This is a genomic window from Butyrivibrio sp. AD3002 (assembly GCF_000420905.1).
Taxonomy (GTDB): Bacteria; Bacillota; Clostridia; order Lachnospirales; family Lachnospiraceae; genus Butyrivibrio.
In genome coordinates this window covers 57,672-115,342 of sequence record NZ_ATVV01000011.1, presented here as the reverse complement: position 1 = coordinate 115,342, position 57,671 = coordinate 57,672, and the positions used below count along the sequence as shown (strand labels likewise).

41 protein-coding genes and 2 riboswitches (1 of these 43 only partly in view) are annotated in these 57,671 nt (G+C 43.0%); of the genes, 14 read left to right on the top strand and 27 right to left on the bottom strand.

Annotated features, from left to right (window positions below):
* The 5 genes from G596_RS23735 to G596_RS0109410 form a co-directional block, all read right to left on the bottom strand.
* Positions 1-2,068, bottom strand: the 5' portion of a protein-coding gene (locus G596_RS23735; protein ID WP_022761595.1) for an Ig-like domain-containing protein. 584 nt of this gene lie to the left of the window's left edge; only the first 2,068 of its 2,652 coding nucleotides appear in the window; its start codon is at positions 2,066-2,068; its stop codon lies beyond the left edge, outside the window.
* A gap of 56 nt (positions 2,069-2,124) precedes the next feature.
* Positions 2,125-2,204, bottom strand: a riboswitch (cyclic di-GMP riboswitch).
* Positions 2,205-2,529: 325 nt separating this feature from the next.
* A complete protein-coding gene (locus tag G596_RS0109425) occupies positions 2,530-3,216 on the bottom strand; it encodes a hypothetical protein (protein WP_022761594.1) in 687 nt (228 codons plus the stop codon).
* 64 nt (positions 3,217-3,280) lie between these two features.
* Positions 3,281-4,960, bottom strand: a complete 1,680-nt coding sequence (locus tag G596_RS0109420) for a hypothetical protein (protein ID WP_155829232.1) — start codon at positions 4,958-4,960, stop codon at positions 3,281-3,283.
* A 59-nt stretch (positions 4,961-5,019) separates the two neighbouring features.
* Positions 5,020-6,897 carry a threonine--tRNA ligase gene (locus G596_RS0109415; protein ID WP_022761592.1) on the bottom strand — a complete coding sequence of 626 codons (1,878 nt, stop codon included), beginning with the start codon at positions 6,895-6,897 and terminating at the stop codon, positions 5,020-5,022.
* Between the two features lie 179 nt (positions 6,898-7,076).
* Complete coding sequence (locus G596_RS0109410) at positions 7,077-7,586, bottom strand: SEC-C metal-binding domain-containing protein (protein ID WP_022761591.1); 510 nt, start codon at positions 7,584-7,586, stop codon at positions 7,077-7,079.
* A 224-nt stretch (positions 7,587-7,810) separates the two neighbouring features.
* Here G596_RS0109410 and G596_RS0109405 point away from each other — a divergent pair, with 224 nt between their 5' ends.
* Complete coding sequence (locus tag G596_RS0109405) at positions 7,811-8,647, top strand: peptidoglycan DD-metalloendopeptidase family protein (protein ID WP_022761590.1); 837 nt, start codon at positions 7,811-7,813, stop codon at positions 8,645-8,647.
* 27 nt (positions 8,648-8,674) lie between these two features.
* Positions 8,675-9,091, top strand: a complete 417-nt coding sequence (locus G596_RS21625; RefSeq protein WP_022761589.1) for a bactofilin family protein — start codon at positions 8,675-8,677, stop codon at positions 9,089-9,091.
* Positions 9,092-9,278: 187 nt separating this feature from the next.
* Here G596_RS21625 and G596_RS0109390 read toward each other — a convergent pair whose 3' ends face one another.
* Complete coding sequence (locus G596_RS0109390) at positions 9,279-9,569, bottom strand: YerC/YecD family TrpR-related protein (RefSeq protein ID WP_022761587.1); 291 nt, start codon at positions 9,567-9,569, stop codon at positions 9,279-9,281.
* Positions 9,570-9,909: 340 nt separating this feature from the next.
* Here G596_RS0109390 and G596_RS0109385 point away from each other — a divergent pair, with 340 nt between their 5' ends.
* The 3 genes from G596_RS0109385 to G596_RS0109375 all read left to right on the top strand — a co-directional run bounded on the left by G596_RS0109385 (position 9,910) and on the right by G596_RS0109375 (position 13,859).
* Positions 9,910-10,110: a cold-shock protein gene (locus tag G596_RS0109385; RefSeq protein WP_022761586.1), complete on the top strand. Its 201-nt coding sequence runs from the start codon at positions 9,910-9,912 to the stop codon at positions 10,108-10,110.
* Between the two features lie 263 nt (positions 10,111-10,373).
* Positions 10,374-12,173: a methyl-accepting chemotaxis protein gene (locus G596_RS0109380; protein ID WP_026671271.1), complete on the top strand. Its 1,800-nt coding sequence runs from the start codon at positions 10,374-10,376 to the stop codon at positions 12,171-12,173.
* A gap of 18 nt (positions 12,174-12,191) precedes the next feature.
* Positions 12,192-13,859, top strand: a complete 1,668-nt coding sequence (locus G596_RS0109375) for a dicarboxylate/amino acid:cation symporter (protein WP_022761584.1) — start codon at positions 12,192-12,194, stop codon at positions 13,857-13,859.
* Between the two features lie 59 nt (positions 13,860-13,918).
* On the opposite strand, the gene G596_RS0109370 is transcribed toward G596_RS0109375, so the two are convergent.
* From G596_RS0109370 to G596_RS21615, 10 genes are all read right to left on the bottom strand, one after another.
* Positions 13,919-15,586, bottom strand: coding sequence for a dicarboxylate/amino acid:cation symporter (locus tag G596_RS0109370; protein ID WP_022761583.1), 1,668 nt, complete (start codon positions 15,584-15,586; stop codon positions 13,919-13,921).
* A 220-nt stretch (positions 15,587-15,806) separates the two neighbouring features.
* Complete coding sequence (locus tag G596_RS0109365) at positions 15,807-17,582, bottom strand: methyl-accepting chemotaxis protein (RefSeq protein ID WP_022761582.1); 1,776 nt, start codon at positions 17,580-17,582, stop codon at positions 15,807-15,809.
* A 375-nt stretch (positions 17,583-17,957) separates the two neighbouring features.
* Positions 17,958-18,755, bottom strand: a complete 798-nt coding sequence (hisA, locus tag G596_RS0109360; protein WP_022761581.1) for a phosphoribosylformimino-5-aminoimidazole carboxamide ribotide isomerase — start codon at positions 18,753-18,755, stop codon at positions 17,958-17,960.
* A 38-nt stretch (positions 18,756-18,793) separates the two neighbouring features.
* Positions 18,794-19,549 carry a 4-hydroxy-tetrahydrodipicolinate reductase gene (dapB, locus tag G596_RS0109355; RefSeq protein ID WP_022761580.1) on the bottom strand — a complete coding sequence of 252 codons (756 nt, stop codon included), beginning with the start codon at positions 19,547-19,549 and terminating at the stop codon, positions 18,794-18,796.
* A gap of 18 nt (positions 19,550-19,567) precedes the next feature.
* Positions 19,568-20,449, bottom strand: coding sequence for a 4-hydroxy-tetrahydrodipicolinate synthase (gene dapA, locus G596_RS0109350; protein ID WP_022761579.1), 882 nt, complete (start codon positions 20,447-20,449; stop codon positions 19,568-19,570).
* Positions 20,450-20,564: 115 nt separating this feature from the next.
* A riboswitch (Lysine riboswitch) is annotated at positions 20,565-20,737 on the bottom strand.
* A 63-nt stretch (positions 20,738-20,800) separates the two neighbouring features.
* Complete coding sequence (locus tag G596_RS24765; RefSeq protein WP_022761578.1) at positions 20,801-20,977, bottom strand: hypothetical protein; 177 nt, start codon at positions 20,975-20,977, stop codon at positions 20,801-20,803.
* Between the two features lie 119 nt (positions 20,978-21,096).
* A complete protein-coding gene (cysK, locus tag G596_RS0109335; RefSeq protein WP_022761577.1) occupies positions 21,097-22,029 on the bottom strand; it encodes a cysteine synthase A in 933 nt (310 codons plus the stop codon).
* A gap of 103 nt (positions 22,030-22,132) precedes the next feature.
* Entirely contained in the window at positions 22,133-22,654 is a 522-nt protein-coding gene (gene msrA / locus G596_RS21620; RefSeq protein ID WP_022761576.1) for a peptide-methionine (S)-S-oxide reductase MsrA, read from the bottom strand.
* A gap of 19 nt (positions 22,655-22,673) precedes the next feature.
* Complete coding sequence (locus G596_RS0109325) at positions 22,674-23,261, bottom strand: nitroreductase (RefSeq protein ID WP_022761575.1); 588 nt, start codon at positions 23,259-23,261, stop codon at positions 22,674-22,676.
* Positions 23,262-23,282: 21 nt separating this feature from the next.
* Positions 23,283-23,519: an acyl-CoA thioesterase gene (locus G596_RS21615; protein ID WP_049944858.1), complete on the bottom strand. Its 237-nt coding sequence runs from the start codon at positions 23,517-23,519 to the stop codon at positions 23,283-23,285.
* A 239-nt stretch (positions 23,520-23,758) separates the two neighbouring features.
* On the opposite strand from G596_RS21615, the gene G596_RS0109315 reads away from it, so the two are divergent.
* Both G596_RS0109315 and G596_RS0109310 read left to right on the top strand, forming a co-directional pair.
* Positions 23,759-24,019, top strand: coding sequence for a type II toxin-antitoxin system Phd/YefM family antitoxin (locus G596_RS0109315; RefSeq protein ID WP_022761574.1), 261 nt, complete (start codon positions 23,759-23,761; stop codon positions 24,017-24,019).
* Complete coding sequence (locus G596_RS0109310; RefSeq protein ID WP_022761573.1) at positions 24,016-24,363, top strand: type II toxin-antitoxin system RelE/ParE family toxin; 348 nt, start codon at positions 24,016-24,018, stop codon at positions 24,361-24,363. Before G596_RS0109315 ends, G596_RS0109310 begins: the two co-directional genes overlap by 4 nt.
* Before the next feature lie 63 nt (positions 24,364-24,426).
* Here the strand turns inward: G596_RS0109310 and G596_RS0109305 are convergent, their stop codons facing one another.
* From G596_RS0109305 to G596_RS0109295, 3 genes are all read right to left on the bottom strand, one after another.
* Positions 24,427-26,562, bottom strand: coding sequence for an ATP-dependent helicase (locus G596_RS0109305; protein ID WP_044928333.1), 2,136 nt, complete (start codon positions 26,560-26,562; stop codon positions 24,427-24,429).
* Positions 26,563-26,584: 22 nt separating this feature from the next.
* Positions 26,585-27,727, bottom strand: a complete 1,143-nt coding sequence (locus G596_RS0109300) for a threonine aldolase family protein (protein WP_022761571.1) — start codon at positions 27,725-27,727, stop codon at positions 26,585-26,587.
* A 102-nt stretch (positions 27,728-27,829) separates the two neighbouring features.
* On the bottom strand, positions 27,830-29,083 hold the full coding sequence (locus tag G596_RS0109295; RefSeq protein WP_022761570.1) for a carbohydrate-binding protein: 1,254 nt from the start codon (positions 29,081-29,083) through the stop codon (positions 27,830-27,832).
* Positions 29,084-29,246: 163 nt separating this feature from the next.
* Between G596_RS0109295 and G596_RS0109290 the strand changes: the two genes are divergently transcribed.
* On the top strand, positions 29,247-29,963 hold the full coding sequence (locus G596_RS0109290; protein ID WP_022761569.1) for a lysophospholipid acyltransferase family protein: 717 nt from the start codon (positions 29,247-29,249) through the stop codon (positions 29,961-29,963).
* A 34-nt stretch (positions 29,964-29,997) separates the two neighbouring features.
* Positions 29,998-31,221, top strand: coding sequence for a dicarboxylate/amino acid:cation symporter (locus tag G596_RS0109285; protein ID WP_022761568.1), 1,224 nt, complete (start codon positions 29,998-30,000; stop codon positions 31,219-31,221).
* A 245-nt stretch (positions 31,222-31,466) separates the two neighbouring features.
* Here G596_RS0109285 and G596_RS0109280 read toward each other — a convergent pair whose 3' ends face one another.
* Positions 31,467-31,817 (bottom strand): hypothetical protein, encoded by a 351-nt coding sequence (locus G596_RS0109280; RefSeq protein ID WP_022761567.1) that lies wholly within the window; start codon positions 31,815-31,817, stop codon positions 31,467-31,469.
* A 44-nt stretch (positions 31,818-31,861) separates the two neighbouring features.
* Positions 31,862-35,611, bottom strand: a complete 3,750-nt coding sequence (locus G596_RS21610) for a chemotaxis protein CheB (RefSeq protein ID WP_022761566.1) — start codon at positions 35,609-35,611, stop codon at positions 31,862-31,864.
* A gap of 127 nt (positions 35,612-35,738) precedes the next feature.
* On the opposite strand from G596_RS21610, the gene G596_RS0109270 reads away from it, so the two are divergent.
* On the top strand, positions 35,739-36,929 hold the full coding sequence (locus G596_RS0109270; RefSeq protein ID WP_022761565.1) for a response regulator: 1,191 nt from the start codon (positions 35,739-35,741) through the stop codon (positions 36,927-36,929).
* Positions 36,930-37,003: 74 nt separating this feature from the next.
* Here the strand turns inward: G596_RS0109270 and G596_RS23730 are convergent, their stop codons facing one another.
* From G596_RS23730 to G596_RS0109250, 4 genes are all read right to left on the bottom strand, one after another.
* Entirely contained in the window at positions 37,004-42,094 is a 5,091-nt protein-coding gene (locus tag G596_RS23730; RefSeq protein WP_022761564.1) for an InlB B-repeat-containing protein, read from the bottom strand.
* 331 nt (positions 42,095-42,425) lie between these two features.
* On the bottom strand, positions 42,426-42,905 hold the full coding sequence (gene ybaK, locus G596_RS0109260) for a Cys-tRNA(Pro) deacylase (protein WP_022761563.1): 480 nt from the start codon (positions 42,903-42,905) through the stop codon (positions 42,426-42,428).
* Positions 42,906-42,914: 9 nt separating this feature from the next.
* The gene (locus G596_RS23725) at positions 42,915-45,209 is read right to left on the bottom strand and encodes a response regulator (protein ID WP_022761562.1); all 2,295 of its coding nucleotides are present in this window, start codon (positions 45,207-45,209) and stop codon (positions 42,915-42,917) included.
* 32 nt (positions 45,210-45,241) lie between these two features.
* Complete coding sequence (locus tag G596_RS0109250) at positions 45,242-45,718, bottom strand: hypothetical protein (protein WP_022761561.1); 477 nt, start codon at positions 45,716-45,718, stop codon at positions 45,242-45,244.
* Positions 45,719-45,999: 281 nt separating this feature from the next.
* Between G596_RS0109250 and typA the strand changes: the two genes are divergently transcribed.
* Positions 46,000-47,841 carry a translational GTPase TypA gene (gene typA, locus G596_RS0109245; RefSeq protein WP_022761560.1) on the top strand — a complete coding sequence of 614 codons (1,842 nt, stop codon included), beginning with the start codon at positions 46,000-46,002 and terminating at the stop codon, positions 47,839-47,841.
* Between the two features lie 43 nt (positions 47,842-47,884).
* Here typA and G596_RS0109240 read toward each other — a convergent pair whose 3' ends face one another.
* Together G596_RS0109240 and G596_RS0109235 are read right to left on the bottom strand one after the other, a co-directional pair.
* Entirely contained in the window at positions 47,885-49,012 is a 1,128-nt protein-coding gene (locus G596_RS0109240; RefSeq protein ID WP_022761559.1) for an aldo/keto reductase, read from the bottom strand.
* 143 nt (positions 49,013-49,155) lie between these two features.
* On the bottom strand, positions 49,156-49,788 hold the full coding sequence (locus tag G596_RS0109235) for a YigZ family protein (RefSeq protein ID WP_022761558.1): 633 nt from the start codon (positions 49,786-49,788) through the stop codon (positions 49,156-49,158).
* A gap of 129 nt (positions 49,789-49,917) precedes the next feature.
* Here G596_RS0109235 and G596_RS21595 point away from each other — a divergent pair, with 129 nt between their 5' ends.
* The 3 genes from G596_RS21595 to G596_RS21590 are packed head-to-tail and all read left to right on the top strand — an operon-like array spanning position 49,918 to position 57,585.
* Positions 49,918-52,803: a transglycosylase domain-containing protein gene (locus tag G596_RS21595; protein ID WP_022761557.1), complete on the top strand. Its 2,886-nt coding sequence runs from the start codon at positions 49,918-49,920 to the stop codon at positions 52,801-52,803.
* Positions 52,804-52,818: 15 nt separating this feature from the next.
* Positions 52,819-55,506, top strand: coding sequence for a YfhO family protein (locus G596_RS0109225; RefSeq protein ID WP_022761556.1), 2,688 nt, complete (start codon positions 52,819-52,821; stop codon positions 55,504-55,506).
* A 21-nt stretch (positions 55,507-55,527) separates the two neighbouring features.
* Positions 55,528-57,585 carry a TaqI-like C-terminal specificity domain-containing protein gene (locus tag G596_RS21590; protein ID WP_022761555.1) on the top strand — a complete coding sequence of 686 codons (2,058 nt, stop codon included), beginning with the start codon at positions 55,528-55,530 and terminating at the stop codon, positions 57,583-57,585.
* Positions 57,586-57,671 lie beyond the last annotated feature (86 nt).

Sequence of the window (57,671 nt, the reverse complement as noted above, 5' to 3'; positions counted from 1 at the left end):
TATTGGTTGATCCTGAAAGTATAGGGTATGCTCCGTGTCCGTCATTTACCCCGTATGTTGCCGTTGCACTTGCGAATGCGTCGCCTGTTGTCTTACCGGAAGCAAGTCCTGTAACAAATGCCTTCATAAGATTTCTGCTGTAGATTGCAAGAACTGAATTATGGAAGCCCACAACCGTACTTGCTCCGCGTCCTAAGAACGCTGATGAAAATTGATTATTTACAGCCGTTCCCTCGCCCATAAAATCACAGGTCTCAGAGAAAAGCACTTTTCCGTTCAGTGCACTAACACCAAGGTTTGCAGTGAAGAATGATGGCTTAGCCCAGTAGTAAGTTTTACCATCCATAAGTATAGTTCTTACTACTCTGCCCTTTATCAGATCTGCATAATATGCGTTATCCTTAGCATCAGTAACCTCTTCATAGGTACACATGAAAAGATCATTTCCATAAGAGGATCCATGCATACTGAAAACAATAACATCATAGGCTGACATAGCTTTGAAGTCTTTTAAGGTAGCTTCCTTCATAGTTGTTGTCAGTCCCATTCCATTCAGTTCCGGAATGACTTCGTCGTTATAATATGCCTTTCTCCAGCCTACTTCATTACTTCCGCTAAAACCGAAGTATATGATAGCTTTTCCGATTGATCCTGCAGTATTTGAGCTGTTACGCACAATCGGTGCAAGAGATTCCGACTTAATCATTGTATCCCAGAGTCCGCTTCCCTTGGGATTACGAACTTTTCCGGTACCATTACTCTTAATTGTATTCTCTTCAAGAGATACTGCACCTGTGGTGCCATCAGTATATTCAAAGGTTATAACATTTGATTCACTGTCAAATGTTCCGACAGATTTAATATTTCCGGAGTTTTTCTGTTCATTTAAGACATTCTGAACTGCTGTCTTTTTTACTTCGATGGTGGCATTTGGATTAAGAGTTTCCGTTACCTCTTCGATGGCATTATCCGCTGCTGTCATCTCTTCTCTATTTTCAGCGGACATTACGGAAACAACATCAATATCAACTGTGTCAGAGGTTATCTCCTCTGATCCCACATATGCCTTTACATAATAGCTGTAACGACCGTTATTACCTGATACAAACCTTTTGTAAGCAGAGTAAATCTGGTCTCCCTTCATATCATCGCCGCTATCTTTATAAACTCCGTCATCCTCCATCGCTTTTACAAAGTTGCCATTGGAGTCATAGAGTTCAACTTTATCTACATTTACAGCGACTGTGGCATATAAATATACCGTATTGTCTGTGGTTCCTGCTACAACACTATTACTTGAAGCAGTCAGGGTTACAAGGCCTGAATTCTTTGATGCGGAACCTATGGTTGACTCTGATGATCCACCTGAGTTACCGGACTCACCTGAGCCATTTGTGCCATTTGTATTATTTGTATTATTTGCATCCTTGGAATCCTTTGAATCCTTGGAATCTTTGCCGTTTTGTGTTGCACCGTTTACCTTAACAAGTAAAGATGCGCTTTTCTTACTTCCGTCATTAGCTGTTGCTGTTATTGTTGCAGTTCCTTCTGCTTTGGCAACAATAAGTCCTGATTCTGAAACTGATGCAACAGACTCATCTGAACTCTTAAAGCTTACTGTTTTAATAGAAGCATCCAAGGGTTCTACTTTTGCTGTTACCTGATAATTCTGTCCCGCATTAAGTTCTATCTGCTGGTCCCCAATGGATACAGTGCTTACGGGTGAACCTACATAAATAGTACATTTTGCACTTTTCTTTGTGCCCTTTATTGTAGCTGTAATAACTGTTTTTCCCTTTTTAACAGCCTTTACGTTGCCCTTGCTGTCAACGGTTGCTACCTTTGGGTTTTTACTCTTAAATACAACTGACTTCTTTTTAGAAGATGTTGTTGCCTTAAGCTTTACTTTTTTGCCCTTCTTAAGGGTGTACTGGGAATAATTGAGGGTAATTGATTTTTCCCCCGAAGATGCCTTCTTTGCCATTACTGACATAGAAGTCGGCGAAACGCCGGAAAAGACAATTAACATTGTCAAAGCAATAGCGAGAATTGATTTGATTCGATTCATAATGAACAAATCCCCTTTCTAAAAAACCTTCGCTTCGCAAAGCTAAGGTTCTCAGAAAGTGCAACTGGCTGACTTCTTAATGAAAGTCCCTATAGCTTTGCGTCCTATGGTCACCCATAGTTTGCCGAAATATGTTTTGTCGCAGAACAAAAAACAGTAACTGTAGTCTATTCTCCGATTTAGTTTCCGTCAATCAGACTAATTCTAAAATATTTATAAACGAATTGCTTTATATTCAAAATTTAATAATTCCCTTAAACTCTTCTATTTTCCTGATATTTCTCTTTGTATCAGCAAATTTAGTTTCCGCACACCTGACATAGAATATTCTTTTTATCGTTGATATCTATTTTTATAAAGGTTAAAGTTAACAAAAGCGACTTCTCACGTTTCCCAAAATCGGCCCTCAAAAGAAAAACTATCCCCATCGTATATAATAGAAAAACCGCTCAAACGAGCGGTTACTTCTTAGCAAGAACATGTATTGTATCCAGTGTCTGTGTGCATTTGTCCTCAAAGTCATCATCCTCTGCCCTTGAGAAGACGATTGTGAAGACCTTGTTTTTGGATAGAACTATTGCGGTAGCCTGGTGGATTGTCTGCGTGTTCTCCGGGGTAAAAGATGTCCTTATCATATATCCCGGGAAGCCGTCATACTCCATATTTTCAAAGGATTCCAGAGTGAAGCCGATGTTTTCTCCGTAGAGACTTTCGTAGTTTTCCTTTTGAATAGTCTCATACATCTCTGCGGTGAGTTCATCATACCTATACTCGATGTTGGTAGCATCCTCGGATTCCCCTGCTGCCCTCTGAGCATTGGTAAGAATCTTCTTTTCCGGAAGAACCGAAACCTCGTAAGTAATGTTTGCGGATTCCAGCGGATAGTGCTCATTTACAAATACTCCGGGTTCATCTGAGGCCTTAAATCCCATAGGCACGAAAAACGTACAGGCAAGTGCTTCCGGAAGCTTTGACATACCTCCGACCTTGGATTCATCACCTGATCCGGAAGAATTCTCAGAATCCGCATCCTTAATCATGTCATCCAGAACCGCGCCCGCACCTGCCGAAGCCAGCGTGCTAATCCTGCTGTTCCCAAGCGTGAATACCGTAAGTATGAAGATAATTGATAAAAATCTTTTTCTCAAATGTCTCTCCTATATATCTATAGAAATAATCTTTCTGTAATCAGCTATCCTCTTGTCTGTCTTCTCATTTTCGCGATAGTTCAAACACATCAAACCAATATCGCTCATTCAAATAGCTGCCAATGTTCTTATTTTCGATTCCGGCAGGTGATTCCTTCCAGTCCTTCAGAATGTCCTCTCGGGAATTAAAGCTTCCAATGAAAAGCACTCTCCTTCCACTGTCCACAAGCTCCTGAACTTCCGGGTATTCACTTATAACCTGTATCCCCGGTAAAGTACTCTCAAGAATGCTATCCGTTATCGCTCCGTATAGATAAACCTGTACCGGAAGCTCTTTTCCCGCATCTCCCACTATGTCACAGTATCCATTCGCATAGTACATTGAAAGAGCCGCTACCTGTTCAAAATTACAGATTAGTATCGGCTTCTCCGAAAGCGAGTCTTCATCGGTGTCTTCAGAACCGTTGCCTTCATATATATCCTTCCAGAACTGCTCCGTCTGTACCATATTAACACGTTTATAGAGCTCATTTCCACGGAAAGCCCAAAAGTCTCTGATACAGAAAATAGTCATCAATGTATACAGAAGAAGTCCTGCAAATAGGAGTTTTCCACGTTCTCCATTAAGGAGCCGCTTAGCAGCAATCAGTACTGAAAGCCACATAGCTCCCATAGCCGGAATCATGTACCTGTATATAAAAACAGGTCTAAGTAAAAATGACACAGCAAAGCCAAAGGCAATAATTCCGATTATCGGCATGAAGCAGAGCCACATATAGGAGTCCCTGATATTGCAAAATACCACTGCTGCCACCAGCACAAACATCACAACTGCCAGAACAGTAGCGAGTTTATCATTAAAAAATCCGGGCTTCATCAGGAACTTGATAATTCCGCCAAAGCTCCTTAGAGACAGCGGCTGAATCCAGTAATTGGATGAGACTGATCTCGCCTGCGAAAGCACAACGCTTATCCAGGGTACATAACAGACTGCAGTCATGTTTGCACTGATGAGTATTATCCCAAGCTGGTATACATTTTTCCGAACCGACCAAATGATCAGGAACAGATATACCGCAGCCACTGCGACAGCAGCATAGTACTGAGTATAGCAGGCTAACAGCCCATATATAAATAAAGGAAAAATCTTCCCCCACTTCAGTCCCTTTATCTGCTTATCCTTTTCAGTCTCAATAAACGGCCCGGCGTGTATGCAAAGTGCTGTCACAAAAAGCATAACCCAGCTGTACATACGCACTTCAACCGCATAATCAGCCATCTGCGGCATTGCAATCACAGCGCAGGAAAAAAGTCCTCCCACGAGAATTCCGTAGCGCTTTCTGATGATGGTGAGCGCATACAGAAAGAGAATGAACAGCGGAATTACACTCGCCAGTTTTGCATACATGATCTGCATGCTCCCCAGGGCAGCTCCGCTATTTACAAGTCCGGATGACATGAAGGAATTGCCAAAGGGTGTGAGCGCCTTAATCACGAAATGGACGATAATATAATACAGCGGCGGGTGAACATCCGCCGCTGTTAATTTAACCATCTCAGAAACAGGCTTAGTGGCAAGCTGCATGCTAAAGAGCTCGTCGTACCATATGTCGGGACTAAAGCAAAGATATGCTGAAAAGATAATCATTGCTGAAGAAATCAGGTATAGAAGACTTCCGCAGATTATTTCGGCTTTGTCCCACGTTTTTTTTGAATCGTTAAGGAGTGTCATTAATCCCCTCATCCGGCGCTTCGCGCCACCTTCCCCCAGTGGGGGAAGGCGTTTATTTCTGATTAGTTTTTTTACTCTACACTATCAATAAGCTCAAGTGTGTGCTCAGAGTTCATCTTCTTGCACATCTCAACGAACTTATCGAGAGGTACGTTCTGAATCTGCTTATTGGAGCCGCGAACGTTGATTGAAACAGTGTTCTCAGCTGCCTCCTTGTCACCGAGTACGATGATGTAAGGATCCTTGTAGTTCTTGAACTTCTTGATCTTCTCCTTCATGTTGTTGTCGGAGTAATCAGCCTCAACATCGATGCCGTTCTCGTAAAGAAGATCTGCAACCTTCTTAGCATACTCATTGTGCTCAACACGGATAGGAACGATACCTACCTGATAAGGGCTGAGCCAGAACGGGAATGCACCCTTGAAGTTCTCGATAATGATACCAATGAATCTCTCAAGTGATCCGTAAATTGCTCTGTGGATTACAACAGGCATTTCAAGGCTTCCGTCCTGAGCCTGATATGTAAGGCCAAAGTTGTGAGGCAGCTGATAGTCAAGCTGTACTGTTCCGCACTGCCACTCTCTTCCGAGCGCATCCTTAATCTGAAGGTCGATCTTGGGACCGTAGAAAGCACCGTCGCCTTCATTTATCTCATAGCCATCCTCGCCATATTTCTTATCAAGAATGCTCTTAATAGCAGCCTCAGCTCTGTTCCAAACCTCGATATCACCCATGAAGTCATCGGGACGTGTTGAAAACTCAGCTCTGTAAGTTACACCGAATGTCTTGTAGATCTCGTCTGCAATTGAGATGATATCTGCAATCTCATCCTGGATCTGTGACTCCATTACGAATGTATGGTCATCATCCTGTCTGAACTCCTGAACACGGAAAAGACCGTTCATCTGTCCTGACTTCTCTTTTCTGTGAAGTACATCATACTCGCTGTAACGAATAGGAAGTTCTTTATAAGAATGAACTGTTCTCTTGTAAGTCATCATAGCGTTAGGACAGTTCATAGGCTTAGCGCCCATTGTATCAAGCGCTTCTCTGTTGTAGATAACCGAGCCTCTCTCAATCTTTACGGGAGCCTTAGGTGCATCCTCATCCATACTCTCTGCTACATCCGGAATATTTGTATCAGCCTGAACGTGACCTGCGATTCCGGGCACTATGAACATGTTGTTGATGTAGTGAGCCCAGTGACCACTGATGAGCCACAGCTTCTTATTATCGATAAGAGGAGCTGCGATTTCTGTGTAGCCATGTCTCTCCTGAATATCTCTTGAGAATTTGAGGAGCTTCTGGTACATCCTCCAGCCTCTGGGAAGCCAGTAAGGCATTCCGGGAGCTGTCTCATCAAACATGAAAAGGTCAAGCTGAGCGCCGATCTTCTTGTGATCGCGCTCCAAAGCTTCCTGGATCATCTTGAGGTGAGCCTTAAGCTCATCCTTTGAAGGGAAAGCGTAGAGGTAGATTCTAGTCATGGAATCTCTCTTCTCATCACCTCTCCAGTAAGCACCTGATACAGCCTTCAATTTATAGGAAACATTCATCAACTCCTGAGAGTTCTCAACGTGAGGTCCGCGGCAAAGATCGATGAAATCATCACCTGTATTATATGTAGTGATTGTCTCACCTTCGGGAAGGTCCTCGATAAGCTCGGTCTTGAATTTCTGACCTTTGAAAATCTCGAGAGCCTCAGCCTTGGACACCTCTTTTCTTGTCCAGTCCTCTCTTCTCTTGATGATCTCGCGCATCTTATCCTCGATGGTCTTGAAATCATCCTCAGTAACAGCCTTAGGCAAAACAAAGTCATAATAGCAACCGTCTGCCACCTGCGGACCAATTGCGTACTGTGTCTCCTCACCGTAAAGCTCGATTACGGCTTTTGCCAGGATGTGTGCCAATGAATGGCGGTACACTTCTTTGAATTCTTCTTTTGTCATTGTTCTCTCCTTCCGTACCTACCGGGTACAGTTATTTTTATTAAAAGCCCCTCATCCGGCGCTTCGCGCCACCTTCTCCCAGTGGGAGAAGGCTTATCTCCTGCCTTCCCCTTGGGGGGGGAAGGTGTCTGCGTTAGCAGACGGATGAGGGGGCCTTTTATATCAGAGTTTACCCTCTCTTAGAACTTACCCTTACCGTGGCACTTCTTGTACTTCTTGCCACTTCCGCACGGGCAGGGATCATTGGGATAAACCTTGTTCTCCTTGCGTACGGTCTGTGAAGCCTTCTGCTCCTTGTAGAGCTCCTTCTGCTTCTCCTCTGAGAAGATATCATTCCACTCCTCAAGGCCATAAAGCCAGTCAGCACCTGCTGCTACCATGTTCTTGTAGAGAAGTTCCTTATCGAAGCCAAGCTGAACCTCTGTGTCCTCTTCCATTGCTTCGATGTCGTTCTGCTCCTTAAGTGAATCGTTGATTCCATCAAGGAAACCTGTCATTGTCATGATATCGATGCTATATTTCTCAGCAAGCTCCTTAACTGTTCCCTTTACAACTTCGTCGGGATTCTTAAGAAGCTCTGCATAGATCTCTTTTTCCTTCTGAAAATAATCTGTCCAAAGTTTCTGCAGCTGGGCCTTATCAGCTTTCTCTGAATAAGCCATATCGCGCCACTCTTTTAATAATGCCATAATGTGTAACCTCACTTCCAAATAATAGTATTTCGAAATCAACATAAACAAGATGTTAATCTTTCATATTATAGTATCTTTTCATTGTTATGTAAACGTTTGGGATATTTCGGGGTTTCTCAGGTGAAAATGGCAGATTTAGCGGTCCGCATTTTTCAAACAACTATATCTTGGATTTTTTAATAATATATGCTATTATAAGTTGAATTTTAATGGGGGTTTTTATGGCAGATATTAATAAACCAAAAAAACACAGGCATAAACGCCACTACACATTTATGATTATTTCGGGGGATTCCGACGGGAGCAGCGGAAGCTTCCATGTGGGACATGTAGCAGCTCAGGTTCTGGCATTTTCCATATTTGCGATCTTTTTATTCCTCATATGTTATGTCATCCACTCAGCTATCACACTCTCATCTCTGAAAAAATATACAGTCCAGCAGAGTGCTCAGATAGAGGAACTCGATACAGCAAACAAGGAACTCATTCAGAAAAACTCCGAGCTTGAGAATGAAGTATCTCAGCTCAGTCAGGCGCTCAATCAGAAGGTTGAGGCGGAGGCTCAGACCGCAGCCGAGGAACAGCAGCAGTACATCCCCTCTCTTCTTCCTATCTCAGGAACAGCATCGATGGAGAATTCCTACGACGATCCTAATTCTACCGAGATTGAACTTCAGGCGGACGGCGGCGAAGAAAACGCTGACGAAGAAGGTGCGGAGGGCGAAGATGCAGAGAACACTCCTGTTGATACCACAGGACTTGATCCCATCCTCATTCTTACCACCGAGGCCAACTCTACTATAATTGCTTCAGGTTCCGGCACAGTAACCAGCGTTACTGCAGATGTAAAATACGGAAACAGTGTGACGATCGACCACGGCAACGGCTATATAACAATTTACAGAAATGCCGGCGAGAGCCTCGTTCACGAAGGTGACAGTGTTGCCAAGGGAGCTACACTTTTCGTTGTCGGAGAAAATAATACAAAACTTGGATATCAGATCAAGCTGGACGGGGTTTTTGTCAATCCCGAAGAGATGGTTGAGATTAACGGTTAATAAAGCCGCTAAAATAGGAGGAATACAATGGCACTTTTTAACAGTTCAAAATCAGACGGTTCAATTGATGTTGCTGCGGAGCCGATAACAACGTTTATCGCATCCGGCGCTACTTTGGATGGTCCGTTCACCGCTAAGGAGAGCACAAGGGTTGATGGCACCATCAACGGCAATGTTTCCGTAGGCGGATCACTCATTCTTGGTCAGGAAGGAAAAATCGTAGGCGCAGTTACCGCTACAAACCTTTTCCTTGCAGGTGAAATTCAGGGCAACGTAAACTGCTCTCAGGGTAAAGTTGAAATCAGTGACACAGGAAAGCTTGTCGGAGACCTGGCTGCAAAAACTCTCGTAATCGATGAAAATGCAATTTTCCAGGGCCAATGCAAGATGACCGCAGAAAAGACCTCTGCTGAAACAGCCAAAGAAAGAGCTGCTACTACTTAATATAATACGCCCGCCGAAATATATATGAAATTTCTCGCTCGTTAGCAAAGCTATAATCGCTTGAAATTTCATATATATTCCGGCGGGCTTTTTATTATCCCTCATCCGGCAGCGTTGCTGCCACCTTCTCCCTAAGGGAGAAGGCTTTAATCTTTATCTTATCTCCCACGAAGAGAAGATTTACCACTTACTGTTCTTTCATTTTAGAGAATACCAAAGCGTAGCCGTCGTCGCCATAGTTCAGTGAGCGGTTAACTCTACTGATGGTGGCGGTTGAAGCTCCGGTCTTCTCTGCTATCTCGAGATAGGTCTTATGCTTTCTGAGCATGGCTGCAACTTCAAATCTCTGGGAAAGAGACATAAGCTCATTCACCGTGCAAAGATCCTCAAAAAAGCTATAGCACTCTTCCTTATCATCAAGTGACAGAATGGCCTCAAATAAGTGATCAACAGCCTCTGTACGAATTTTCTTATTCATTATTATCCTCCGTGTGATAAAAAATATCATTGCCCTCTAATGCATAAAAAAATGAAGCAACTATATCCAAAAAAGCAAATAAATATGTTGAAACATAATTTACTTTATTTCGTCAATTCACTTCACTGCTTGCATATTTTAACACACTAAACAATTAAAGTAAAGTGATGCTATCATAAGTATTGTAAATTGTGATTTTTTTCGCGAATATTTTAATAATTTCTTTACTTTTAATGCCCCGTATGATATCCTAATTATGTTGTTTTAATACAACATATCGTCAATTGATGTACTCGTTTGACGATAAGAACTATTTTTTATTTTTTAGTGGAGGTAAGCTATGAACAAGGGTACAGTTAAGTGGTTCAACAACCAGAAGGGTTACGGCTTCATTTCTGATGAGGCAGGCAATGATGTATTCGTACATTATTCCGGACTCAACATGGAGGGCTTCAAGTCTCTCGACGAAGGCGCTGCAGTTGATTACGACGTAATCCAGGGTGAAAAAGGACCCCAGGCCGTTAACGTAAACAAGCTTTAATTAGCGGCAACATTTAATCAAGACTACAATGTGCCTTATTCTTAATATATAGAATCAGCAAGTGTACAAATGATTAATCAACTAACCCATCCGTTTTCGGATGGGTTTTTTGAGGCCAGACCATCTTTCATTTCTTCCAATCTCATATATAATCCCTACGATTTTATAAGGTTTTAATCTAATTTTATGCCTACTTAATTTTATCCCTATCACGTTTTTGTTATGATTTAATTGTGTTCGATTTTTCTTATGGAGGTATCACAATGCGAAAACGTAATGGATCTTTAATGTATGTCTTAATTGCAGTCATAGCCGGTGCTGTTATTCTGACCGGTATTATCATTGAGCTTTTTACAATTAATAGCACAATCGCTACGACAAAAAAGCAGACCGCCGCATATAGACAAAGGCTGTTGGAGGACCAGCAGTCAGAGCTTCGAAATCAGGTTCAGAACGTTGTCAGCCTGATTGAACAGGTTCATAAAGCTGCAGAGGCCGGTGCCATTACAGAGGACGATGCCATGCGAATCGCCGCTGAATATGTCCGCGAACTCCGCTACATGGACGGCGACGGATACTTCTGGATTGATACCACAGAAGGTGTCAATGTCGTGCTTCTGGGACGTGAGAATACCGAGGGAAAAAGTCGTATAGATTCCTGCGACCCCAACGGCGTATATATGATCAAGGATTTCATCGCAAATGCTAAGGCAGGCGGTGGTTTTTCCTATTTCAGTTTTCCTAAGCCCGATGAGACAGAGCCGCTCCCGAAGATGGGTTACACTATGCTCTACGAGCCCTATAACTGGGTTGTAGGGACCGGTGTATGGATTGATCACATCGATGCTCTCGAAGCAGAATATAAAGCTGAAGCAGAGGCTTCTCTGCGGAACTCCATCATCAAGTCAGTTATCGTGCTGATTGTCATGATCATTCTCGGCATAATTCTTGCATTTTATATCGGCAAAAAGATCAGTACTCCCATTGTTCTCGTTGCAAAAGAGATGGAGAGAATGGCAAACAGCGACTTTAGCGATAACAGTGACATACAAAAGGTTCGTCCGTTAAAAACACATAATAATGAGATTGGTCTTATTTCTGAAGCCCTCGATCTCATGCATACCAATATCCGTGAACTCATGGCAAAGATTTCAGATACTACAGCATACGTTGCATCTGCATCTGAGGAGCTTTCCGCAAGCGCTTCACAGTCAGCACAGGCCAGTGAAATGGTTGCAAACTCCTGCACAGTTGTAGCTAACTCCTGCAGCGGCCAGATTACTGCTGTATCCGGAGCAAGCACTGAGACTCAGCAATTTGTCAATAACATGCAGGAATTCCAGGATGCAATTGTTACCTCCAATGACATGATAAATGCTACAAACGAAGCTGCTACAAAGGGTGCTGCCGACATGAACCGCGCAACAGCCATGATGGATACGATAAAAGAATCCGTGGAAAATACTGCTACTATGGTTGAAGGTCTTGGCGATAAGCTAAAGAATATCGACGCCTTCGTTGATACAATTGCAGAAATCGCTAGCCAGACCAATCTCCTGTCACTCAATGCAAGTATTGAGGCGGCAAGAGCCGGCGAAATGGGTAAAGGCTTCTCTGTAGTTGCCAGTGAAATCAGCAAGCTCGCAGATCAGTCAAACGAAGCAGCCAGCAAGATCACTGCTCTTATCGGTGATATAATGACAAGCTCCGAAGAAGCTGTAGAATCCATGCGAGAAGGTGCCCAGAGTGTTATTGAAGGTTCTGAAGTCGTTAACGAGGCCGGTAATACCTTCAACGAGATTGTAAGCCGTGTTCACTCTGTATCCGAGCAGAGTGCCCGCATGAGTGAGATTGTTGACCAGCTTTCAGGCGGTACCGAGACTATTGCCAACAATATTCAGAAGATCGAGGAAATGAGCGCCAACGTTGCCGACGAGACTCAGAATGTATCCGCTGCATCACAGCAGCAGACAGCTTCCACCCACGAGGTTGCGGAAGCCTCCGACAAGCTCGCCGAGAACGCCCAGGAACTCCAGGACTTCGTTGCAAAATTCTCACTTTGATATACGGAGGAGTTTGTTTTGAAATTTATTAATTCTAAAAAAGTGTTTTTGGTGTCTGATGAGGATTGTATAAGAGAGAGTATTGGTTTTATTGAAGATACCCTAAAGAGTGTTGATTTAAATAAAAAGCATTTGATAAAGACTATTCTTATTGCAGAAGAAACGATTGCTCAGCTCATAGAGAGGATACCGCCAAATGGGCATTTTTCAGTATGTGTGAGAAAAATGCTCGGCGAGGCGGAAGTTGTTATAACTGCAAAAGGAAGCGAATATCATCCTGATACTTCAGTCGCAGATGGAATTGATAATCTCGAAAAGCTTGAAGATGAGGATGCTCAGGACATAATACGTTCCTTACTCCTAAAAGCCCATGGTGAGGATTATAAAGTAAGTTATAAAAACGGAACCAACAAGATCAGAATTCTCGCCGGCGGCGCAGAATCTTCAATGCTTATTAATACTATGATCTGTCTTGGGCTTGGACTTATTTTCGGAGTTCTGTTGCAAACAGTAATTCCGTCGCAGGTTGCAGATGGTATTTTACAATATGCTCTGGATCCTGTAAAAACAGTCTTCATGAACTGTCTTAAAATGATTATCGCACCGGTGGTCTTTTTCTCGATCGTATCCTGCATATCGCAGTTTAAGGATTTATCCCAGCTCGGAAGGATCGGCGGCAAAGTTATGAGCATGTATCTGTTTACAACAGTGCTTGCTATTTTGATGGCCATGGGCATTTCTATGCTGATAAAACCAGGAGAATTGGGATTTGCTCTTACCCTTACTGATGTATCACAAAATGTATCAGTGAATACAACTGTCGATACATCTCTTCTTCACACAATTGTAGGCATTTTCCCTTCGAATTTTCTGCAGCCGTTTGTAGATTCCAATACCCTGCAGATCATTTTCCTTGCTGCCCTGACCGGAATAGCTGTTGGGATGATCGGTGAATACTCATCGTTTCTGGGAAAATTCTTCGAGGCCTGCAATTCACTTTTCCTTACCATAACGACAATAATTTCAAAATGTATTCCTATCGCTGTATTCTGTTCTGCATCAATTATGGTTAAAAATCTTGGCGGAAAGTCACTTATTTCGGTTCTGGGATTTTTCTTTACTCAGCTGTTTGCGATATTCTGCATGCTCATAATCTATGGCATTCTGATTACCATTATGGGAAGGCTGAATCCGTTTACGTTTTATAAAAAGAACAAAGAAGGCATGCTTACGAGTTTTACTCTTTCATCAAGTAATGCAGCAATGCCCACCAATATGCGAATCTGCACCGATAAACTCGGGATTTCTCCGAAAGTATGCAGTTTTTCCATTCCGCTTGGTGCTACGGTGAATATGGATGGTGCTTGTATTTTTCTGGTAACCGCAGGATTGTTTCTTGCCAGAGCTTATGGAATCAGCATTCCTGCTTCATCGTACTTTTCACTTGCTATCACTATTATCCTACTGTCACTCGGTTGCCCGGGTGTGCCGGGATCCGGACTTGTGTGTCTCGGCATTGTCTTGGGGCAGATTGGCGTTCCTCTGGAAGCTATCGGAATTGTGATGGGAATTCACCCTATAATAGACATGATCGATACCATGTCGAATACTACAGGCGATGTTGCCGCCGCCCTCATAGTTGCCAAAACCGAGAACCTATTGGATTTGGATAAATTCAAAAACTAATACTATCCCATTAATAACGTTCCCCGGGTATATGTATTCATCACCCGGGGAACTGTTTTTCATGATTTATAGAGGTCTACATCGAGGAGGCCTTCGGTTTTGGCCACAATCAAGGCGGCAGCCACGTCTCCTGTTGTGTTGGACATCGTTTCGAACATGTCGATAATGGGATGAATACCGATTATAAGTCCTACCGACTCAATCGGAACACCGATCTGTACAAGAACTATGCCTACGCATACGATTGCAGCTCCGGGAACTCCGGGGCATCCAAGCGAAAGCAAAATAATGGTTATGATAAGAGACAGGTAAGCTGACGGAGGAATACTGATCCCGTAAGCTCTGGCAAGGAACAATCCCGCCGCTGTTAGGAATATACAGGTTCCGTCCATATTAACGGTTGCTCCTAGCGGTATTGAGAAGCTGCAGACCCTGGGAGATATTCCAAGCTTATCTGTACAGGTTCTCATGTTTGTCGGCATGGCCGCATTGCTTGATGCAAGCGTAAAACTTGTAAGCATACCTTCCCGATTCTTTTTATAGAAGTGTATGGGATTCAGTCTTCCGATAATAGCAATCAAGACACCATACACAAGCATCATGCAAAACATCGAAAACAGAACTGTTCCGGCAAACCCCAGCACCGATAAAATCGACGCACCTCCCATGTCCTTAACCATGAGCGCTACCGAGCAGAATACAGCGACAGGAATTATCTTTGTGACAAGCGTTGTTATTGTAAGGAAAAGTGAATTGCAGGCATCGAAAAAGTTCTTTAGGAATGCCGAATATTCACCGATCATTCCAACTGCTATTCCGCATATAAATGCCAGGAATATTATCTTAAGGGTATCTGAATCCACGAATGGTTGTACAAAGTTCGATGGGAATATTCCAATTATCGTATGAAGAATCGACGTATCAACATTCGTATCAACGGATACGTCTGCTGCCGCTTCCGAAAGGGATAGCGCAAATCCAAAGTTCCCGGGGTGAATAAGCATCGAAATACCCAACGACAGCAGCACAGCCAGAACCGTCGTCAGCATATACACTCCCATTACTTTGCCGCCAATTCTTCCAAGCTGGGACAGGTCTTTGAACTGCGATACACAGGATACGATTGAGAAAAAGACAACCGGTGCGATTATCATCTTAAGGCAGTTCATGAAGACTGTTTTTATGGGATCCAGTGCATATTTTGAAATACCTCCCGCAATCTGCGGCGGAATCACCATCTGCAAAAGAACTCCGAAAATAAGGCCAAGCACAAGGCCGATCATTGTGTTAATAAGCATTGAAGATTCAGCACCGCTTGCAAGAATTCTGATCTTGTTGACACCGTTTTTATAGCTTACCTTGAAGTCCTCGCCATGTGCCTTCAGCAAGATCGCTCTTATTGCATCCTGCGCATCCTCATCCTCAAGCCTCTCTAAATTATCAACCCCGTCTGCGGTTGTTGTATCCGGATTATATTCAGGTCCTCTGGCCCTTATTACCACTTCCGTCTCACCAAGAATTTTCCTTACACAGACAGTAAATGTACCGTTGGGAGGCATCTTTTTAATAAGCTGGGCAATCGTCTCCTCTGCAACCAGAATAGCCTTTATTACGAGCTTTTTATTTAAGCCTATACTTTTTAGTGATTCTTCAGCGAACTGGATACTTCTACTGATGCAATCCTCATCAGATACCATAAATCTTTTCTTCGCATTGATATATCTCATTCTGAGTGCCCCCTCTGCAAAAACTCTACGAATCTTACTAATAATATCGTACTATATTATGCACTCTTCTTTTCTTAAATTAGTATAAAATAGCCCTAACATGATTTCTTAAGTCCCATGCTAGTGCTACTTTATAAAAAATAGTTTTTGCCTTTTTACTGATCCTTTGACTTTTCATCAGTTTCGATGGCGTTTTCTGTTGACTTGCTGTCTAATAGTATTATACGTTTATAAACTTCTTTGTACTGTCGCTAAGTTTGTTCGTAACCTGATTGTTATTATCCATGGCCTCTCCGATTTCTTGAATTTCTCCCACAATCTCCGTAGAGTTGGAAGCTGAAAGGCTGATGGCCTGTGTGGACTCTTCAACGGAATCGGTGATTGTAAGAATTGAGTCTGCCATGCTGTGCATTGTGTTATCAAGAGAGTCTGCCTTCTCAGTAAAGCCTTCAAGAATTTCATTCATTATCTCTGCTGTACTCTCGTATTTCTCTCCTGTCTCAACAAAGGCTTCATAATCGGCAATAACAGTATTGTTGATAAAATCTACAACCTCGATGGCATTATTCGAAAGCTCCTGAACAGCCTTTGTCACATTCTCACTTATAGTCTGAATATTTCCGGCTGTCTGTCTGCTGTTATCGGCAAGTGCACTGATCTCCTGCGCAACTACCGCAAAGCCCTTGCCGGCTTCACCTGCTCTTGCAGCCTCAATGCTGGCGTTAAGTGCAAGAAGGTTTGTCTGGGAAGCTATATCGAGGATAACCTTGGTAAGTTCTCCGATCTGATTAACCTGCTCACTTTCCTTTACTGACTCATCAAGGGTCTTGCTGAGCGCCTCAACTCTGGCACCTGTATTCTCCTTCTTCTGCATAGCCTCATTCTTAATGGTATCAGCTTCCTTCTGGATCTCGCCTGCACGCTCTTTTCCTGAAGCAACCTCATCATTGATGCTCTCCACCGCATCTCTTACATCATTGAGCTGCTCCTTAATGTGAGAAGCTGTAGTTGACACATTGTCCATGCTGGCTGAAAGCTCCTCAAGCGCCGCTGATGTGTTGGTGATGTTGTCGTTAGCCAAAGCGATCTGTGAGGTCATCTTGTCTGCGGAATCTGTAAGAATGAGTGTTCCGCTCTTAACATCTTTCATTACGCCCTGCAGGGTTTCAATAAAATCATTTATGCCGTCTCTTATAAATACAAGCTCATTTCCGGTCTTAACATTTACTCTTGCTGTAAGGTCACCCTTTCCGGCGTTGATATCATTTATAATTTCCTGAACAGAGTCGGAAATCTTAACAATAACTTTGGTGATAAGAACAAATGAAACATAGAGGTTCAAAAGAAGGCACACGATAAACACAACCATTCCTGTTACATTCATGACAGTTATCTTACTTCTTGCCTGTGCCATATAATTTACAACATTACCCTGAAGTGCATCCACCGATGCATCAAGGGTTGTCATGCCTTCTTTGACACCTTCCATGTTAGTCATATAATCTCCGGTAAGTATCTCCGAGGCAACACGTCCATCGCCGGTTGTCATCATGATATTGAACACTTCATCAACGTTCGCAATAAGAGCCTTTGCCGAAGCATCAAGCTGTGTCGTTGCGTTTGGATCGCCATACATAGCAAACTCATCGCCGATTTCTTTTACAAGAGTGGTCACTTCGCTCTCGTAGGATTTAAGCTCGCTTCCGATTCTCTCTTTATCAGCATCAGCGTAATATGACCATAGCCCCAGTGCGCTCTGGATCGTTCCGTCAATCCTGGCCAGATCTTCCTTAACTGTTCCCTCTTTATGAACCAGCTCGGTTACTCCGGCAATTATACCCTGAGCACTGTCAGACATGGATGATATTCCATCGTTAACAATGTAGCTTACTATGTTAAATATCAGCAACATCAGAATATTAAAGAACAAAATCTGAACCGGAATAGATTTGAAAAAACTGACCTTATTCTTCTTGTTTTCAGTTGTCCTTGACATAGCGACACTCCTTTCAATATAATAAATATCCACCTATATACATTATACAGCCAAATAATGCGCTGTTTTACGTTTAATATTTTTTTAATAAAATTTAATAAAAAATGCATAAAAACACACAAAAAAGGCTGGATGAATAATTCCAGCCTTTTTATCATTCAGTTTAGTTGGTTACGCGGGTGTTTCTCCCTACCTGCTTAAGCGAATGCTTATAATAAGGGGTTGGCTAACGGTTTTTATGACGGATGCGCTGATCCAAAAAGAGCCACGTCAGGCCAATTACTCCCCTTATTATAAAAAAATAAGTGCAGATGTCAGAGTTAATTACTCTCTAACAACTACACTTTTATGGTACTAAAAAAGAACACAGGCATATCAGCTGTGTTCCATCATTTTTACTACTTCTTCAAAAGACATATTCCCACCGAAAATATCGAGTGCACTTCCGATGGTGACATCAAGTTTTCCGTCTGCACAGGTTTTCAAAAGGTTAAGGTCATCGAAGTTATGAACTCCACCCGCATAGGTTATGGGGAGTTTCCCCCAACCGCCAAGCATTATTGCAAGTTCCTCTTCTATACCGGACTGCTTTCCTTCCACATCGACTGCATGGACAAGAAATTCATCGCAGTAGTTCGAAAGCTCATCCATAGTTTCATTTGTCACGGCAACATCAGTCATCTTCTGCCATCTGTCTGTCACGATGTAGTAGTTTTGTTCGGAACTATCAGTATTCGTCCCCTTTCGACAGCTAAGATCGAGTACCAGGTGCTCTTTTCCGACTTCCCGAAGGAGCTTTTTAAGGTTCTCGTAATTGATTTTTCCATCCTTAAAAACATAGCTTGTCACGATGACATGCGAAGCTCCGGCATCAAGGAATCTCCAGGCATTTTCAGCGGTTATTCCTCCGCCCACCTGCAGATAGCCCGGTGTCTCGGAGAGCGCGGAAAGCGCCTGCCCCACGGATGCTTCGTAATATGGGCTGTCAGCTGCATTCAGGACTATTATGTGTCCTCCCCGCAGCCCTTTTTCCTTATAAAGGCGTGCAAAAAAAGCAGCATCCTGCTCTGATACGAAGTTCTCTTTAGCCAAGTCCCCCGTGTCGCGCAGGCTGCTGCCTACAATCTGTTTAACCTGTCCGTTATGTATATCAATGCAAGGTCTAAGTCTCATTTTGTCCTCATTTATGCGAAAGTTTTGCTTCGGATCAATCACCCAATAACATCGCTCATGTCATACATTCCTGCGCTCTTTCCGGCAAGGAACTTAGCTGCCTCAATGGCACCCTTTGCAAAAACGCTTCGTGAATAAGCTCTGTGAGAAAGAGTTATAACCTCATCAGTTCCCGCAAAGATCACATCATGGTCTCCGACGATGGTGCCACCTCGAACTGCAGAAATACCGATTTCCTTCTTAGGTCTCTTCTCACGTCTGGTGCTTCTGTCGTATACATACTCGCACTTTTCAGTAAGTGAATCGTTAACGGAATCTGCGAGTGCCAGTGCTGTTCCGCTGGGAGCATCAAGCTTCTGGTTGTGGTGTTTTTCAACTATCTCGATGTCAAAACCGGCTGCGTCAAGTACAGGTGAAATATCCTTCAGTACCTTCATAAGCATGTTGATACCTACTGACATGTTGGCCGATTTCAGGATTGCAATTTTGCCTGAAGTGCTCTGAACATTAGCAAGCTGCGCTTCTGAAAGCCCGGTCGTGCAAAGTACTACCGGGAGGTTCTTACCGGCGCATACCTCAAGAAGCTTATCAACAGCCGATGCATTGGAGAAATCGATTACCACATCAGCGTCCACATCGCATTTTTCTATAGAATCGAATACAGGAAAACTGTAAGAATTTTCCCCATAGGCATCAACACCTGCTACGATCTCGATATTTTCATCTACCCCTGCTAGGTCGACAATTACATGACCCATACGGCCATTGCAGCCGTGCATAATTGCTTTAATCATACTTTGTCCTTTCTCCCCTTATCCCAAAAATTTCTTAAGTTCTTTCTCAAGTACAACTCTGTTCTTCTCAGTCATTGTTGTAAGAGGAAGACGAAGCGGGCCTGCCTTGAAGCCGATCATCTCAAGTGCTGCCTTAACCGGAATAGGATTAACCTCTGAGAAAAGTGCATCAATAAGAGGAAGTGCCTCGAGCTGAATCTTAGCAGCTCCTGCGAAGTCTCCGTCCAGAGCCTTCTGACACATGTCATGAGTCTGTCTGGGTGCAACGTTTGACAGTACTGAAATAACACCAAGTCCGCCAAGTGACATGATCGGAACAACAAGTCCGTCCTCACCTGAATAGAGATCGATGCATCCGTCAGCGAGCTGCATCATCTTGGTAGTCTGAGCAAGATTACCTGCAGCATCCTTGATACCAACGATATTATCAACGTCCTTGCACATTCGAACCGCTGTCTCGGGTAGAATGTTGCAGCCTGTACGGCTGGGTACATTGTAAAGGATTATCGGAATATCAACAGCCTTAGCAACTGCAGTAAAGTGCTGAACGAGTCCGTCCTGAGTTGCTTTGTTGTAATAAGGAGTTACTGAAAGGATCGCGTCCGCGCCTGCCTTAGCAGCATCAACCGAAAGATCGATTGCAGTCTTAGTGCAGTTCGATCCTGCTCCTGCAATTACGGGAACTCTCTTATTTACATATTCGATGCAGAACCTTGATACCTCCATGTGCTCTTCTTCTGTCATGGTAGCGCTCTCACCTGTTGTTCCGCACACGATGATAGCATCGGTTCCGTTCTCAATCTGAAAATCAATCAGTCTCTTGAACTCATCATAATTAACCGATCCGTCTTCATAAAATGGAGTTGCAATAGCAACACCTGCACCTTTAAATACTGCCATAAAGTTGTCTCCTTTTATTATTTGTACATCGTCTTTTTCAAATGTATAACATTTGAAAAAGAGCTAACTCATCGCAAAGAGAGTTAGCTCCATAATAATCATCACCAAAATAAATTAGTGCGATAGCTCCCCATCTTGCGATGACAGTCATACAGCTCTTAACTGTATGCCCAGGCACAAACCCGGCAGGCGGGCTCATCCTTCGGCGTATTGTCCTTTCGGAATTCCTCACCTGCGCCTGTCGCATCAGAATTCTTACTGATAGAATACGCAACCTCTATCTGAATCTTGTATGTCATAATAACACTAGCGCAGTGCAGTGTCAACGTGATGAATTAAATTAAAACGAACTTATTTCATGCCCTCCCAGAATCTATCGTGCTCCGTAAACCTCACCGTATCCTCCTCCGTGATCTCGGCCTTCGGCTTTTTCTCCTTTGTTCCGGTCTGCTCCATCTGGAGCTCTCCTTCTGAGGGGCTCTTGTACACGTCCTCGTGTTCCCCGAATATCTTATCTATAATCACCATGCTTTCTACCTCCTGGTTTTAGAATTTTTAACACATCTTCATATAGATAATCATTCTCTCGTCTCTATTCGCTTATAAATATTATATCATTTGCCTTATGAAAATTGAACTCTCCAGGATTATTTTTCATCAAAAAGAGGGGTGGAAAAATATCTCTCAGCGGTATCCGGAAGTATGGTAACTACTGTCTTCCCCTTTCCGAGTTTCTTCGCAAGTTTAACTGCCGCAGCTACATTTGTTCCGCTTGAAATTCCGCACATTATCCCTTCTTCTCTGGCAAGTCTCTGAGCCATGCCAATGGCTTCCTCGTCCGTAATAATGGAGATATTGTTGTAAATAGACTGATCCAGGATATCGGGTATTATGCCGTCACCTATTCCCATCTGAAGGTGTGTTCCAATATTACCTCCCGCGAGAATTGCGGCATTTTCAGGCTCTGCCGCCCAGATTTCTATAAAAGGATACTGCGCCTTTAGTACTTCACCGATTCCCGTAATGGTTCCGCCGGTGCCTATTCCTGAGCAGAAGCCGTGTATCGGTTTTTCAACCTGCGCCATTATCTCAAGCGCCGTATGATTTTTATGAGCCATCGTGTTGTTCGGATTCTCAAACTGCTGAGGAACAAAGACGTTCGGATCCTCTTTCTGCATCCTGAGCGCTGTATTTAAGCACTCTTCTATGCATGCACCTATGTCTCCCTCATCATGGATAAGTATGACCTCAGCGCCATAATGTCTTATAATCTTTCTTCTCTCTTCACTTACCGAATCAGGCATTATTATTACTGTTTTATAGCCTCTTACCGCTCCGACAAGCGCAAGACCTATTCCCTGATTTCCGCTTGTAGGCTCAACTATTATAGTCTTTTCATTTATAATTCCCTGCTTCTCGGCAGCCAGTATCATGTTGAGGGCGGTTCTCGTCTTTATTGATCCGCCGATATTGATACCTTCGAATTTTACCAGAATCTCCGCCCCGTCCGGATCCGGTATCCTGTTAAGTCTTATCATCGGAGTATGCCCGACTGCAGCGAGCACGTTTTCATATACCATTGTAAAAACCTCTTGTCACTGTTATTTCTGGTTTAAAGACACCAAACAGTATTATATCACTAAAAGGGCATCTCTCGCGAGATGCCCTTGACTGTACATATACTTATTCCGACTTTAATTTATTCCTCTGTCCTTTATTCTTTGACAGTTCGAACATCACAGCCGGAATATGGCAGTATCCTGTGGGATTCTTCACCAGGTATTTTTGATGGTATTCTTCTGCTGTGTAGAAGTTCTCAAGTGGCAGCACTTCTATAGCACTCTTTTGCCCAAGCTGTTTTTCAAGCTCAGTCATCTTACTTTCTATGATGGGACGCTGACTATCTTCAGTATAATATATACCTGTCCTGTACTGAATTCCTTCGTCCCCGCCCTGTTTGTTTACAGAGACCGGATCAACAACCTTAAAGTAATAGTCTATAAGCTCTTCAAGGCTTATCTTGTCGGGATCAAACTCCACCTTCACTGTCTCAGCATGACCGGAATCATTACAGACTTCTTCATATGTAGGATTTTGGGTTGGTCCATTGGCATATCCAACTTCTGTATTTGCTACTCCATCAAATTGATCAAAGAATCTCTGGGCTCCCCAGAAGCATCCACCTGCAAAATATATTGTCTCCATTTTTTATCTCCTTATTGTTTTACTCTGCCCAGGTTACAGGGTTTCCTTTTCTTTCGAGCGGTTCTCTGTTAGGACTTCCGCTCTCAGGATACCCAAGAATTAGTCCGCCTGTTATAGTCTCGTCTTCTTTAAGTCCGTATTTATACATGAACTCTCTTATGGCATCGTTTTCATCAAGCCAGTGAAGCTGATTTATCCAACATGATCCCAGCTCAAGAGCATTTGCAGCTATCATCATGTTTTCAAGTGCACAGGCACTGTCAGCTATGGCATTCCCGTAACCCTTTTTGTTCGCCGTCACAATAAAAACCGGCGCTCCGTAGTGAAAAACATAGCCGCCCTTCTTTGATGCATTTATGGAATTCTTCAGGGATGAATAGGTATCTTCCTTTATTTCCATCTTGGAAAATTCCATGCATACCAGTTCTGCCATCTCTTTAAGCATGTTCTTATCAGTAAAAACGATGAAATGGGTTGTCTGGTTATTACCACCGCTCGGAGCATATCTTCCTGCTTCAATCACCTTTTCAATCAGTTCTCTCTCCGGCATGTTTTCGGAATATCTTCTTGTGCTTCGTCTTGTTAAAACAGCTTCTAATGCTTCCATATCGACCTGCCTCCTTTGCAATCATTTTTCCTGCGCAGCTTTATTTAATGCCTCAAACAGCTCCGGGTATTCCTGTTTCATTCTTATAGGTTTACCTTCTTCATTGAGAAATGCATGAGAAGATTTACCAAGGCATACAACCTCACCTTCAATATTTTTCATCTCATATGACAAATGAAGCTTTACTCCCTTGAATTCTTCAACAGTAACGCTTATCTCAACCTTGTCAGAAATGTCGTTGTCTTCTTGAAATCGCATGTTACGCTAATGACTGGTGATATAATCCATTTCATTGACCTCTGTGCGCTTCACTTTTTTATTTCAGATAATTATAGATGATTCTCTAATCGCGCACAATCTATTTGTAAGCGTGTTATGTTTTTATAGATGGCAACTTTGCTGATATATTCGCATGCGAATATACTTGTTAATATATCTTTTCAGCCTTATAATGAAACTAGATAGTCTTGTTTTCACGCTGTTATAAGGAGGTACCTATGCCAGCTATTATGCCAATATCAGATTTAAGAAATTACACCGATGTCCTCAAAGAAGTCGATGCCAACAGTCGCGTATATCTTACAAGAAATGGTCGCGGAGCTTACACCATCATGTCTGTAGAGGAAGCAGATGAGCTTGATCGCCTGAGAGCATTACACAATGTTCTTACTGACCTTAAGAAAGCTGAAACACGAGCTGAGAAAGAAGGCTGGATTGATGATGATGAAATGCTGAAAGTGATGGGGCTTAAAGATTGAAGACATTAAAATACTCTCCGGATTATAAAGAAAAAATCGCTAAAATGCGAAAATATCTGGACTCTCAATTTGGCGATGCTAAGAGAAAAGAAATTTTCTCAGCAATTAATAATAGAATCCAGTCCATAAGAAAACACGAAGACATTGGCATTTCTGTCCGCGATATGTTTGGTGTAGACACTGATTACCAGTATATCTATGCAGTCAAAAATTATGTGTTTTTCAGAATTGATGAAACACAAATTTATATTGTAAACATCTATGATGAGCGTGAAGATTTCATGTGGAAACTATTTGGCATTAAAACTACACCCCAAGAAACTGAAGATTACTGGAAAGAATAGGTATAAGAGGACTCATAACGAGTCCTCTTATTAATATCAATATTCAAATATTCAATCCGCATTTTATTCAAGTTTCATCCCCATTACAAACGCAAACGGATATGCAAAAAGGCGCTCCTTTTCATCTTCAAACCTAACCGAAAACTTAGCCGGAATTTCATCTTCGTCATAGGTTACATCCGTTATTATTCCGTGCCCGAATTTAGGCTGGACCACCTTTTGTCCTACAGTAAGATTTGTGGGATATTCCTGAGAATCAATCTTCCCTTTTTCTTTTACACTTCTTTTGATGGAAGCCTTTGCCTTCTTTACCCGCTCCCTGATATCCTTTTTCTCGCTTGCTGATATCTCGGAGATTTCTTTAACAAAAGTGGACTCCTCATCATTATAAGTAAAGATATTCAGTTTGTTCCTTGCCCTTGTCATGCCAACGTAGAAGATTCTTCGCTCCTCTTCATAATCACGAAGTTCCTTGGGCGATGCCTTTTTCCTATTATCAATAACCTCACTTGGGAAAACACCGTCGCAGGCATCCATCAGATATACCTCATCATACTCAAGCCCTTTACTGGAGTGTATGGTGGAGAGTATGAACTTTTCCCTGTATGAAGACTCCTTGTCACGTATAATATCCTGAAGTTCCTGAAGTCTCCTGATAAATCCGTCAATCGAGTGCTCATTTTCAGCGAGCATTTCAAGAATAAAAATCTTGTTATAGTCAAGATGATTCATCTCCATGTATTCGCCGTAGCCCATGTAGTTGTCAATTCTCATAAGCGCTTTATACGGATTTTCATGTCTCATGTTTGCAAGGTGCGTCCGAAGTGCGCGGCACTTTCCCTTAACCCTGCCGTTAATCATCTCCGTCTCTTCCACAGCATCCAGAATAGGGATGTTTAATCCGGCGGCAATCCTGCAAAGCTGCTCAGCCTGCTTTTTACCAAGATATGTCTGGAACTTGAAATATATCTTCATGAAAAGATCGCTATTATAAGGATCTATTGAAAAGCGCATGATATTTATGACATCTCCAACCACTCTATGTGTAAAAAATGCCATATCAGCGTTTTTAATCCTATATGGAATTCCTTGCCTTTCAAGGCGATCCACCAGCGGAAGTATGCTCTCATTATCCCTGTAAAGAACTGCAATCTGGCTATTTATATCAGTTGCTACTTTAAGCAGATAATTATATTGATTTTTCCTGCTATTAAGCCTTACATAGTTAATCTCGGATGCGCTCTCCTTCGCCGCCTGCATATGCTTGTCATGGCGCATGGTGTTGTGCCTTATGAATCTGTCTGCGGCAGAAACTATATTGGCATTGGACCTGTAGTTTCTGTCCATCACAAGAACCTTCGCGCCGGGATGCTCCTTCTCAAAATTAAGAAGAGCCTCCGGATATGCCGCTCTAAAACCATATATACTCTGATCTTCGTCGCCCACCATGAAAAGGTTGCCGTCAGATCCCGAAAGCAGACTGATTATCATATGCTGAATTTTGGACGTATCCTGCGCCTCATCGACGCATAGATATCTGTATTTATCCTTGTAAAATGAAAGCAGATCCGGCGTTGACTTAAGCATTCTATATGCATATATCATCTGATCATCATAGTCCATCAGACTTCTCTTTTTGAGCTCACTGTTATATGCCTCGTAGATGGTGTAGATACCGGTATCCATCTCATCTTCAAGCTTGTAGATATCCTCCTTCGAGAGCATCATGTTCTTGCAATAGGTTATGAGCGTGCGGACATTCTTGATGTCACTCTCCGTAGGATATTCTTCATAAATTCGCACATAATTCTCTGTTAGAATCTTCCCTATAAGCTTCTCATCCGTGACAAGCTCAAATGCATTTTTACCGATAAGTCTTCCGTAGTGCGCGATAATTTTTGCACAGATGCCGTTGATTGTACGAAATTCAAGCCTTGTGGAGATATCCTCCCCAAATAACTTTTCAAACCTCTGCGCCATGTCTTTTGTGGCAGCCACGGTATACGTGAGTGTCAGTATGTTCTCAGGCGCAATCCCCTTGCAGTAGAGCATGTATCCAAGCCTGTTTACAAGCACTGTGGTTTTCCCGCTCCCCGGCACTGCAAGAAGGAGCACAGGTCCATCTACAGTCCTTACCGCGTCAAGCTGCTGCTCGCTCAGCTTCTTTGTATATCTGTCTAAAAACTCATTTTCTGTCATCTCAAAAATCATCCCGGTCAGTTTACAAAAACTTCTCCAGCTCCCTGATATCCTCCTTGGTCGTAGCCCAGTCTGTGGCAAGTCTTATCGCCGTGTGGTTATCATCAGTCTTCTCCCAGAAGCCATAGCGAACGTGCTCCGCAAACTCCTTTAGCCTCTCATTGTCCATAACTATGAACTGCTGATTTGTCGGGGAATCTATGAAAAGCCGGTAACCCTTCTTAACAAGCAACTCTCTAAGCTCCTCAGCCCTCTCTATAGCATTTTTGCCGATTTCAAAATACAGATCATCAGTGAAAAGCGTATCAAACTGGAGGCCCAAAAGCCATCCCTTTGCCAGAAGTGCGCCATGCTGCTTGATAACAGGAATCGGATGCTTTGTGGGAACGCCCTTAGGGAACACAACTGCCTCTCCAAAGAATGCACCCACCTTGGTCCCGCCTATATAAAATACATCAACCAGGCTCGCTATATCAGCTAAGGTAACATCTGTTCTTTTACTCATAAGACCATAGCCAAGTCTTGCTCCATCAAGGAAAAGTGGAATATTGAACTCTTTGCAAACACCTGATATTTTTGAAAGTTCTTCTTTGGAATACAGCGTTCCATACTCTGTGGGGTGCGAAATATAAACCGCTCCCGGAAAAACCATATGCTCATGGTTATCGTCTGCGTAGAAGTTCTTGATATAAGTGCGAAGGTCATCCGCATCGATTTTGCCTATGGTGTCATCATGCACTGCGTTGCCACTTTTTCCAGCGATATCACCACACCCATAATCCCCGGACTTTTCCGCATCATCTTTCTTGCCTTCATTATCCCCCGCTATTTTCTGCCCGGGAAGCGTCAGCACCTTGTGCCCCGAAAACTCTATCGCTCCTGCCTCATGCACAGCCACATGTCCTGTCTCTGCCGCCACAACTCCCTCGTAAGGCTTAAGCAGCATATCCAATATCGTCTGGTTGGTTTGAGTTCCACCCACAAGGAAGAACACATCTGCCTCCGGACAATTGCATGCGTTTTTTATTTTTTCTGCCGCGCTTTTGCAATAATCATCCGTGCCATAGCCATCGTTCTGCTCGAAGTTAGTCTGAGTAAGACGCTCCAATATCCTCGGATGCGCGCCCTTTGTATAATCACTTGAAAATGAAATTCTGTTATCCATTTTTGCTTTCTCCCGGTGAATAATTTTCTATATATTATAGCAACAAAACAACTGACTGGCATGAAAAAGCGTCCGGATAATCATTCCGGACGCCCTCTTTCATTACTTCTTCTTAAAGGTTTTCTTATTGTACTTATATCTGCTGCGAATTCTGTCGCCTTTTCCGTCTACAAATTTTCCGTCCAGCTTACTTCCTTTCTTACTAAAGGAAATCTTTACAGCCTTCTTAAGAGCAGGCCTTCCCTCTCCATAGCTTAAAACAACAGGTGAATTCTTTTTATATCCGTAAGCCGTTACCTTGGCTTTCTTATCAATGATAAACGACTCCTTGTGCCAGCCATCAAGATACAGGACAGCTGTATTGAGTCCCGGCCCCACAAAATATGACTTGCTGGCATTAAGTACAACCGAACCACTACCGGTAAAATGAAGCGGTGTCGGCCAGTTTGCTCCGGATACATAAATAGCTTTTAGATTATTCTTTCCGACAAGCTTAATCTTGAAGGCTTTTCCCATGTTGCGGATATCCAGGTATTTATTCTCAGAATCAAAATTGTTAAGAGTCAGGGTATTGTCCGCATAGTTATAACTTATTCCCGGAACCTGCTTTACAAGTGACTTATATCCCATTATTGCATAGGGATCTCCGAATATAGTCTTGTTTGAATAAGCGTCTAAAGCATCGCTTAAAATAACATATGAACTTCTCTTATAAATATTTGCCCTATAATACGGCTTATTCTTGTTTGTATCATTTTTGTACTGATCTTCCCAGGTTGCCGTATTGAGATCTTCTTCGGTATCTTCATCCTCTGTGGTACTAAAGAAGGAAATGCTATAGATATTTACTTCATCCTCCGCTGTGCCGCCACAGGTAAATTTCAAATAAATATCATGTTTTCCGCTTCCAACAGATGCTTTCTCAATTCCGCTGAAGAACTTCTCCTTATAGGGATCACTAAAACTGCTTGTTTTATGGCTAAGTGACCATTCACCGATCTTATTTTCTCCCTCTTTATCAAGGTACATGGTAACCCTGACACTGTCAGAGTTTGGCTTAGAATACTTAAAGGAGATGGCCTTGATAGGATCCACATTTCCGAAACTTACATTCTTAAATTTTGCCTTATCTCCGTTCGCAATTGTCCCAAGCTTCGCTGTTTTATCAGAATCGTAGGTAAGACCAACTCCGTTTGTAACCGAGTAGTCACCATCGTAATCTCTCGCCTTTAACGTTATGTTTGATGCATTAACAACAAGTGTTCCCACTATCTTACCTACAGGAATAGCACCTGTAATGCATAAACCCAGCGTCAATGCTGCAGTAAGAAACATTTTAAAAAACTTTTTCCTCATAAGAATTACCTCCGACAATCCACTCAAATCGGGTAAACGTTTCATAGGAAAATTATATCATTGTACAGTTTTTAAATTATCGATTTTATGAATTATTTAACTAAGTTTCATACGCAGTTTATATGTTATAATTTTATATATCATCTGTCTTTGGGGAGATTGCATGTTCAGATTTTACTTTTGCATTTTTATATCGTTTCCACTAATTATTTATTACATTGTTAAGATCAGGATTATGATGATAAATCCTGACAGATATTCCGAAGAATACAGATACGGAGTTGCACGAAATATGGTCAGACGGGTTATGAAAAATTCCCGCATCACTACCAAGTGTTATGGATTGGAAAACCTCCCATCAGAGGGCGGATATATCATAACTCCCAATCACCAGGGAAAGTTCGATGCACTAGGAATAATCTATTCTCACGATGCACCTTGTTCAATCGTAATTGACAGAAAAACCGCAAAGATGGAACTTACTCATGAATTCATCGACGTACTTGGCGGAATCCGTATAAACAGAGACGACAACAGACAGCAAATAGAAGCCATAAAGAAACTTTCTGAAGAAGTAAAAAATGGCAAAAGATTCATCATATTCCCGGAGGGCGGCTACACAGACAATAAAAACCACCTGCAATCATTTATGCCCGGAGCTTTCAAAGCAGCCTTGTGGTCACAGGTTCCGATTGTTCCGGTTGCACTCATAGATTCATACAAGCCCTTTGGAGAGGGCGGATACAAACCGGTAGAGACACAGGTGCATTTCCTGAAACCGCTCTATTATGAAGATTATAAGGATTTAAAAACGAAAGAAATAGCAGAAATAGTAAAGAAAAATATAGAAAACAAAATAAATGAAATCTGTAAACAGTAAACCGACAACATAAAGAAAAAGGGGGATTGTCTTTATGGAAACCAGGAAAAAACTGCCACTCGCAACTCAGATTTTTATTGCTCTCGTTCTCGGTATAATTGCAGGTCTGTTACTGCAAAGTCATGCTGATTTTGCGGACAGCTACATTAAACCGATCGGAACCATTTTTCTTAATCTGTTGAAATTCATAGTTGTTCCGATAGTTCTGTTTTCAATAATGGCCGGCATTATCTCAATGAGTGATATCCGAAAGGTTGGCTCTATCGGAATAAAAACCGTCTGTTATTACCTGTGCACAACGGCTGTAGCTATTGTAATAGGTCTCGTTGGCGGTAATCTTTTCAAGGGCTTTTTCCCGATCCTTGAGACCTCTGAGCTTAGCTATGAAGCTTCTGAAGGTATTCCTTTTATGGACACCGTTGTAAATATTTTCCCATCCAACTTTATAGCCCCTTTATCTGAAGCTACCATGCTCCAGGTAATCGTTATGGCTCTGCTTATAGGCTTTGCAATAATCCTGGTAGGTGATGAAGCTGCTCCCGCCGTAAAAGGCATCAATTCCTTTAATGCAATTTTCATGAAGTGTATGGAAATGATCTTAAAGCTCTCACCCATCGGTGTATTCTGCCTGATCTGTCCCGTAGTTGCCACCAACGGAGCAGCGATCATCGGATCACTCGCGATGGTGCTACTTGCAGCATACATATGTTATTTTATGCATATGCTGATTGTTTATTCCTTTGCGGTTAAAGTCATGGGGGGCATGAGTCCTCTTGCATTCCTGAAAGGCCAGCTTCCCGCCATGATTTTTGCCTTCTCAAGTTCTTCCTCAGTCGGAACACTTCCAATCAATATGAAGGGCTGCGAGAAGATGGGAGCCGACAAAGAAGTTACTTCCTTCGTGCTTCCCCTTGGTGCCACTATCAACATGGATGGAACCGCTATCTATCAGGGTGTGTGTGCAATCTTCATAGCTGCCTGCTATGGCATCCATTTGACGCCTTCCCAGATGGTAACCATCGTGCTTACCGCAACTCTTGCTTCCATCGGAACCGCCGGTGTACCCGGTGCCGGAATGGTAATGCTCGCCATGGTGCTCGCCTCTGTAGGTCTTCCGCTTGACGGAATCGCACTTGTTGCTGGCGTAGACCGAATCTTCGACATGGGAAGAACCGTTGTTAACATAACAGGCGATGCTTCCTGTGCACTTATCGTTTCTAATCTGGAACGAAAAAAAGCTGCTAAAAAGGCATCCTGACAACAAATATAAATGAACGATAAAATTCCGGGCTTCAATCTTGTGATCAGTTCACATTGAATCCCGGTTTTGTTTTGACTCATATCATGCAGCAGGTTTAACTGCATCATCCTTTGTGTATTTAAAGAAATAGTCTCCTGCTGTTTTGTGCCGGAAGCTGACAGCCCGCAGACAGTAACATAAATAATACAATACCTGCAACTAAATTTTCAACAATATAGAAAAGGCCTCACTAATCAATGCTGTCAGTTTAAAGTTTCAATCAATCTGTCCCGGAGTTTTCCTGCAATTTTAAGATTAGTTTCAAGTGTGGGACGTATTTCATCGTTTCGAAGGTCATCGGTCAGTTCGCACATAGCCGTAAAAAGTGGCGTTAATGCGAGATCTGCGCAGGAACCTTTAATTCGATGTGATATTACAAAGGCATCCTTGTATTGTTTCTTTTCAATCTTTAAACACAGATCTCTCCAGTCATTGTTTGATAAGAAAGAATCCACTAGATCAAGGTAAAATTTTTCATCACCAACCATTCTTTTAATCGCTGATTCTGTATCTGCCCCCCATTCCCTAAGAGCTACAATTTTCTTACTGTCCATAGTATATCTCCGCAAACCAAAATATATCCTGTCCTATCAGTGCATCAGTTTTCATCCAGCTGCTTTTGGATAGCCTTTGCCAGACTTGCAAATAACTTGTTTTGATCAATCGGTTTTTCCAAAATAATATCCATACCTGCTTCTGCACATCTGCCTTCTACATCGTTAGCCATATCTGCTGTAAGTGCGAAAATGGGAATAGTAGCTGCATCCGGAGTACCCAGTGCGCGTATTTCCTTAGCTGCCTCGATACCACTCTTTACAGGCATCATAAGATCCATAAGGATTGCCTGATAATGATAAGGATCACGAGTTTTTAGCATATCCACAACTTCCTGTCCATCTCTTGCAACTTCTGTATGAATTCCCTTTGTTTTTAACAGCTTAATTATAACTTCCGCATTTATTGTGTTATCCTCTGCCAGAAGGATAGTTTTACCGTAAAGAATCTGATCCTCATACTTTTCTGACTGCTGAGTATGAAGGCTTATCTGCTCATCGGTAGCGATAGGATAAGTTAGAACAATAGTGAACTCTGTTCCTACTCCAACATGGCTTATGCAGGATATTGTTCCTCCCATGAGTTCTACAAGGTTTTTACATATGTACAGCCCAAGTCCGGTACCTTCCTGGTAGGGATCGTCTGAATCTCGGTCCTGTTCAAAAGGCAGGAACATCCTCTGCTGAAATTCTTCACTTATACCAATACCCGTATCTCTTATAGTGTAAGTATGAATGGAAGCAGTATCGGTATACATTATATCAGTCGTAAAGATTATCCGACCTCCTTTTGGAGTGAACTTAATACTATTCGACAAAAGATTCAGGATAGATCGTTCAACATGCTTTGTATCCATAAGGACATAACGATCCTTTGAACCGTTTATCTTATAGTCAAAATCAAGGCCGGCTTCACGTGCCTGCTCTGCCGTAATAGTTGAAATTGAAGTTATAAGGTTTTCCTCGCGAACAGCTGAGCTTATGGAAACCACTTTCCCTGCGTTAATCTTGCTTGTTTCCAATATTTCCTCGATAAGTGTAAGCAGATATTTGCTTGAAGTCATAATCTTATCAAGATTATCCTTTAGTGCAGGCGTTAAGGATTCCTCCTGAAGTGAGAGCTCGGTAAGTCCGAAAATCGCAGTAAGAGGAGTCCTCATATCGTGAGACATCTGCGATAGGAAAGTCTCCTTTTCCCGGCTTGATCTTACCGCCGCACGAAGAGCTTTGCCCATTTCATCAATCTGTTCCTGATCATCAATTTGTTTTGTTGTATCAACAAAAGTAAGTACCAAACCCTTGAGCGCACGCTTTCTATCACTGATTACAGCACCGGACTCTTCTGTCCCACTAATTTCATGATATGGCGCTATGCGAATAAGATAAGTTTTTCCTGCAACAGAAGCACATCGCTGCTCTACGGGTTCCATTGTCTTAAGAACCAGATTGCACTGAGCAAGAAGATCAATTGTGGCAAAGTTAAAGCTTATGTACCTGAGAGATCTTCCCACATCCTGATCGGCAACACTGAATTCCGACGAGATATATTCCGTATATTTTCTAATGTTTAAATCCTTATCCACCATGAGAATTCCGACAAGGGTGGAAGAAAGGAAATTAGCCATATCATTATTGGCAACCGCAAGCTCTGTAACCTTGGACTGATATTCGGAATTAACGGTATAAAGTTCCTCGTTGACAGACTGAAGTTCCTCGTTACTTGACTGAAGTTCCTCGTTGGCTGTAAGAAGTTCCTCATTTGCAGCCTGAAGTTCGGCATTTGTTGACTCAAGTTCCGTAACTGTCTGTCGAAGTGAATGCTTGGTTGCTTTTAGTTCCTGCTCAAGGTCTGCTATACGCTGGGATGCAGCAAAATCAACCTGGTATTTCTGCATGTCAACATTTGTCAGTTCACGTCCTCGTATAAACGAAACCGCAGTAAAATCTGTCTTTTCACCGTGATTGTCACTAATAGGCTGCGCAACAATCGAAACAAATTCTGATTTCCCATCGATATCAACAGGAACATCCGAGTATGCCTTGCGTTCGTTTGTAAGCCTTGCTTCCTTAAGCGCGGTGGAAAGCGCAATTTTCATATCTGTCCTGATAAGCTGGAAAATGTCCAATGTAACCTGGCCGGTAGGAAGCGAAATGAGTCTTGAACAGTTACCATAGCTTCTTACCAGCTCGTTCTTTTCATTAACAAGAACCGTTGCGGGCATGAGAGATTCAAGCACAGAGGTATCAAGCTCATGTGCCTTGTAACTCGCGGAATCATCATCCTCGCCGCCCGAGACATTGATAGGCTCGATAGGAGGTTCGATATTGCTCATGGAATAAGCAAACTGCTCATGTGCCGGTGCATTGCCTTCCGCATAGTGTATGAAAATCTTTTCATCGGCGCATACAACGCGGAATACATCTGCATAGTCAATGACTGATTCCGAGCGGCCAAGGAACAGATATCCTCTGTCGGATAGAGCCATGTGAAAAATGGCAAAAAGATTGCGCTGAAGCACCGCCTGGAAATATATAAGTACATTTCGGCAGCATATCAAATCCAGTTTTCCAAACGGCGGATCCTGGAATACATTGTGCTGAGCGAAGATGATCATTTTTCTTATGTCATGATGAATGACATATTTATTTCCTTTTCGTGTGAAAAATTTGGAAAGTCTTGCGACAGACACATCCTCTATTATGTTATTTCCGTAAACTCCACGCACAGCAGTGCTTATTGAATCCGGATCGAGATCTGTTGCAAATATTTTTACCCCCCTGTGAATGGATAGTTCTTCCATGGCTTCCGCAAAAAGAATTGCAATGGAGTAGGCTTCTTCACCGGTTGAACAGCCCGCAACCCAGATGCGCAGCTCGTCGTCAGGGCGAGAGGTTGTGATTAGCTTTTTGACCACATTTTCCTTTAACACTTCGAAGTAATCAGGATCACGGAAAAATGAGGTAACACCGATGAGCACCTCTTTAGCAAGCAGCTTTGCTTCCTCAGGATTGTTGGTCATGTAATTGACATACTCACGAAGGTTTCTGTTATGAGTTACAACAAGCCTTCTTTCGATCCTTCGAAGAATGGTGGTTTGTTTATAGTAAGCATAGTTTATGTTGGTTACGTTTTTTAATATTGAAAATACTTTGGAAAGAAGGTCATCATCAGTAACACCGAGCTGTGTCTCAGCATCTATCACAGACTTGGCGATATGTGCAAGCTCGCGTGCTATGGAATCCGGCTTTAACATAAGATCAACAAATCCGGTGCTTATGGCATTTCGCGGCATTCCATCGAATTTTGCAGACTCGGGACTCTGAACGATGATCATACCGTTCTGTTCCTTGATGGCTCTGATACCGTTTGTACCGTCGGAACCTGTTCCCGAAAGGATTACAGCAACTGAACGATTTTCATAGGCGTTCGCAAGCGAACGGAAGAAGATGTCTATAGGGTGGCTTATTTCCTGAGAGTTCTGCTCCTTGAGGTTCAGAGTGTTGTTGTGGATTTCCACGTTATATTTGGGCGGAATCATGTAGATGTGATTTCTCTCAACCTTCATTCCATCCTCGATTTCTGTTATCGGCATGGAATTATATTTCGCAAGAATATCAGCAAGCATGCTCTTATGATTGGGTGCAAGATGCTGGATTATGACAAAAGCCATGCCTGTGTTAGATGGAAGAAATGTGAGGAATTGCTGAAGTGCTTCGAGTCCTCCTGCTGACGCCCCTATTCCTACTACGCAGTGCGGCTGAATATTTACAGACATGTCCTGAGGATTATACATTTAGACCACCTTCCTATGATTGTATATAAAATCGAGTTTTTAGTTAATTGTTATTTTATAGGATTTATGTATGAATATATGGTATTATTATCTCAATATTTCGCAATATTTTCTAGAGGGGAATGTAATGAACGACATAAATAATAATAATAATAAGCTTGTCGACAAGCTTATTGAGGTGAATCATAAGCTGTATTTTAGCGACATCTTTCTTGAGCAGATGAGCAGAAATGTCAGGGGCCCTCTGTATTCTATAATCGAATTTTCCAAGATAGCACTTGAAACCGGTAACGATGAAACAGCAATAAAGCATTATCTTGATAAGATAAGCCATGCAAGCCATTTAATGAACGAGTCCATGGATGATGTTATGGCAATGCGTCAGATTGCAATGAAAAACGTCAGCCTGCATCCTGAGCTTGTTAATTTGGATGAATTTCTGAAATCGCTAAAAAATGATATGGCTAATCTTCTTGATCCCACCGGAATAGAGCTTATTATTGAAAAGAAGGAACTGGAAAACTGTTATATCAACGCAGATTATACAATTCTTTTTCAAATTCTTCGCAAGATGATCAGAGTAATTACTGAGATGATGCCCCGAAAGAATGTGGTACATCTGGAAATCCAAAGTAATGGCTGCGTCAACAATAATATTGACATCAGTTTTAAGGTTTACGGCAAAGATACTACTATTATGAGCAGCAAGCTGCAGGCTTTAAAAGATGAGTTTGCTGCAATTGAATATGATATGTATTCAAGTCTTGAATCCATGGATCCGACTATCACTATTATCAGATTCTATGCACATGAAATGGGAACAGATGTTGTCGAAGCCACCTCAAATCCCGAGGAGGGATCAAGTGTACAGCTCTCCATCAAATTTCCTATTGTATCGGTTGGCGAGTATTCAGCTAAGGTTAACCGCAAATTCGACTTTTCACAGAAGAGAATTCTCGTAGCTGACGACGATGAGATCAATCTTGAGATAATCGATAAGCTTCTTAGAGCAAAAGGCGCAGAGGTTATTACCGTACGCGATGGCAGAGAAGCGCTTCTTACCTACAGAGCAGAGCATGGCAAATTCGACCTGATTCTTCTTGATATTGTAATGCCTGATATAGATGGACTATCTGTAGCAAAGCAGATAAGGGATAACACAACCATTCCTTCATCCAGAAAGGTTCCGATCATAGCCATGACCGTAAATGCTTTCCATGAAAATTACGAGCAGAGTCTCAAGGCCGGAATGAATTCACATCTGGTAAAGCCGGTCGACTCCGGAAGACTGTACAACACAGTTGCAGAGTATATTTAGTAGTTTTTTATAATACAGCACTATTACAAAAGCCCCACCCGCATTTCTGCGGGTGGGGCCTCTCAAACTATTATTTATTTTACGACAATAGTAATTGTCTTAGTGGTCTTCTTGTATTTTCCGTTTTTATCAACAGTAATCTTTACCTTGTAGGTTCCCTTCTTGGCACCCTTCTTGACTGTGCAGATTACCTTCTTGCCCTTTACCTTAACGTCAAGGTACTTCTTGAGCTTCTTGGAAGATACGTTCTTAGCTGTAATCTTACCCTTGGATCTGTCGATCTTAACAGTAATCTTCTGATTCTTCTTTGCTACCTTGGAAGCATTGATTTCCTGCTTATCCTGAGTAATTCTTGCCTTTGTCGGATCATCATCGTCCTTCTTGGAGTTATCGGCTGTGTCCGCACTTGTAGAAGCTGTGTCGGCACTTGTAGATGTTGCCGGGGTTGTGTCAGCAGCGGCAGTGTCATTAGCTACTGCTGCAGGCTGACTGGGCTGGCTGGGCTGAGGAGTTTCTGCTGCCTTAGCGGGCTGCGCTGCATCCTCGTTTCCGTTACCATTGCCGTTATTATTTGTTACAGCCTCACCTTCAGCAAGTTCAACAATTGCAAAAGTACTGAAGTGACTTACAGTGATAACCATTGTATTATTTACAAGCTTAGGCTTAATAAGCTCATAGGTTCCGTCAGCATAATAGTGAAGAACGTAAAGTCTTGAACCTAAGATGTTCTTCGGCATAGGCAGAGTGATTGTAATGGGGGCTACAAGTTCATGAAGCTCCTCATCTGCCGCATTTCCGTTGCCAACCTTAAGTGACATATCAATCTGAGCTACGCTGTTGAACTCCTCGCCGACAGCCTTCTGGTTTTCCTCTGTAGTAGGCTCAATTGAAAGTTTAGCTGTCTGTTCGGGTGCAGCATTAAGTCCTGCTCCGGAAACAGAAGCGGCATTAGTATTTACATCATCTCCGAATACTTCCTTAAGAGTTTCCTTTGTCTGCTCATCCTCTGAAGGCTGAACAACAGTTACACCAGCTGCTTCTGTATAAGTTTCCTCAAGTTTCTCAAGCTTTTCAGCGATTGCACCATTGGATTCAACCTTATCTGCCATAGAGTCAACGGTTCCAAGACCCTTAAGGGACTCCTCAACAGTTTTCTTCATCTGCGCAGTTTCGTGATTCTGCTTCTGCTGTTCAAGTTTGTTCATAGCAGTATCTATGCCGCCGGCAATCTGCTCTGCGTTCTTACCATCAACAGTAATCTCACACTGAGCTGTGAAGCCACCATCTACTGTAGTTACAGTAATAACAGCGCTGCCCTCACTCTTTCCTGTGATGTTGCCTTCCTCATCAACCTCAGCAACATCAAAATTGGAACTCTCAAAGTTTACTGCAGCATTTGTTGCATTGAAAGGCTTTACAACAACAGACAGATTGAATGAATCACCAACACCCAGAGTTGCATTTGTCTTTCCGAGTGATACACCCTTAACCTTAACTTCTCCGTCTATGAAACCTGCATAAAGTGTGATATCACCTGTAGGAACATAATCCTCAATTGTTGTTCTGGTAGCTACAAGAGTTTTACATTCGGGGTCCATATACCAACCTGTAAAGCCCTGATTACTCTGATCGTCTCCCTCGTCTGTGTATGCCCAGATTTCTCTTCCGAGTTTCTTTCCTTTTCGTACAGCTACCTCATAGGTCTTTTCATCGTTGTTATAGACCCATCCTGCATTTCCGTTAAAGGTGATGGTATATCCTCTTTCAAACTTCGCGTAAAGAGTCACATCCTTTGTAGGCTTATATTCATAATAATCATCATAATTATTAGGATTATATTCATAAACCGTCTTAGTAAATGCGGAATCTTCATACCAGCCTATGAATAATTCATCACTTGAATAAATTTCACTTATCGGAAGCTTAATAGTTTTACCTTTTGCTACCACATCAGTGAAGGTATTTGTCTCTTCATAAATGGAAGGAATGTACATCTCTCCATTTCCGGCATCCAGTGTAACCGTATATCCCTCATCCCAGATAGCGTACAACGTCATATCGGAATTAATAGTTGTATCTTCTGTTACATAAGTTCCGGTTCCATCTGCCTTAGTATTCCAGCCCACAAGTCCGAGATTATCATTTGTAGCATGAGGCATTCTCCAATCTAATGTGGATCCATCCGCCAGCTGTCTTGTAATCTGAGTTTTATTATTATATCCGTAGATTTTTCCACCATTTGCATCAAAAGTGACTTTATCAGCCTTATTCCAGATAGCATACAGTGTCATATCCTTATCAGGAATAGTTTCATCAAAATCTATCCTCTTAGTGCCTGTAGGGGTTGTTGACCAGCCTCTGATTACATAACCATCTCTTAAAGCAGTTATTTCACCATCTTCGTAATACCCGAGGCTTCTGCCTTTCTTAAGGGTTACTGTCACTGCATCCTCGAGAGCAGAAGCATCAGAGAAGCCCTCTTCCCACATGCCACGGTATACTTTACCACCATTGCCATCAAAGGTTATCTGATAGCCCTGTTCCCAGACAGCATATAAATATACATCTTTATCAATTTTTTCAACCTTATCGATTGTATTCTTTCCATCAGGTGTAGTACTCCAGCCTGCAAATGCCATATTTGAAGGATGCTTAAGAGTACTGTAACTTCCAGGCCATGCATCCAATCCCTGCTGGCAGTTCACTATCATCAGATCGGAATACTCACCAGCATTCGAATTATATGAAGTATAATAGCCACCGTTTGCATGTAAATACATCTTATAGGTTTTGACCCACTTAGCATAAACATGCATATCGCCCGTAGGAACGAAATCGTAAGTAATATCCTTACCACTTCCATCAGCTTTAGTGTTATATCCAGCAAACTGCCAATTCTCATCATTATTCACATATGAAGGAGCATAATAATAATTCCCAAAAATAGTTGCTCCTTCAGGTACAGTAAGCTCTATCTCTGTTTTGTCTTCACCGTCGTATCTGAAATAACCTCCATCTGAATTTGCATGATACGTTATCTTATTACCCTTTTTCCATACAGCATAAAATGTCATATCGGAGTTTGGTGTGTAACTGGTATTAGATTGAACATTTTCCTCTCTGTCAGGAGATGTGCTCCATCCTGCAAAAGCAAGAGAACTATCACTGTTCTTCATATTGTAGCTACCCATATATGTCTGCTGACCCTTTTTGATTTTATACATATATTTGGTATCTACAGCAGTACCCATGTTTACAAAGTAACCACCGTTTGCATCATAGGTTATAACATAAGCATCATCCCACTGAGCATAGAGGGTGACATCTTCTGTGACAACATAACCATAAATATCTGTTATTGTCTCGCCTTTTCCATCTGCTCTGGTATTCCAGGATGAGAATATTTTTGCATCATCAGATGAAGGAATACTATAGCCTCCGATTTTTTCACCGGAAGCCACTGAGCATTCTGATTTCTGGCTGTTATCGTAAAAATATCCACCATTTGCATCAAAAGTTACTGTGCATCTGTCGCCCCAGATAGCATACAGTGTTACACTGTTTCCGTTCGGAACATACGAGTACAACTCAACTATATCATCCACAGATTTAGATGTACTCCATCCCCTAAACATTTGATTGTCGTCATTAACAGCATATATAGCTCCGTTGTAATTAACATACAGATTACTGCTTAATGGAGCATTACGTTTAAATTGCAGTTTCAACTTAGAGTCATCAACCGTACGACCATTACCGCCATTACCAGTAGTTTCCATATAATACGAGATTGTTCCACCATTGGCATCAAAGGTAACCTCGCAACCATCTTCATATACTGCATAAAGCGTTGTATCCTGGTACGCTGTAATCTCATTAATCTCTACAGCCTGACCGCCTTCTGTTAATGACCATCCTACACACACCTTTGAAGAATCATTGGCATAGGTTACATACTTTGTTGAAAAATACTCACCCTGAGGAATGTTGACTGTCATGGTCTTGCTGCCATCATAAAACTTACCATCGCCGGCATTATAAGTGATGGTACACTTCTCCGACCACTTGGCATAAAAAGTCATATCCTCGGAAACAAGGACATCATAAAGGCTTGTAACATATCTTGTGCAATCCTTATCAAGATACCAACCGTTAAACACATAATCTCCGTATGTTTTTCCGGTCATATCGTTCGGATACAGGTTATTTTTCGAATTTTTCTTTACAAAATAGGAATGTGTGTATTCGTCAGAACTAAATTCATCAGCAGCAATACCGTAATCAAAGGTCACCTTGTAGCCGGGTTCCCACTTTGCATATACTGTCACATCCTCTGTAGGAGTATAATTTCCATCAACAAGAGTAATTTCTTTTGTCAAAGCGGCATCTTCATACCATCCGGCGATAACCTTGCCATCACTTGTATATCCCGAGACACTTCCAATTAAATACATACTTGATCCAACTGGAATTGACCATTTCTCGTCTTTACACTCCGGATTCTGATTAAAATATCCCTCACCGGCATCCAATGTCACCGAATAACATTCTCTAGTCCAGCCTGCATAGTATGTCTGTCCGGGAGTAATTGCGGTATTCTCTGTTACCTGCTGGGTGCAAGCTGCATCGGTATACCAACCGGTAAAACCATAGTTTTCTCGATATGCATTAGGCATTCCTGTTGACTGGAGTGTCTTTCCTCCTTTTATATACCATTTTCCATCAGAATCGCCATATTCAATGAAAGATGTAGAACCATTACATGTACCACCATTAAAATCTACGGTAACATATAAATCACTGTCTCCATTAACCGCACGCCAGTTAGCGTATATTGTCATATTTCCTTCGGGAACAAAGGTTTCAATATCACTTATAGGCTCATCGTAATTCGAGTCCTTATACCAGCCATCAAAAAGATAATTATTATAGCTATCAAACGGTTCCGCCACGGTTCCTATAGCTGATCCGGCATCAATAACCTGTTCCCTGGTAGCTTCATAATAGCCATTGGAACTGATATTATAAAAACCACCCTGACTTGTAGCAAAGGTGATCGTATATTTCTCACCCGCATTAGGCTCAGCCTTGGCAACCATGTTTCCCGGCAAAAACAGCAACAGCATCATCATTGCCAGAACACTAAGTAAACACTTTCCTTTCATTAGTACCCTCCTAGAAAAGACTTCATTTATTGAAACGTTTTTAACACATAACTTAACAAACCGTCCTTAAGTCTACTCCAGAAATTTAGGAATGTCTATACTTTTTGCTCATATTTTTCAACTTATTTTACATTATTTTTGCATTTAATTATTTTGGTGTAAATTTACGTTATTATTTTAATTATATTGCGTCTATCATTCATATCTTTTATGGATTACTGTCATCATTCACAAATCAAAAAGGCTTCCTTCTATAATGAAGAAAAGCCTTTATCAGAAACCTGCATGAAATCCATATAATAGTAATATTCCAATTGCCACATGAAATCTACTAATCCACCACAATATCCGCCGCCGTGCACCTCACAACGCTGGTAAGGTCCGAGGGACTTAGCTCTATCTGGTATCCCACCTTGCCGGCGCTGACAAATATCCGCTCATACTGCATTGCAGTCTCGTGGATGAATGTAGGGAACTGTTTCTTCATTCCTATAGGTGAGCAGCCACCGTGCACATAACCGGTAAGCGGAAGGAGTTCTTTTTGCTTGATCATACTGACTGCCTTCTCGCCTGCTGCCTTAGCTGCCTTTTTGAGGTCAAGTTCTTGCTTAACGGGAACCACGAAAACATAGTAGGCTCCGCTTTTTGCCTGCGTAACAAGCGTTTTAAAGACCTTCTCGGGATCCTCGCCGAGAAGGCCTGCTATCTCTTCGCCGGACATCGTCGCATCCGGATTATAGGCGTGACTCTCGTAAGCTATCTTCTTTCCGTCAAGCACACGCATAACATTTGTTTTTTCCTCTTTTTTCATATCATTCTCCTACTGACTGCACTCCTGAAGAACGGGTTTTAACCCGCGGAATTCATCCAGGTAATCAGCAATCTTCTCCTTAATAAATTCAATATCGTTTCTCTTCCCCGCAAATTCAAGTTCCTTCGATTTTGCTGAAAAATCCGCCATCCCAAGCGTCAGTGAGCTCCCCTTAAGGGCATGAACAGTCACGATAAACATTTCGAGATCATCATTTGTAAGACAGTCCTCAAGCAGATCAGCCTTTTCATCAATATGATCCGTAAACATGGAAAGCGCCATCATATATGTCTCGGCAGTGCCGCAATACTCAACGCCCTGCTTTACATCGATCCAAGGAATATCCAGAAGCTTTGCCGGAATTCCTTCCAGTTCATCATCTTCCTTTGCCTCTTCGACCTCTTCCGATGATGCCTGCGCGACTAAATGGACCTTCTCATCAGGAAGAAACTGAATGAGCATATCCATAAGTTCTCCGACTACCACAGGTTTTGACAAATAATTGGTAAAACCGGCTTCAAGCATACGCTCACGGTCTCCTGCAACAGCGTTTGCCGTAATGGAAATAATAGGTGTTGTGGCAGCCTTCTCTGGATATTCTTCCTTTATTTTGGCAAGCGTTTCGATGCCATTCATGTGTGGCATCAAATAATCAAGCAGAACAAGGTCATATGAACCAGCCGCAAATTTATCGATTCCTTCCGCGCCGCTCTCCGCAGTATCTATCTGAATTCCGGTCGGCTCTAGGAGCCCACAAATTACCTGCAGGTTCAAAGCTGTATCATCAACAATCAGAATGTGACTATCCGGTGATGTAAAGTTTCTACGCTCTGCCTTATCAGTATATTTATAAGAAGTAAGAGCATCCATCCAGTTTTCACCAATAGGAGTGTTCTCCGCAATTTCCTGCGAAACATCAAAATGAAAATTCGACCCTGCATTATAGATACTGTCCACGCTAAGCTGTGATCCCATCATCCGAAGAAGGGCCGAGGTTATAGAAAGTCCTACACCTGTACCCGCTATAGTACGTGTGCGATTTGTATCGAGCCGTTCAAAAGGCGCTAACAGTTTTTCCTTATCCTCGTCCTTAATTCCAATTCCTGTGTCAATCACAGATACTCTTATGGCAGCAATGTTCTCTTTTTTCTCAAGCACCGTTGCCTTAAAGGTTACGCTTCCTTTTTCCGTATATTTAACGGCATTTGTCAAAAGATTAGTGATCACCTGCTTAATTCTCAGCGCATCACCCTTCATCCTTACGGGCATCTTAGCATCTATTTCAAAGCAAAGTTCAAGTCCCTTTTCCTCAGCCCTAAAACGAATAAGATTATAAATATCTCCGATAACATCCGGCAAATAATACTCTTCGCAGACAAGCTCCATCCTACCTGTCTCTATCTTGGTAAAGTCTAAAATATCGCGTATTATGGAAAGAAGACTTGTCCCGGACTTCCGAATATTGTCTGTACAGGACAGGATTTTATCATCATTGGAGCTTTGCCGTATAATTTCATTCATTCCCATTATTACATTGATCGGGGTACGAATTTCATGACTCATATTTGTCAGGAAAACTGTCTTGGCAGCATTCGCTTTTTCAGCCTCTTTTAAAGCTCCATCCAGAAGAATAGCCTTTTCAGCTGCCTCTTCCTCTGCAACAAATGCATGAATGAGACAGGTTGAAATCAAGAAGCCAGTCACACAAAAAGGCAGAAGCGGATTAAAGGTTTGAAATGTCATAAAAACAGCCATAACTGCCCCTGATACTGCAATTGTCCGATATTGATGTCTCTTGTTTTTTGCCTCCTTAAAGTATGCCCTGAAAGTGTATAATGCAACTACTGTAAAAAAAACATCCTGTATAATCAAAAAAAGATATCGTATAGGCAGTGATAAGAAGATGCCATTTTCGTCAAATGAAAATACTATAGGGGTAAAAATGTTAATCACAAGACATGAAACAACAAAGATAAACGTGACTTTCCCAACATCAAGAAGAATCCTGTCAGTAAAGCTGTTCCTATCCAGATAGGCCACAACAAATCTTGTCCAAAATAAGACAGCAAGAGCTTGCGATGCGAAATATGCGATAGTATCCAGATAAACCAACGGGATAATATGCATCTCATACAATAATCCCCAGGCGATATCTGTTACCATAAACAGAATAAGGCTGTGAAGAAAGTGCCTGTATTCAAGCTTTGCTTTCGGTAATTCCCTGCTATATCCTGTTCTAAACAGTTTGTTGTTTATAATAAAACATATTACTAAAGATAACGAAGCTAAACTGGAATAATACATATAGTGACGCCCCCTGTGTTGTCACAATGAATCTATTTATCATCCTCCATAAATCTCATCTTATTGCTGCCTTCAGGCTTGGGCTGACCGATAGCAACACCGATCTGCTGGGACTTTTTCCTCTCTTTCATACATTTGGGACAGATTGTACCGAAGTTTGTGGGGCTTCCGCAAACCTGGCAATAGTTTCCCATGAGCACCTGTTTCATTGAAGGGTCGTCCTTGTACTGAATGCGACCCTGTTTAATCCAATTCTTCACTTTACTGAGAGGGATATTAAAGTGCTGCGCCACCTCATAATCCCTCACATCATTCGCACGGATATAGTCGCGGACATCACAAAAGAGCTCCTGCTCAGCACACAAGGGGCAGAGATCCCCCTCCACACCATGAAGAAGCTTTCTTCCACAATTTTTGCAAACTCTTACCCCTGTCTTAATTCCATGGGGATCGATCTTTGCACCCTGGGCTTGTTCAAAGCGCTGCAGGTTCTTGTCATAGCTGTCCATACTCATACCTCTATTTTAAAACGTTAAAGCGGAAAATTAAATAAAGATTGCGCTGTTTAGATTTTTTTAATCATTCTGCTCATTGCAACATGGTATAGTGCATGATATACTATGTGAGTTTTGAAATTAATTAAACTAGTTATTTCCTTATTCTATGCCTTCCCCCTGGGGGCGCTCGACGTCCGGGGGACGTCGGTCCAGCGCGGACCGAAGCGGAGCGTAGACAGGTGGCGGATGAGGGGATTGTAAAATTGAACCATTCATTTCATACGGAGGTAAAAATGAAACAGACAAGAAACGATGTCAGAAACGTAGCAATCATAGCCCATGTCGATCACGGTAAAACCACACTGGTTGACGGACTGCTCAGACAGAGCGGCGTATTTCGTGAGGGCCAGGACGTCGTAGAGCGTGTTATGGATTCAGGCGATATCGAGCGTGAGCGCGGAATCACCATCATGTCCAAGAACACAGCTATTTCTTATAAAGATATAAAGATCAACATCATCGACACTCCCGGCCACGCAGATTTCGGCGGAGAGGTTGAGCGAGTTCTCAAGATGGTTAACGGCGTTATCCTTGTCGTTGACGCATTCGAGGGTGCGATGCCCCAGACCAAGTTCGTTCTTGGAAAAGCGATGGAGCTTAAACTCCCCGTAATCGTATGCATCAACAAGATCGACAGACCCGAAGCTCGTCCCAATGAAGTTATCGATGAGGTTTTAGAGCTTCTTCTTGACCTTGGCGCAGATGATAAGCAGCTTGACTGTCCTTTCGTATTTGCATCAGCAAAGGCCGGAACTTCATCCATGTCACTTGATGAGCCCGGAAGCGACCTTAAGCCCCTTCTTGACACCATCATTAACTACATTCCTGCTCCTGTCGGCGATCCCGATGCAGGCACACAGATGCTCATCAGCACAATCGACTACAACGAGTATGTAGGTCGTATCGGTGTAGGAAAAATTGATAACGGTTCAGTTAAGGTAAATCAGGAAGTCCTCGTAGTAAATCATCACGAGCCTGACAAGTCCTACAAGACTAAGATCAGTAAGCTCTATGAGTTCCAGGGTCTTGGTAAGGTTGAGGTTCAGGAAGCAGGCATCGGTTCAATCGTCGCTATTTCCGGTATCGAGGATCTCAAGATCGGTGATACACTCTGTGCAACAGATGCACCTAATGCTATTCCTTTCCAGAAGATCTCAGAGCCCACAATCTCTATGAACTTCATCGTCAACGATTCACCTCTTGCAGGTCAGGAAGGTAAATATGTAACTTCACGTCACATCCGTGACCGTCTTTATAGAGAGCTCAACACCGATGTATCTCTTCGTGTTGAGGACACCGAAACAACAGAGACTTTCAAGGTTTCAGGACGTGGTGAGCTTCACCTTTCAGTTCTTATCGAGACAATGCGTCGTGAGGGCTATGAGTTCGCAGTAAGTAAGGCTGAGGTTATCTACAAGGAAGACGAGAACGGCAAGAGGCTTGAGCCCATGGAGAAATGCTACATCGACGTTCCGGAGGAGTTTTCCGGTAGCGTTATCCAGAAGCTCGGTGAGAGAAAAGGTGAGATGATCAACATGGGACTTGCAAACGGCGGTTATACACGCCTTGAGTTCCTCATCCCTTCAAGAGGACTTATCGGTTACAGAGGTGAGTTCATGACAGATACCAAGGGTAACGGTATCATGAACACCATCTTCGACGGCTACGCACCTTACAAGGGAGATATCTCCTATCGTAAGCAGGGTTCACTTATCTCCTTCGAGACAGGCGAGGCTGTAACTTACGGTCTGTTCAACGCTCAGGAGCGCGGACAGCTCTTCATCAGCCCCGGCGATAAGGTTTACTCAGGAATGGTTATCGGTACTTCAGGAAAAAGTGAGGACATCGAGGTTAACGTATGTAAGACCAAGCACCTCACCAATACAAGAACATCATCTGCTGATGAAGCACTCAGACTTGTACCTCCGCGTATCATGTCTCTCGAGCAGTGCATCGACTTCATCGACACCGATGAGCTCCTTGAGGTAACACCCACAACTCTTCGTATCAGAAAGAAAATCCTTGATCCTACACTTAGAAAACGTGCAGGTTTCGCTGCTAAGAACAAGAAATAAAAAAATATCGGGGTCGCCCAATACCGGGCGGCCCCGTTTTCGTTTACTCAAGTTCCTTCGCAACATCCTTTAGCAAAGAGCGAATTTCCAAATGTTGAGGACAGGCGGTTTCACAGCCTCCACATTCGATGCATTCGCTGGCCTTTCCTTTTCCGTCAGAAGTTAACACATTTGCATAATACATCTTCTGATTCCAGTCGTTGAAAATTTTCCTGGTGTTCATGCAGGAGAAAATCTCCGGAATCATAATATTCATCGGACAGTGATTCTGTTCTACGCAGTAGTGACATGAGGTGCAGGGAATTGCATCAAGGTCCTTGTAGATAGCTGTAACCTTGGCTATTGCACCCATTTCCGCCTCATCCAGAGGCTTAAAGTCCTTCATGAAAGATACGTTGTCCTTCATCTGTGCAAAATCGCTCATTCCGGAGAGAACTATTCGTATTCCGTCCTGGCTCGCAGCGAATCTAATGGCATAGCTTGCATTTGATAATCCGGCTCCCAGTTCATCAAATACCTTCTGTGCATCTGCAGGAAGATTCACAAGATTTCCTCCCTTTACGGGCTCCATCACGATAACCGGCTTGCCGTGCTTTCTGCACACATCAAGACATTTGTGGCTCTGAACGGCAGGATCCTCATAATCAATATAATTGAACTGAATCTGAACGATCTCTACCTCGGGATAAGTTGTGAGTATCTTATCCAGTACCTCTGCACTGTCGTGGAAAGAGAGCCCTACGTGCCTTATCTTACCCTCTTCCTTGAGCTTGAAGGCAGTCTCGTATGCCTTGCACTTCTTGAAATGCTCGAAATTCTTTGCATTCTGGGCATGCATCAGATAGAAGTCAAAATAATCCACGCCGCAAGCATCGAGCTGACTCTGGAAAAATGGCCGAATATCCTCTTCCTTGCTGAAATAGGGCTCAGTCAGTTTATCAGTCAAAAGGAATTTTTCTCTCGGATATCTGTCGGAAACAGCGATTTTGATAGCCTTTTCAGATTTACCATCAATATAGCCATGCGCAGTATCAAAGTAATTAAAGCCGCTATTTATGAAATAATCCGCCATATTCTTGAACTGCTCGATATCAACTTCCGTACCCTTCATTGGAAGTCTCATGCATCCAAATCCGAAAAATGTTTTTATTTCAGGGAATGAATTGTCCATTGTGTGTCCTCCAAACAAAATGATAATAATTCTTAAATACTCAGATTTAAATTTTATCATATTGATTGTGCACACTATATAGGGCATTATGTAAAATAATTATTATCGATTATTGTGACTTTTTCAGGCTATACAAATCAAATTCAAAATGGATAATAACCCTCTCCGGTCTCCTCGATGCCAAGTCTGCCCTCAGTCTTCTGAGTAAGACCATCTTTAATTCTATCTGCGTCTTCCATGCGAACAGTGATGTCATACTCCACCTTGTCGGTGTATGTTTCGTTTTCAAGAGGAATCTCCTCCTGTCTGAGGTAATACTGAATGCCGTTCACCAGTGTGTAATCGGCGGTTAGGTGAAATCTCTTGCCATAGACCATCTCTCCCACTTTTGCTGCGGCGAGCCCCGCCTGAGCCGCCTGAGTGTAGGCGCGTACAAGTCCCCCGGTTCCAAGAAGAACTCCTCCGAAATATCTTGTTACTATTATAAGGACGTTAGTTACTCCGGCGCCTTTTATGACTTCAAGAATCGGTTTTCCCGCAGTACCCGAGGGTTCACCGTTGTCACTGCACCTGGTTGTTCCAAAATCCGAGCCGATAACAAAAGCATAGCAGTTGTGTCTGGCATCCCAGAACTTTTTTTGAAAAGCAGCTATCTGCTCCTCAGCCTCCTGCACGCTCTCCACCGGTAAGACATTTGCAATGAAGCGGGATTTCTTTTCAACTATTTCACCGCATCCCTGCTCTAATATCACTTTATAACTGTCCGTTTTTCCCATGTATTCCCCCAGACTATCCATTATTTGTCATATTTGTTATAATAGTAGTTTGAATAATACTACTTATTAATATTACTAAAAAATGATATACGAATTGCTCTGTATATCATACCACTACTGGAGGAATTTATGAATTTTGGAAGAAAAGGTATCAGAGATCAGCAACACTCTATAGTCTCAGGTACTACCAAATGGGGGAAGAAAATCTCTCTTATATCATTTGAACTTATACTTATAGTATGCATCGGTATTGCTGTTATCGGAGTATGCGCAGGTATCGGTGTGTTCAGAGGTATTATTGATACTGCGCCGGAGATTGGCAAAATAAACGTAACTCCCACCGGATATTCAACCTTTGTATACGATACGGAAGGTAACCAGACAGCAAAGCTGGTTTCAACCGATTCAAACAGAATCCCGGTTACAATGGACATGATTCCCGAAAATCTTGCTCACGCTTTCGTAGCCATAGAGGATGAGCGTTTTTACCAGCACAACGGTATTGATATTCAGGGTATCTTCAGAGCTGCTTACATTGGTATCACCAGCCATGATCTCTCTCAGGGTGCAAGTACCATAACCCAGCAGCTTCTTAAGAACAACGTATTTACCGGATGGACCAGTGAGAACTCCGATATCGCCAAGATAAAGCGTAAGGTTCAGGAGCAGTATCTCGCAATTCAGCTTGAAAAAACCATGAGCAAGGAGGATATCCTCCTTAACTATATGAACACCATCAACCTGGGCTCTAACACTCTCGGTGTGCAGGCAGCTTCACTTCGCTATTTCAACAAGTCTGTTACTAACCTGACTCTGTCAGAGTGCGCGGTTATCGCAGGTATCACGCAGAACCCCAGCCGTTTTAATCCCATTACGCATCCGGACAAGAACGCTGAGCGCCGTGAGACAGTACTGAAAAAAATGCTGAAACAGGGCTACATCTCTCAGATAGAGTTTGATGAAGCAATGAACGACGATGTCTATGCCAGAATTCAGGTTGCTGACAAGGAGACTGCTGATAACACCATCAACTCCTACTTCGTCGACGCGCTTACAAACCAGCTTATCGACGACCTGATCGATGCAGGTTATAACGAGACTCAGGCTTATACGCTCCTGTACAGCGGTGGTCTTAAGATCTACTCAACACAGGATCCCGCTATTCAGTCAATCTGTGACTCGGTTTACATGGATGAATCCAATTATCCCGAAGGCACGAAATACCTTCTCGATTATGCACTTACTACAATTGATTCTGAGGGCAATCCTACCAACTACAGCACAGAGATGATGAAATCTTATTTCCAGCAGGAGAACAAAGGCTTCAACATGCTGTTTAACTCAGAGGAAGAAGCAGATGCGGCAATTGAAACCTACAAGGCTGCTGTTGTCGGACCAAATGATACCATCGACGGTGAGCGCAAGAATCTAACACCTCAGCCTCAGGTATCTCTCACAATCGAGGATCACACCACAGGCTATGTGGTAGCCATGGTCGGAGGCCGCGGAAACAAGACCGCTTCCAGAACACTTAACCGTGCGACAGACACTGTTCGCCAGCCCGGTTCAACCTTCAAGGTGCTCTCAACCTATGCACCTGCTCTGGACAGCGCAGGCCTTACCCTTGCTACCGTATTTAACGATGCTCCGTTCAATTATCCTGACGGCCGTCCCGTTAACAACTGGTACGGCGAGTCCTACAGAGGTCTTACCTCTATAAGAACCGCGATCGAGCAGTCAATGAACATCATCGCAGTTAAGACGATGACCGTTATCACTCCTCAGCTTGCTTTTGATTATCTGAAAAATTTCGGTTTCACGACCCTTGCTGAAAACGAAGAAATTAACGGTAAGATTTTCACAGATGTTCAGCTTCCTACAGCTCTCGGCGGTCTGACACACGGTGTCACCAACATGGAACTTAACGCAGCTTATGCGGCAATCGCAAATGGGGGCGTTTACATCAAGCCCAAGCTTTATACCAAGGTTGTCGACCACGAAGGTAATACCCTTCTTGATAATACGAACTCCGATTCCACAAGAATCCTCAAGGAGTCCACTGCTTATCTGCTTACAAGTGCAATGCAGGACGTTGTAACCAAGGGTACAGGTACCGCTGTTAACTTCGGAACAACCGCCATAGCAGGTAAGACAGGTACTACCTCAGATGAGAACGACGTTTGGTTTGCAGGCTACACAACCTATTACACTGCAACTACCTGGGCAGGCTATGACAACAACGTGGATCTGACCACCAAAGCAGAGCAGCATCTTGCGAAGGACATGTGGAGAGCCGTAATGTCCAAGATACATGAGAACCTGCCCTCCACCACCTTCGAGAAACCCGCTTCCGTTGTCACAGCCACGGTTTGCTCAAGATCAGGAAAATCGCCTATTGCAGGACTCTGCGATGGCACACTTATGACCGAGTACTTTGAAGAAGGTACTGCTCCCTCTGATAGCTGTAACGTTCACTATTCAGGAATCCTGTGTCAGAGTGATCAGCATCCCGCTACAGAACAGTGTCCTTTCAAAATATCAGGTGTATTTGAGCTTATTCCTCCGGAGCCTGCAGCACTTCAGGCACAGTCACCCGGCGGCAGCGGTTCAGGCAACTACACTACCAGTGTTGACGAAGCAGGAAATACGGTTGTAACGCCTTCCGTAACCTGTCACCACACACCTGAATTCATGGCTCAGCCGAATATACAGGAAATTCTTGCTCAGGAGACAAGCCTTATCCAGCAGGGTATCATCTACACAGGTCCTGCCGTGGGCAATGCAAATGCTACACCTGCAAGTCCGGATTCTCTTAATACTACGGATCCGAATGCCGCACCTGCAGAGACACCGGCAGAAACTCCTGCTCCTGCTGAAACACCTGCTCCCGCTGAAACTCCTGCTCCCGCAGAGAATGTTCAGCCTGCTGCCGAAGCCGCACCTGCTCCCGAGGCAGCTCCCGCCGCCACTCCCGAAGAGGACAATGACGACGATGAAGAAGAGGACGATGAATAAGGGGATTCCCGTATAATGGATATACATAATGATCAGAATGTTTCAAAAAAATCCGGATGGAAGACATTAGTTTTCTATCTTACCTACACAGCCATATTTGCTGCCATGTCAGCTCTTGTCTATGGATATTTCTATTCAAACGGCAAGAGCCTCATCTGCGAGGGTGATACCTGGCGGCAGCATCTTAAGGCTGCGGCTTACTATTCAAAGTGGCTCCGCGGAGTTTTTTATCATGTATTCAAGGACCACTCCCTCAGCCTTCAGACCTTCGCCTTCGGGATAGGATACGGAAGCGACATGTATCCTACGCTTCAGTACTATGCCCTCGGCGATCTTCTTAATTTATTTTCCGCGTTTGTAAAAACAGAATATATTCATATCTACTTCCAGGTAGTTATGATTCTACGCGCGTACCTTGCAGGTATCACCTTTTCACTGTATGCGAAATATATGCGAAAAGATATGTCCGCGCCGGCACTTCTTACGGGAATGTTCACCTACAGCTTCGGTTCATATTTCATGTACCTCGGCCTGTGGCATCCCTTCTTTGCGAACCCTTTGATCTATCTCCCGCTGGTTCTTCTCGGGGCGGAGAAGATCTTAAAAGAGAAAAAGCCGGCATTTTTCGCTGTTGCCGTCTTTCTCGCAGGTACCAACAATTTCTACTTTTTCTATATAATCGTGCTCCTTACTATCATCTATGTAATCGTAAGGCTGCTTTTTTCTTATATTGGAAAACACGAGCCCGGTGCTATGCTTCGTACCATCGGCACATTCTTTGCCTACGGAATTATCGGCACCCTGATGAGCATGTTCATACTGCTGCCCGTTCTCGTTGCTTTTCCGAATAATCCGAGATCAGCTTCCGGCATCACAATCCCGCTCTTCTACGACGCCGCATATTACAAGGAGCTTTGGAAAAATGTTTACAGCTTCGTCTATCACGGATCAAACGACACTCAGCTTGGCTTTACACCGGTATTTGTAATAGCTGCTGTATTCGTTATTATCCGCGCTGTGTATTATCTTGTAACCAGGAAAGACTCTGCAGAATCCGGAACAAAAACAGCTATCTACCAGGAACTGGTTTACATGATACTTCTTACCATCTTCCTGTGCCTGCCGTTTTGCGGATATGTCTTTGCAGCCTTCTCCTATGCCGTAAACAGATGGGCTTTTGCCTGTGCTCTTTTCGCAGGTTTTATAACCGCTGAATTTACGGACTTCGCAGGAAATAAAGCAGCTGCCTTCATGGGAAAAGGAAAAGAGCGTAAACCCGCCTTTGTCGCTTCTATCGTAAGTATAATGATCCTTATGATAACACTTGGATTTATCACGAAAAATGGCCGCATGGCGTACTCACCCGACGAGGGCAACATGATAAGAGATTACATGGATATCTGCACTCCCGAGGAAATGTATGCCCAGCTTCAGAGCACCGAAGTTCAGGTGGTCGAAGAAAATGCAGCAGCTTCAGGCCTCGATGCCTCGAATGATTTTTACCGCTATTCAGGCCGAGACCTTGTCTGGAACGCTGCTATGCTCGATGGCATATCCTCAACACAGTTCTTCTGGAGTCTTGCCGATAAGAGCGTATCCGAGTACTTCAAGCTCATGGCTATAAACGACCAGCAGAGCTTTGCATACTTTGCCCTTGACGACAGAGCAGTCCTTAATTCGATTGCCGGAGTTCGATACTACTCTCTCAGATATAACACCCCTGAGCAACAGGCCTTCGTACCCTACGGATATGTACCGTCTTATGAAAAGTACAACTTTGGAATCTATGAAAACCCTGACGCTATGCCTCTTGGTTTTACTTATAGCAACGCCATATCAGAGTCTGCTCTAAGCGCCATGACTCCTGTTCAGCGCGAGGAAGCACTCCTTTACGGAGCCGTTCTAAAAGATGATATCGCATCCAAATATCCTGAAGCTGAGCCGGTTTTCACCTCTGAGTCTATTCCTTATGACATAACTCTTGAGGGCGATGTAAAGGAAGTAAACGGCGGTTTCAAGGCAAAAGCAGGTTCCTCCGTTCTTCTCACCTTTAACGGTAACCCCGGCTGCGAAACTCTTTTGTATCTGAAGAACCTTCGAATCAAGTGTAAAAATGACGTGCCCAGCATCATCATCTCCACAGAGCTCGCTGACGGCACCTGTATCAGCAAAAATATCGATTACAAGACAGAGCGCTCCTGGTACTACTCCGGCTGGCATGATTTCCTTGTAAATCTCGGAAATGCCAACGAGGCAAAGACCTATATCAGAATCAATTTTAATGAAAAAGGCACCTATAAATTCGATGAGATGAGCGTGTATTGCAGATCGCTTGCAACCATGCATGACCGCCTCACAGAGCTTAAAGCACATACACTTACGGATGTGGATCTTCACAAGAATCCCATCTCCTTTGCAACAAATACTATTACAGGAAGCATTGACTGCGGCGACAGTGAGATTCTCTTCTTATCAATTCCTTATTCCAAGGGATGGACCGCCTACGTTGACGGCAAAAAGACAGAGCTCCTCACAGCCGACACCATGTTCAGTGCTCTTGAAATGACCGATGGCCACCACGACATCAAACTGGTTTACCGCACCCCGGGTCTCGTGGCAGGATTTATCCTAAGCCTGATAGGAATAATAATGCTTATAATATCTATTGCCTTCCCCTTTGGGGGAAGGTGTCAGCAAAGCTGACGGATGAGGGGGATTGCGCTAATGCTTACACTATCTGACCTTTGTGCAGAACTGTCTATCACTCCCGCCACAGGGAGAAACTGGATAAAGCTCGGTAAGATTAAGCCTGAAGGAAAAAAGGGACGCTCGTATCTCTTTTCTGAGGAGTACGTCAGCTCCCTCAAAGCCGATCTTGAAAACGGAAAGATCAAATCCTTAAAGAGCCGCAGGAACAAGACCTACGTATCGGGTAAGCTCCTGTACAGCTCTTATATTCCTGCGACTTCTCCCAATCTCCCGCTGGTTAACAAACTTATTTCAAACATTGCCGACTTTGAAAGCTGCAGTGCTCTTACTACAGAACCTGAAGAAACAGCAGAATCTTCAGAGCAGACCAAACCTTTTGAACTCACAGATTCCATGCTGAAAGCCATCCTTGCGGGCTGCGCAAAAAGGCTTATTTCCAAAAGAATTTCGGATGAAGAACAGGAGAAATACTCACACCTTATCACGGAGCTTCATCCATCCGAAGACGACACATCCTTACCTGAGGACATCATCTCTCTAACCGGGAACTTCGAGTACGTTCCCGGCGAGGATACTCTTGGTCTGATATACATATCTTTAAAGCACCTTCGCGCAAGGAAAAGCGAGGGAACCTATTACACTCCCGGAACAATCGTACAAAGACTTCTCGGACACCTTTTTGAGGCATCAATCCTCTCAGAAGGTCAGGATAAACAGATCCTTGATCCGGGCTGCGGAACCGGTAACTTTTTATTATGTCTTCCTCCGGGTGTCCCTGCCGGGAATCTCTACGGCTATGATCTCGATGAGACCAGTATTCTTCTTGCAAGGATTAACCTGGCACTCAAGTACAGAATCCCTGATGTCGATTTCTGGAAAGAGCATCTTATAGTAAGGGATTTCCTCCATGAAAACAGGAGTGATAAAACCTACGATATTATCCTTGGCAATCCTCCCTGGGGTTCTTCTTTCACTGCAGGTGAAAAGACTTACCTCAAGGATACTTTCGAATGCGGCAAGGCAAAATCACCCGATTCCTTTGATCTTTTTACTGAGCAGGCTCTCGGTCTTCTTAAAGACGGCGGTACACTTTCCTACGTCCTTCCGGAGTCGGTCCTTCTTGTCAAAACTCATCGAATAATTCGTGAGCTTCTGCTGAAGACAACCACACTTACGCACCTTGAATATCTGGGAGATGTATTCGATCATGTCCAGTGCCCTTCCGTGATAATGCAGGTACAAAAGTCCACCGACAGCTTCCTTTCAAAAAATCCTGTCGTATATGAAAAGGAATCCTCCTTCAAGATCACTTCGGCAAGGAAGCTTACAGGAGACGCCTTCGACTTCCTTATGCCCGACAATGAGTACCGGATCCTTAACCATCTGGAGACTCTGCCCGGTGCGAAAAGGCTCGAAGGAAATGCCGAGTTTGCACTTGGAATAGTGACAGGTGCCAACAAGGAAATGCTCAAATCACGAAAGACCGCAAACAACGAAGTTATACTGAAAGGCACCGATATTTTCAAATATGCCTTCAGAATCCCCAAGTGCTACATAAACTTCGATCCCGATAAATGCCAGCAGGTAGCACCTCTTTCCATGTACCGGGCACCTGAAAAGCTGCTCTATCGTTTCATCGGAGGACGACTTGTTTTTGCATATGATGACAAACAAACCCTGTCTCTTAACAGCTGTAATATCGTAATTCCGAACATTGAAAATCTCAGCATGAAATATATCATGGCGATTTTAAACTGCAGCGCCTCCGAATATTATTTCATCAAAAAATTCCGTTCGGTAAAAATTTTAAGATCGCACATCGAACAGATCCCGATTCCGGCTGCGGATGCTGATACCCAAAACAAAATAATTGCCATAATTGACAGTATCTTAGAGCTTTGCGGGACCCCCGGTGATTCAAAATCACCCTCCGAGGGCGAACGCAAAAGCAAGATAACCGCACTTTACAATGAGCTCGATGATAAGTGTTTTAAGCTGTTCAATTTATCGGACAGTGATATCTCATTCATAAAAGATGAACTTAAAAACGAGAACTTATTTCTTCCACTATAGCATTTACGGAATTTCGTGTTATAATTGATATACACTTTCACGTTTTGTGTAAGGAGATTTCTTGTATTTTTTTCAAGAGGATTTAG

Excerpts from the sequence above, each read along its gene's own strand:
- G596_RS0109420 (WP_155829232.1), bottom strand. The coding sequence starts at position 4,960 with ATGAGGGGATTAATGACACTCCTTAACGATTCAAAAAAAACGTGGGAC.
- G596_RS0109415 (WP_022761592.1), bottom strand. The coding sequence starts at position 6,897 with ATGACAAAAGAAGAATTCAAAGAAGTGTACCGCCATTCATTGGCACAC.
- G596_RS0109410 (WP_022761591.1), bottom strand. The coding sequence starts at position 7,586 with ATGGCATTATTAAAAGAGTGGCGCGATATGGCTTATTCAGAGAAAGCT.
- G596_RS0109405 (WP_022761590.1), top strand. The coding sequence starts at position 7,811 with ATGGCAGATATTAATAAACCAAAAAAACACAGGCATAAACGCCACTAC.
- G596_RS21625 (WP_022761589.1), top strand. The coding sequence starts at position 8,675 with ATGGCACTTTTTAACAGTTCAAAATCAGACGGTTCAATTGATGTTGCT.
- G596_RS0109390 (WP_022761587.1), bottom strand. The coding sequence starts at position 9,569 with ATGAATAAGAAAATTCGTACAGAGGCTGTTGATCACTTATTTGAGGCC.
- G596_RS0109385 (WP_022761586.1), top strand. The coding sequence starts at position 9,910 with ATGAACAAGGGTACAGTTAAGTGGTTCAACAACCAGAAGGGTTACGGC.
- G596_RS0109380 (WP_026671271.1), top strand. The coding sequence starts at position 10,374 with ATGCGAAAACGTAATGGATCTTTAATGTATGTCTTAATTGCAGTCATA.
- G596_RS0109370 (WP_022761583.1), bottom strand. The coding sequence starts at position 15,586 with ATGAGATATATCAATGCGAAGAAAAGATTTATGGTATCTGATGAGGAT.
- G596_RS0109365 (WP_022761582.1), bottom strand. The coding sequence starts at position 17,582 with ATGTCAAGGACAACTGAAAACAAGAAGAATAAGGTCAGTTTTTTCAAA.
- hisA (WP_022761581.1), bottom strand. The coding sequence starts at position 18,755 with ATGAGACTTAGACCTTGCATTGATATACATAACGGACAGGTTAAACAG.
- dapB (WP_022761580.1), bottom strand. The coding sequence starts at position 19,549 with ATGATTAAAGCAATTATGCACGGCTGCAATGGCCGTATGGGTCATGTA.
- dapA (WP_022761579.1), bottom strand. The coding sequence starts at position 20,449 with ATGGCAGTATTTAAAGGTGCAGGTGTTGCTATTGCAACTCCATTTTAT.
- G596_RS24765 (WP_022761578.1), bottom strand. The coding sequence starts at position 20,977 with ATGGTGATTATAGATAAGATATTCGGGGAACACGAGGACGTGTACAAG.
- cysK (WP_022761577.1), bottom strand. The coding sequence starts at position 22,029 with ATGGTATATGAAAACGTGCTCGCTGCAGTCGGGCATACTCCGATGATA.
- msrA (WP_022761576.1), bottom strand. The coding sequence starts at position 22,654 with ATGGAGACAATATATTTTGCAGGTGGATGCTTCTGGGGAGCCCAGAGA.
- G596_RS0109325 (WP_022761575.1), bottom strand. The coding sequence starts at position 23,261 with ATGGAAGCATTAGAAGCTGTTTTAACAAGACGAAGCACAAGAAGATAT.
- G596_RS21615 (WP_049944858.1), bottom strand. The coding sequence starts at position 23,519 with ATGCGATTTCAAGAAGACAACGACATTTCTGACAAGGTTGAGATAAGC.
- G596_RS0109315 (WP_022761574.1), top strand. The coding sequence starts at position 23,759 with ATGCCAGCTATTATGCCAATATCAGATTTAAGAAATTACACCGATGTC.
- G596_RS0109305 (WP_044928333.1), bottom strand. The coding sequence starts at position 26,562 with ATGACAGAAAATGAGTTTTTAGACAGATATACAAAGAAGCTGAGCGAG.
- G596_RS0109300 (WP_022761571.1), bottom strand. The coding sequence starts at position 27,727 with ATGGATAACAGAATTTCATTTTCAAGTGATTATACAAAGGGCGCGCAT.
- G596_RS0109295 (WP_022761570.1), bottom strand. The coding sequence starts at position 29,083 with ATGAGGAAAAAGTTTTTTAAAATGTTTCTTACTGCAGCATTGACGCTG.
- G596_RS0109290 (WP_022761569.1), top strand. The coding sequence starts at position 29,247 with ATGTTCAGATTTTACTTTTGCATTTTTATATCGTTTCCACTAATTATT.
- G596_RS0109285 (WP_022761568.1), top strand. The coding sequence starts at position 29,998 with ATGGAAACCAGGAAAAAACTGCCACTCGCAACTCAGATTTTTATTGCT.
- G596_RS0109280 (WP_022761567.1), bottom strand. The coding sequence starts at position 31,817 with ATGGACAGTAAGAAAATTGTAGCTCTTAGGGAATGGGGGGCAGATACA.
- G596_RS21610 (WP_022761566.1), bottom strand. The coding sequence starts at position 35,611 with ATGTATAATCCTCAGGACATGTCTGTAAATATTCAGCCGCACTGCGTA.
- G596_RS0109270 (WP_022761565.1), top strand. The coding sequence starts at position 35,739 with ATGAACGACATAAATAATAATAATAATAAGCTTGTCGACAAGCTTATT.
- G596_RS23730 (WP_022761564.1), bottom strand. The coding sequence starts at position 42,094 with ATGAAAGGAAAGTGTTTACTTAGTGTTCTGGCAATGATGATGCTGTTG.
- ybaK (WP_022761563.1), bottom strand. The coding sequence starts at position 42,905 with ATGAAAAAAGAGGAAAAAACAAATGTTATGCGTGTGCTTGACGGAAAG.
- G596_RS23725 (WP_022761562.1), bottom strand. The coding sequence starts at position 45,209 with ATGTATTATTCCAGTTTAGCTTCGTTATCTTTAGTAATATGTTTTATT.
- G596_RS0109250 (WP_022761561.1), bottom strand. The coding sequence starts at position 45,718 with ATGGACAGCTATGACAAGAACCTGCAGCGCTTTGAACAAGCCCAGGGT.
- typA (WP_022761560.1), top strand. The coding sequence starts at position 46,000 with ATGAAACAGACAAGAAACGATGTCAGAAACGTAGCAATCATAGCCCAT.
- G596_RS0109240 (WP_022761559.1), bottom strand. The coding sequence starts at position 49,012 with ATGGACAATTCATTCCCTGAAATAAAAACATTTTTCGGATTTGGATGC.
- G596_RS0109235 (WP_022761558.1), bottom strand. The coding sequence starts at position 49,788 with ATGGGAAAAACGGACAGTTATAAAGTGATATTAGAGCAGGGATGCGGT.
- G596_RS21595 (WP_022761557.1), top strand. The coding sequence starts at position 49,918 with ATGAATTTTGGAAGAAAAGGTATCAGAGATCAGCAACACTCTATAGTC.
- G596_RS0109225 (WP_022761556.1), top strand. The coding sequence starts at position 52,819 with ATGGATATACATAATGATCAGAATGTTTCAAAAAAATCCGGATGGAAG.
- G596_RS21590 (WP_022761555.1), top strand. The coding sequence starts at position 55,528 with ATGCTTACACTATCTGACCTTTGTGCAGAACTGTCTATCACTCCCGCC.